A 46705-nucleotide genomic window follows, 5' to 3' on the forward strand; every position below is an offset into this window, starting at 1 on the left:
TGAATGAAATACAACGAATGTAACGGTGAACAGTTTTCAGTGTTTCCGCTAGTTAAAATATTTAGCCCTTCCAGCAAAATGTGGAGTACATACGCTTAAGCTGAGAAGGGCTGTGATGTAGATGAGTGGAACATAGCAAATATTATCCACAATGAGAGGGGAATCATTTCAACCGTTTCCCATTTCATATCTTTAAAATTTTTAAAGAATGACGGTGTCGTAAAAGTCGTTTCTAAATACCGAAGTATTGATCGAATTCCCAATAAAAAACTGGATCGCGATTTGATCGATCCAGCACGTATTATTTATATGAATTTTTCTTATACTTTTCCTTCATCCTTGATTTTCCACATGATTTAACGAATGATGTTAAGTATATAACCACAAAGAAAAATTTACACCTGTCCCTAGTATCGGCCCCACCTACGCCAGATACGCTGACGGCCACGCATGCCATCCAACCCATTATCTATTATAATAGAAAACGCTTACATTTTCAAATTTTAATTGAATTTTCAGAAAAAATCTTATAGTTATATATATGCTATTACTTTATCAATAAGTGTGCAAAGCCCAACCTCTATCCTTTCCGGTCAACGCTTTTGAGCACAAAAGCAATCCATTCATTTAAAATCGGGTATATATGACGTTTGCTTTCACGTAAGCTTGGTCTTTCTTCCTATGTGGAAGCACTCAAGAAACTCAAAAAAAAATGACTTCTTCCAATATCGTCTGACTGGTCTATTTCAAATGGCCTTCGACCTCCGATTATTTAAGGTACAACAATGGATAAAAGAACAGACCATTAATCATTATCTTATAGCATAATCGGATTTAAATGGCTGTATTGAGTCTAGGCTAGGCGCTGGCGCTGGAAAATTCTCAAAGTCGAAATTTTATACTTTCTTATCTTTCAACAAAATAGGTAACTCGACTTAAATCACGGCCCAAGTGGCGATTATTTACTTGGGTCTTTTCTCGCACGTCGTATTGTGATTACAAATCTAAAATTTATCATTTCCTAAACAACGAAGAAAATGGCACCACATAATGGCGCCATTCCTATTTCTCTTATAAACTGCCAAGTTTAATATCACTGTATGCAACCTATCTGACACCTTACCCAACATACTTAATCATAGCGACTTCATCACAGCAATCCAACTTAGGACAATTCATACAATCCACCCACACTTTTTCAGGCAAAGTCTCCTTTGCTACGATCTTAAAACCACATTTTTTGAAAAACTCTGTTTCGTATGTGAAAGACATTACACGGCTAATTCCAAGTTTCGGTGCATCACTTATAATACGATTAACTAATTTGCGACCAATACCTTTTCCAGCATAATCGGGAGAAACAACCAAAGATCGTATCTCTGCCAGGTCCTGTCCTAAAACATGTAATCCTGCAACCCCTATTATATTATTATCCTCTTTCATAACATACAAACATTGTAAATGTTGATAGAGTGATAAATACGTACGAGGCAATACGATTCCTTTTTTAGCATAAATTTGGACTAAATCATAAATATCTTTAACATCACTTGTCACTGCATGATAAATATCCATTCTGTATCTCCTTTTTCAATAACTATTGAATAAATATACAATACTACACATTTTTATTCAATAATTATTAGGGACAAAAATATTTTTTGACCCATTAACTAAAAAATAGCTTGGATCTTTCCCCTTCATTAAAGTTAACTTGTAACTTTTGAAAGCATCATGAAGTCCAGGCAAGGACTTTTTTACGTTATTTGGACGGAAGTTTTCTCTCAAAAAGTTAAATCAAAGTCAACTTGAACAGTGGATCTCCCCTTCCAAGTTATATCAAGGCATATTTACCGATTAGAAGTATTAAAGTGAAATCAATTATGTAATAAAAAACAAAAATATTTTCACTCCCATGAAAATTCAAAAAGCCAAAAAAAGAGCATAACAAAATAGACTCAGAAGTTACATATTTGGTTTTTATCCTGAGAAAAAATACCATATATTGATGATTTTAACTATAAAAGCCCTTCTCAACATTTGAGAACGGCTTTTATAGTATTGATTTATGTTTGAATTATTTAGAAGTCTTCTTTTGTTTTTTATCACAGCAAGTGCATTGTCCGTATAAAGTTGATACTTTCTCATTCTCAAAATGATCAATTGTGTTATTGCAACTTTGGCAAATGATAGTTCCCATTATAAAAACTCCCTTTTGTTTGAATTTTATAAGATAGACAATTCTAATCTCTTAAAATGTAAGCGTTTTTTATTCGTTAATATTATAATAGTATGTCACATTTGGTTTGTCAATAATAAATTGTATAACACATTTAAAGAGATAATGTGATAATTATCCCAATCTATCGGAAAAACGTTCCAGACCACATCAGTATTGGGGTCAGATGATAAATTTATTTTTATCAGGGGTCTCGCCAACATTTCGAAAATTTTGTACGGAAAGCAAATTAAAATAAGAAAATTGCTTGTTATGTGTACACTAAGATCTTACCAAAAATGTATTTAGCCTTTAATTGGAGCTTTGGTTTTGGTAATGAGTTTTGGTGCTATAAATTAACTGATTTTAGGTCTTATAAGACTTCGCTTATTCAAGCACCAAAAACGGTCATTATTGGAACCCTTTTATATCAAGGCTTTCAGCCTTAACGTACAATTTTTCTGTTCTGCTGTCTGTACCCCTATCAAACCGATCAATTGGGTGTATACATAATCCAATGCAAGAAATACAATATTTATTGCCGATGAAGATTATGAAACGATCATATGGCTGGTTCATTAGTCGAATTCCTGACAAATGCAAATGTAGCGATAAGTTTATAAAGTAAAAAAGCGGATTTCTAAGTAGGAAAATCTAATCTAAAAGACTTTTTTAGTCAGCAAGTCGATGCATACTTTAAAAAAATGGATTCCTAAGGTGAAAAAGTCTAACTTATTTAGGGAAGTTGGGTCGAACTCCTCTTTCCTCTCTTTTTGTTTTCAGTTTAATATTGGTTTGTCCTGTTTGCATGGGAACTGGAGAAATTGATGAATAATGGATTATTTATAATGAATTTATTCCGTATTGTGTATTGGACAAAAGATGATCAAGCTATTTCATTTGTGGATGAAAAGAATAGGGGAGAAACATGGAAGGGAAAACACATATTGTTGGGGGCTTAGCAGCTGGCGCTCTATATTTAAACTTGGGAGGAGCCGTTGGCCATGAAGCTCTTTTTTTTGGTAGTCGACATGCTGCAACAATGGCAGCTTCAGTAACGCAAGAAATAAAAAAGAAGCTCCCCAAAAGTTTACACAACTTATGAGAAGCTTCCGTTAAAATCCTCGGATATTCAAAATGTTAGAAATTTACTCTCTTATTCAATAACCCATATATATCAAGGCTTTGAGAGCGGTATTACACCATTGCGCCCATACATCAAAAATATTGAAATAATAGGGGAATTCAAGTTACTACTTTGAAAATTTTAAAACAAATGAAAAGAATGCTATGAGATGAATAATTAATACTTAATCTCTGCGGAAATCCGCCTCTTTTAATGGAACCATTTTTGTTTTGTTAACAATTTTATAGCCTAAATAGGCCATTAGGAATAGAGGTAGTCCAATATAAGAAACCAATATCCCATACCAGTCAACCTTAGAGCCGATAAATGCCCCATAATTTGTTCCAAGCATTGCGATTAAACATAATACTGTCGCCAAAATTGGACCTAATGGGAACCACTTTGCTTTATAGGGCAGGTCTTTGAAATCTTTTCCTTGTGCAACATAAGCTTTACGGAATCGATAATGTGTAACCGAAATACTTAACCAAGAGATATAACCAGCTAAGCCAGCAGCGTTTAATAACCAAGAATAAACAGTTCCATCACCAAAAAGGGAGGTAAGGAAGCACAACATCCCAACAAGGGTTGACATGTATAATGCGTAAATCGGAATACCACCTTTATTTACTTTTTTCAAAAATGACGGAGCTTTTCCCTCCTCCGCCAATACCCAAAGGACGCGTGAAGCGGCATATAAAGTGGAATTTCCTGCTGACAGAACTGAAGTAAGAATTACTGCATTCATGGCAGCCGCCGCAAAGGCAAGACCTGCATTTTCAAATACTAAAGTAAACGGGCTCACTGCAATATTCTCTAAATCTGCGCTTAATAATTTTGGATCGTTATAGCTAATGATACATCCAATAATAAAAATCGCTAAAACATAAAACAATAAAATTCTCCAAAAGATCTGTTTCACTGCCTTAGGTAGATTTTTCTCAGGATTTTCACTTTCACCTGCTGTAATTCCGACCAGCTCTGTGCCTTGAAAAGCAAATCCTACTACCATAAATACACTAAATATGGATAACAAGCCGCCTTTAAATGGTGCTTCTCCTTTTGTGAAATTTTCAAAACCGCCAGCATGACCCTTCAATATTCCAAAGATCATTAATAATCCAACAACAATAAATATTATAATTGTTGCAACTTTAATCAGTGAAAACCAAAATTCTGATTCACCGTAACCCTTAACGGATAAAACGTTTAGGCCAAAAATAAGTATAAGGAAACTTGCGCTCCAAATAATACCTGGGGCATCGGGAAACCAATATTTCATGATCAATGCTGATGCTGATAATTCCAAAGCAAAAATAATCGCATTATTGTACCAATAGTTCCAACCAACAGCAAAACCCAGTGCAGGGTCGACAAACCTTGAGGTATACGTACTAAAAGAACCTGAAATCGGAATAAAAGATGCCATTTCTCCTAAGCTGCCCATGATAAAATATACCATTATTCCTGCAATTATATAGGCAGCTAAAGCTCCACCAGGACCAGCATCATGAATCGTGGTTCCACTGGCTAAGAATAACCCTGTTCCAATTGTTCCTCCGATAGCAATCATGGAAAGATGCCGTGTTTTAAGCTTTCTTGCTAAATGTTCTCCATACTCGTGTTCGTGTACTGTTTCTTGGGATTTAAGTGCAGTATTTTGCATATGACACCTCTTATTATAGTTTGATTAATAGATAAGTACTTTTACCTAAATTTGCAGGAATCTAAAAGATGTCTTAAAATATGAATTTCATTTTAAATTACGTTTGTTAGTAGGTCTTCTTCTTATTTGTTTACTTTGTCCACTTGCTGAAGTAATTTTGAGAGATTCATTGTTTTCAGACCTTCAGCAGATTTTTCAATATCTTTTGAGAATATACGGTCTTTCTTAATCGAAGGAACAATTTCTCTTCCTTTCTCATAAAGCCGTTTTGTTTGGCTTGCCATTTTTTCAACTCCACGGTATTCAACCGCCTGCATCGCACAAATAAGCTCAATTGCGAGGACTCTTCTTGTATTCTGAATAATTTGATGAGCATGCCTTGAAGCGATCGTTCCCATGCTTACATGATCCTCTTGATTCGCCGAAGAAGGAATCGAATCTACACTTGCTGGATGTGCCAGCGTTTTGTTTTCTGAAGCAAGAGATGCGGCAACATATTGCATGATCATAGCACCAGATTGTAGTCCCGGTTCAGGGCTTAAAAATGGCGGTAAATCATTTAACTGTGGATTGATTAACCGTTCAATTCGTCTTTCAGATATATTTGCCATTTCCGCAACAGCAATTTTCATAAAATCCATTGCAAACGCAATTGGCTGTCCATGGAAGTTACCACCGGAAATGACTTTTTCACCATCATCAAAAATTAGTGGATTATCTGTTGCTGCATTCATCTCAATTTCTAATTTTTCTTTTACATAATCGAGTGCTTGCCACGTGGCACCATGAACTTGCGGGATACAGCGGAGGGAATAAGCATCCTGTACTCTCAATTCCCCCTGTGTCGTCGTCAATAAACTATCGCTTAGGTAACCTCGGATTCGTGCTGCGGTATCAATTTGCTGTTGATAACCCCGTGCGATATGAACCTCTTCAGCAAAGGCATCAATAATCCCATGTAATCCTTCAATGGTCATAGAGGAAATTAACTCACTTTGGTATGCGAGTTGTTCTGCTTCTAGATAACCGACAACTCCCATTGCTGTCATTGCTTGGGTTCCATTGATAAGAGCAAGGCCTTCTTTTGCCTCAAGTGTTACTGGGAAGATTCCTTCTTGCTGTAAGGCTTCAAGTGAATCCATTCGATTTCCTTTATAAAATACTTCTCCTTCCCCGATTAGCACTAACGCCAAGTGTGAAAGCGGTGCCAAATCTCCGCTTGCTCCAAGGGAACCTTGCTGCGGAATCACAGGGATAATATCCTTGTTTACTAAATCTAATAACCTTTCAATAACAAGCGGCCTAATTCCAGAATAGCCCTTTAAAAGTGCGTTAGCGCGAAGAAGAACCATTGCTTTTGCCACAACTTCTGGGAACGGCTCACCTACGCCGCAAGCATGTGAACGAATTAAATTAAGCTGAAGATCTTGAACATGATCTTTATTAATAAGGACGTCACTAAATTTTCCAAACCCTGTTGTAATCCCATAGACTACTTTTGATTCTGAAACTATTCTTTCTACTGCTTCCCGACTCTTTCTAGCAGACTCCATACTCATTTCTGAAGCGCTTACTTTCTGATTTCCGAATAAAATTTCCTTCATTTGTTTTAATGTTAAACTTTGACCTGTTAATGTTATCATTAACGTTCCTCCTCTAGCACTTTAGTATAATAAAGAAAGAGGCTGGATTCCGATTCCTATTAGAATTGGAGTCCAGCCTCTTTTATAACCATTTTTGAATATTGAACTATTTTTTTTCGCAGCCTCATGGTAAATCCTCCCTTTATTCATATTCTATAATCCTATTGCTATGATAATTATTCTATGTAACGTAACCTTATTTGTCAATTAATTTTTCAGAATTTTAACACAATAATACTTTAGCACAATAGCAAATGAAAGACTGTCACCCTAAATTAAATGTCAACTTCCATCTTCGTGAATTTCATCAACTAGTCGCGAGTAGTAATCTTCTTTGATAAAAAAATTACCCCTAGTACCTTCATAGCAACCTGTAAATGCTTGCTTAAATTTGTGATAAATATCACAAATTATATGATTGGAAATCCTCTCAGGACATTTTCTTCATCGCCCTAAGGACTCACTTATCTTAACTGCATCTATTAAAAAAGGCTATGCCATTTTTGGTATAACCTTGAATCCAATACGAAGAGCTTTATTCACATAAAAAAGGAGAGTGCATATTAGACATCTCTAATACGTACTCTCCGTTATAATAAATTAATAAAGTTAAGAAATCGCCTAACCTCTTTTACTCATAAGGAATTCCATTCACTATACTTATTGGCCCTTAGGACAATTTGGCACTGGATCGAGTACCTTATCCGGGGCATTCGTGTTATGCGCCTTGTATGTGTTGCCACGTTTGTCCTGAACAATAATCTCCGCGAATGCAGGTTTTTGACCACAATAGATGCTGTGCGTCCATACATCGTCTTTCATTTTTTTTGCTTTGCCATAAAACTGTGTACTGTACTGCTGACCGTCATAAGCGATGAGATTCTTTAATCCTTTCCCTTTTGCCTCGTTTTCGGCGACTACTTTACCATCAGTGCTAACCAGCTGCACGGTTATACGTTGGATATCCTGTTCCTTGAGTTGCTCCGGAACGACGGAGAACCCTATGTTGTATCCTGGCACTTTTTCGGCCCCTAACTGTGTTCCATAAGTAAAATCCTCCGGGAGGATTACGTTGGTTTGTGCGGAAACCGGTACGCTAAATAATAGTGCTGCCCCGATCCCGAGTCCTGCTAGTAGTTGTCGTTTCATGAATATTTTACCTCCTTTAGTAATTTCCTTCTTAGTATGGAAAGAATTAAAAGGACTATGCATGAAAGGAATACTGTACGGTAGACACAGCAATACCCCCTTGCCGAGTGACAGGGGGCTTAGCTTATTCATTCTCGGAGTTACTTAGAAAAAAACGTTCCACTTTTCTTACATGATCCCTCGTGATTCTTGGAGTAACGCCTTGCAATTTATCCTCTTTGAGGACTTCCAGCCCATTCTTTAGGCCGGCTTGCAAGCCAATCCATATCAAATAACTTTTCGCTAGTTGCTTTTACTTCATGTTTAGGGAATCCAAGTTTTTCAAACTCTTCCCAAGGAACAATAGAAACTGTAAAACCCAATCCCCAAACTCCACATTTTTCTTTTATCTATCCGATTCTACTCCTTCCCCGCTATCATATGAAGGAAATGACTGGTTATACTAAAAAGGACGAATTGACTCAGAAAGGGGGAAAACGCTGTGACACGGAACCTGGTAGCCTTTTTTCTGTTTGCCGTCCTCTCTTTCGCCGGCGGTCTCCAGACAGACGGCCAAGCCCCGCCCGACCCCATCCAGATGGGGATGGAAGAGGGATATTATGAGGGAATCCGTTCGGGGCTAGAAGACCGACATAATTTCCGGATTTCCCGTGCCTGGCAGCAAATGCCACAATCCCGGCTGTACATTGACAACAAGAAGGAAATCGTCCTGCCCCTCATGAAAATAGGACTTCTCCGGCAGGTGTATCTCTCTTTTTCTTCCGGGAAGAAATTCTACTCATACCTTCATGCCCACCCGGAATTGACGGCGGAACAGGCGGCCCGACGGATACTCGGGCAGAGGTTTGTAAGGGCGTACGAAAGAAGCTTCCGGAAAGGCTATGAGAGATCTCTCACGGCCCCGCCTAAAGAGGCGGCAAACTATGCGGCCTTTTTGAAGGCGAAAAGCAGATAAGGGGAAAACAAAAAGGGCAATCTCATATTGAGTGCATAACTTCAGCATCAAAATAAAACTCAAAATCATTGCGAAAACGATGATCCCTTATAGGAATTTCCAAGAATACAAAAAGGACATTGGAAGTAATAACAAACAGGAAACTTGATTTTCTCTTTTGACAGCTAGATTTGAGCGCAATCTATTGTTTCAAATTGTATTAGAAGGTTGCTACTGCAAGGGTATGTAAGGAACCCCCGAAGGGATTCGTGTATTATTTAATTTGAACTTTTTGGTCTCCTATTTGGATGTACCACTTTCCTTTGGCAAACATCTCCTTAGACACTTCATAAACATCAGTACCCGTCACGGTGATACCAAAAAAGATTTATACTGGATTGTCTTCCGATGGAACAAATATTCAAATTAGGGTTAGAAATAGAGGTGTGGAAATACCAGAAGATGAATTGGCAAAGATCTTTGAACATTCTTATCGAGCAAAAGCTGTACAAAAAGATTATGTAGGCACGGGATTGGGCTTAGTTGTTGTCAAGAGATTTGTGGAATTGCATAAGGGACAGACCTATGTTACCAGTGAAAATAATATTACTACATTTGTTGTTACTTTACCCAACAAATAAAAAAGCAAAAAATGACACAAGGAAAAAATCTTGGGTCATTTTTATTTGACATTATTCGGGGCGTAATTCTTTATTTGTGGCTTCCATTTTCATATATTCGCTGGATTCCAATACATTAAAGCAGCATGAAACGGATATACGTACTCATATGTACCGTCTTTTTCCAACACATATTTATTAATAACGGTCTCCACTTCATGAGGATTATAGTGCTCATTCAAAATCTTGGTGGTATTATCGCGAATCAATTGCTCATAGGAAGAATAGCTTTTCCTGCTTTGCAATTTTACGATTTTACAGTTTGCCAGAATTCCAAGCTGGTATAGTGCATTCACGATATGAATATAATCTCGGCGTCTTAAATTGATTTTATATCCCATTTGATATAGTTCCATGTAGTGAGGCTTTTCTGGACCTGTTGTCATTCCTGCAATTACTAGACGGTTTGCTGACTTATTCATTTTTAACAATGCGTTTCCTATATCATACATACGGTAGTAACAATTGAATCCAAATACCACATCATATTTCGCTCCTTGTTTTTCACTTTCCCATTTATCGTGAATCAATTGCATATTACAGACACCTTTAGTAGCAGCCTGGGACTTTAAAAATTGCACAATACTTTTTGAACTGTCTATACATGTGAGCTTTCGAACTTTATCAGCTATTGCAAAGGTATAGTTCCCCCATCCAGGGCCGATTTCCAATACATGATCATCACTATGTAAAAGAGGGAGAAGTTCCTCTTTTACAATTTGTGCATATGAATCTGGTTTATGCCTTATCTTTCTCTCCAACATTGAAGACCAGAAGGCTTCTTCAGCCTGATCATCTTCTAATCGCTTCGGTATATTTCCATTATGATCAATCATAGATTCTTTCCAAAACTCAATGTAATCATAATCTTTTTCTATTCCAGTCTTCATTCATGCCTCTCCCGAACTATAAAATTCAAATATTTTTAAAAAAAGAATATTTGTTTCCAAATAACTGCTTGTGAGCAACAATAACAGCAAAAAAAGATTGTAGATTCTTAATTTACGTAATTTTACGGACGATTAATATAGAGGATAAAAGAGCTCTGACACTATAAAATTGTCAGAGCTTTTATAATTAATTCGTAGTATTTATTTCATGATTCTGTTTCTTAGAGTAAACGCTTATAAAGATAAATGATGCGACTAAGAAAATGAAAAGAATGACTCCCACGATTTCGAAATCTAGTTCTGCCCAAGGGTTAAAGAAAGTAAATGCCAGATAGAAGGAAACCCCGTATGCCAAGACGACAATCACCCAACCCATTATTCTTGACGCAACTTGACCGATTTTGCTGGACTGGTTCACCATTTTATAGACAATCATCGAATCAATTGTATCTGTAATCATCATGCCAAACATAAAAACTAGCCCTAAAAATAAAGGGGTATATTCACTTGCATTTCCTGCCGCCAAAGACCAGACGGCGGTTTGACTTACTGTCTCGGCAGCCAAGGCAAACAAAGCCCCTACTAAAATAATAAGAAAAGGATTTGTTGTCCCCTTCGCAATTTTTGGAATAAACTTTCCCTTAAGTCCGCTCAGTTGAAACTCTTCGTGATTGTTTCTAGAGCGTAACAGATTATACGTATTTAACGTTCCAATAAGGAATAAAGAAATAATCGACACCCATGATGCAATATTATCAAAATAAGCCGGGAATGAAAAATTCTCTATCACCATTCCTAAAATACCAGCTGTCACAGCTACCATTCCTCCGTGACCAAGTGAAAATAATGTACCCACCCAACGTGCAAACGAACTGCCCATTCGCCAATTATAACGGGTTTGTCCATCAATAAAAGCAAGATGATCAGCATCTAACCCATGTCGAAGCCCCAATACAAAAACAAGTAAAAACAGTGATACAGTTTCCATTTAAAAATTCCTCCCTTTTTTAAACAGTTGCAATGGCCAATGCTTTGTTCCTTTTCTGCCGCCCAGGCCAACCGTTCTTTTATTTCGTCTGAAGAAACCATTATAAAATTCCAGTGCTGCATAAATCCTACGGATGGTTCATGTTGGGCCGCTTAAAGAACATGTTGAATCACCGCAAGACTTACCGGATCGGGGAGAAAAGTGCGGACATCTCTCCTTTTATAAATGACATCGTAAATCACTTCTCGTTCCTCTTGACTAAACATGTTAACCCCCTTTTGAAATCAAACTTTGCCAGTCTTTCAAATTATGATCTTTTCCCTGCTTTCATAATGAAATATATTTATAGGAACACCCTTGTAAGCGAGTGACATTTCCCTAATTAAGTGTGAAACCACCAATTCACTGTTTGGAAGATTTCCATCTAGTAAAATTCCCGCGACCGTTCCACTGTGGGCGACAACGATTCCGCCCTGATAGCGATGGGCCAGCTGATCTAATAGAGGAAAAACAGGCTTTGGCAATATTTTTTGATTCACCCGTGCACTGAGGGTTGCTGCCTCCCCAATATAAGTTAAATTTTTTTCCTTAAACCCTTTTGTAACCAGATCATACGCTTTAATAAATTGCTGTTGATCGTTCTGGCTGTACTCTTTCGGAACTTCATTAAATTCAATTGTGTTGATCATACCCCCAAGGTCAATACCAACGAGGATGAATGGGGGTAAGGCCCCAAAGCTTTCAATCAGCTGACCGTGAATATAGTCATAGACCACGACTTCCTCATACATTACCCCATCCGTAGGTTCCACTTTTGCGGCGATCATAGAGATCATTTCATTTGTGAGTGGAAGACTATAGCTGTCAGCAATTGCTCTTAATGCAGCAACAATATCCGCCGAACTGCTGGCCAGACCTTTACCAACTGGGATATTAGAGCGTATCTCGAGATCCCCGCCGCCCTCTACCCCAAACAGTTGGAATAACCATTCTCCTGCTCTTTGACCTTTTACTTTTGAGTCTGCCACTCTTATTCCGTTAACGGTTGGATCTGGAATAAACCTAGCCTCACTTCTTAAACTCGATATCGGCAGGGTGATTAAATAAGGGCGATCACCAATGATTCCTTGGACCAATTCTCCAAATGTTCCATTGCAGCTTCCTTTTCCTAGTTTCATATAATTAGACTCCCAAGGCTTTAAATTCGGATTGGCTCACTTTCCGGGTACATTTGCTTCAATGTACCGCAACGGTTTGCCTATCTTTGCCCGCTCAGAAGGTACACCGAAAAAGAATCTTTACGGATCAACTGTCGGGCAGTCAGTAAATCGCCGCCATGTCAAAATTTTTCAATGTAGACCATTAAAACTCAATTCCCTTCACGGCAGGAATTCCTTCATTATAATAGTGCTTAACGGGCTTCATTTCGGTTACTAAATCAGCGCAAGCGATGATCTCCTCTTTGGCTGACCGTCCGGTGATGATCAGATGCATCCCCTTGGGGCGCTTTTGAACCAACTCCAATACTTCTGGCAACGGAAGGACATCGTCAATCGGAAATTTATCAATCGCGAGCGCATTATTCAGTTCATCTAAAATGACAACATCGTAACCGCCAAACTGTACCTTTTCTTTCGTAAACGCCCACGCTGTTTTTAGGGCTTCCCGATGTTCCTCCGGTGTCTTCGTCCACGTAAAGCCGACTCCTGTCTGCACGATTTCAATCCCCAATTTCTCGAACGTAATTTTTTCTCCATACGTTCGATCAGGTGATTTGATAAATTGAATCATGAGCACCCGTTTTCCCCGGCCAGCGGCACGGACAGCGAGCCCAAGGGCTGCCGTCGTTTTCCCTTTTCCATCACCGGTATAAACTAATGTAAGACCGCGTTTTGCTTTGTTTTCTGTTACCTCTTCCATCCGTTTCACTCCTCGTTACAGCCAGACTGTTTTTTCTTCAAAGGATGTCCGAGCCGGCACTTTCGACTTTTTTAATACTTCTGGATCGGGATAACCGATAAACAAATTTCCGATAATTTTCTTGTTTTCAGGTGATCCAATAAACTCAACCATTCGTTGGTCGCGAACAAGTCCGACGCCCCTTGTCCTCCAGACCAGCCCTAATCCCAATTCTTTGGCGGCAAGCCACATCGAATGGATTGCGCAGCATACGGCATATTCATTATCGGCAGAGGCCTCTTCATCGCCTGGAACGATGTCGGCTGTAACGACAATATGAACCGGTGTGGTTTTCAGCACTTTTAAGGAGCTTTCGATTAAATTTGGTTTGGTTGGAAAGCGTTCCTGTAAATATTCATAGGCCAACGCCTCATATCGTTTTTTAGCTTCGCCTTTAATGACATAAAAGCTCCATGGTTCCCGCATCCGGTCATTCGGTGCCCATGTCGCTGCTTCTAATAAGCTGTGAATCTTTTCGTCTTCGACCTCTCGAGCCGCATAATCACGGATTGCTCTTCGATTTTTGATTTCCGCTATAATCGACATCTTAGTCCCTCCCTATTTCAACTATTTGTTTTTCCTCTGCTTCTTGAAACCAGCGTAATTTCTCGCGCAGTCCGACCACATCACCCACCAGAACAATCGCCGGATGAGTAATCCCGGCTTCAAGGACCCGGACTTCGATATCCTTTAAACTTCCGGTCACCGTCTTCTGCTTTGCCGTCGTTCCCCATTGGATAATGGCGGCTTTCGTGTCAGGGCTTTTTCCGTTCTCGATTAATCTCGAAACAATATAGGGTAAATTCCCAATTCCCATATAAAAGGCAATCGTATCGATTCCTTGAGCGAGGGCTGGCCAATTTAATTGATCCTCATCCTTTTCCGCTCGGCTGTGGCCAGTGACGATCGCGAAGGAGGAAGCATAATCGCGGTGGGTCACCGGAATTCCGGCATAAGCAGGCGCTGCAATTCCAGCTGTAATCCCCGGCACCATTTCATAGCGGATCCCATGTTCGGCGAGAATTTCTGCTTCTTCACCGACACGGCCGAAAATGCAGGGATCGCCTCCTTTTAATCTGGTGACCGTCTTGCCCTGACTGGCTTTTTCAATTAATAGCTCGTGAATTTGATCTTGAATGATCTGATGTCTTCCTGGCTGTTTGCCGCAAAATATCAGCTCTGCCTCCGCTTTTGCATATTTCAGCAGTTCCTCATTTACTAAGCGGTCATATAAAATCACATCCGCCTGTTGGATACACTCCATCCCATAAACCGTAATCAGCTTAGGGTCTCCCGGTCCAGCACCAACAAGATACACTTTTCCATTTGTCATCTTCTCGCTCCTTTCCTAATTTACTCATTTGAAATTCCGGCTGATGCAAAGGTGGCCATTTCTTTCAGCATTAAGGTCGCTGATTGTAAGATAGGAAAGGCCACTGCTGCCCCGCTCCCTTCGCCTAGCCGCAAATCTAAATCAAGTAGTGGCTTCTTGCCTAATAACTGCAGCGCAATTTCATGTCCAGGCTCGACGGAACGATGGCCGACCATCATATAATCCGCTGCTGTCTCACAGATTTCCCTTGCCAAAAGAGCTGCTACCGTGCAAATAAATCCATCTACCAATATCGGGATCCGGTTCCGAGCGGCGGAGAGCATTGCACCGGTCATACCGGCTATTTCCAAACCGCCAATTTTAGCTAAGATATCGATTGGATCCTTCCAATCAGGGTTTCTTTCCTTCAGTGCCCGTGTGATGACCTCTTGCTTATGACGGATTTTTTCTGTGGGAATCCCTGTTCCTCGGCCGACGAGTGCACCGATGTCCTGCCCGCTTAAAACCGCTGCGATCGCACTGCTTGGCGTCGTATTGCCGATCCCCATTTCACCAACAATTAGGCATTTGATTCCCTGTTGAATCATCTGTTCCGCCCGTTCATAGCCAACGGCGATGGCTTGTTCAGCCTCTTCTCTTGTCATTGCATCCTGCTGGCAAAAATTATTCGTTCCATAGCGAATTTTCCGATTTACAAACCCGTCAGCCTCTATATCTGCTGCCACACCGATATCAACCACTTCAAACATAGCCCCGATTTGCCGGCTAAAGACATTGATGGCCGCACCGCTGTTTAAAAAGTTCATAACCATTTGCACAGTTACTTCCTGTGGGAAAGCGGACACCCCTTCTTCGACCACGCCATGATCAGCGGCAAACACGATCACTCCAGGTGGTGACACGACCGGAAAGGCTTCAGATGTCATTTCCGCCAGTTGAATCGCTAATTCCTCTAATCTCCCCAAACTGCCCGGAGGTTTGGTTAATGTATCGATATACTCACGAACTTGCTGCCCCATTTCTCTATCGAGAGGCTGAATGGCTGTTTTTACGCTATTCATTGGGTGATCCCCCTTTTTTGGTAATCCTTCATTAATTGTTCAATGACATCGAGTTTTACATGTTCCCTAACATGTTCTGCCAGACGGTCAAACGCTTCTTCCCTCAATTGGTTAAAAGATGGGCGGTTGTGGATGGGCTCCAACTTCTTTTTGCGTCGGATCTGATTAAGTAATTCCTCGCGAAATTCATCATTATGGAAAATCCCATGGAAATAAGTGCCAATGATGGTTTCGTCTGAAGAATGACAGCCATCCCATTTTTCATTCGTAAAAATAAGCCCTTGAGACGCTCCTTTTGCCAAGGTTTCGCCCATATGAATCTCGTACCCTGTCACATGAAAGTTTTTTCCGAAAAGATGCAACATCCCATTTGATAGGATCGTCGTCTTTTCTTTCGTAATGGTCGTTTCAATTGGTAGTAACTGAAGGCCTTCGATTGCTTGATGCAGGGACTCGATCGCTAACGGATCCTCAATTTTATCACCGAGCATTTGATAGCCGCCGCAGATCCCGAAAAGAACGGTGTGTTTCTTTTTCTGTAATTCTGCTATTTTTTGAGCGATGCCACTTTTTCTTAAAAATAACAAATCTTCAATTGTATTCTTGCTGCCTGGGAGAATCACTAAATCTGGATCGTGTAATTGATCCGCTCTCGTTATAAAACGGACATGACAATCCGGCTCGGCAAAAAACGGGTCGACATCGGTGAAATTGGAGATTTTCGGATACTGAATCACCGCTATATCCAATTCTTTTTCGGTATTTTGAGTGGAGGTATATTGATTTAAAATCACGGAATCCTCGGCATCAATATTTAGATTCTCCAAGTAAGGAATCACGCCGAGAACGGGTTTACCTGAATACTCCTCAAACCACGTTAATCCCGATTCTAGCAGGCGGATATCGCCGCGGAATTTATTGATGATCACGCCAATCACTCGGTCGTGGTCCGCTGGTTCCATCAGTTGAAGGGTTCCTACTAAACTAGCAAACACTCCGCCTTTTTCGATATCCCCAATTAAGATCACAGGGGCATCCGCCATTTTGGCGACCCGCATATTGACCATTTCCCGATCATTGAGATTAATCTCGGCCGGACTGCCTGCCCCTTCAATGACAATCCGTTCATAATTTTGGGACAGGGTGGAGAGTGATTGTTGAATCAGCGTCAATCCCGTTTGAAAGAATTCCCGGCGGTACCTTCCTGCTTCCATATTCTTATATGGTTTACCATGGACGACAATTTGGGATTGGTTATCTCGGTTCGGTTTTAGTAGAATCGGGTTCATATCAGTAGTTGCCTGAATCCCTGCGGCTTCGGCCTGAACTCCCTGTGCTCTGCCGATTTCTTTTCCGTCCACGGTGATATAGGAATTTAACGCCATATTTTGTGATTTAAACGGAACCGTTTTATATCCGTCCTGGGCGAATATCCGACAAAAGGCTGTCACGACGACACTTTTGCCGACATCCGAATTAGTACCTTGAAACATAAGTGGAAGAGCTTTAACCATTTTTTTTGAACTCCTTACATTTCTTCACCCAATTTTCCACAAGCTCGGGGCATGAGCCAAAATGAAAATGGGTATAACCTGCAATTAAATTCCCTTTCCGATAGCCCTCCTGCTTAAACCCACGCATTCCTTTCGTTTGATAGGCCGGGTCAAAATCAGTTCTAGGATGAAAGGTAGAGTAGTGAAATTCATGACCTCTTGCACTCAGATTACCCGCTAACAAGAAATTTTCTCCTTCTGCAGTGATTTCCCGGTATCCCAAAGCCGCTAGTTTTGTCTGCATTTTCACCTTTCCGGGAATGATCCCGACCATTTTGTAACTCGTTTCATCCGTTGTTTCCAACGATTCGGTTAAGTACATAAACCCGCCACATTCCGCCAAGGTTGGCAGTCCTTTTTCAATGGCCGATCGAATCGAGTCCTTTACATCTGTCTGTTTGGTCAGCTCCTCGGCAAATTCCTCTGGGAACCCGCCGCCGATATACAAGCCATCGACTTGTTCCGGCAGGCATTCACCCTTTAATGGAGAGAACTCGATCAGCTCGGCTCCGCCGGCTGCTAACATGTCGAGGTTTTCCTGATAGTAAAAATTAAAAGAGGCATCTCGTGCGACTGCAATTTTTACAGTTGCCTGCTCCGCTCTCTTAAACTGGGATTCTTTTACCTTTAAAGGGGAGGCTTTCGCCAGATCATATAAAGAATCTACATCGACGGTTTCAAGCACTAAATCACCAAGCTGCTCAAAAAATGGAGCCAATTCTCCTCGTTCAACGGAGGGTATCAACCCTAAATGCCGTTCCGGAATCGAAAGTTCCTCGTTTCTTTTCAAATAGCCAAGGACGGGAATACTGCATTCTTGCTCAATCGCGGTTTGGACGATTTTAAAATGTCCTTCGCTGCCCACCCGATTGGCGATCACCCCGACAATATTGGCCTCTTTCAGAAAAGTTTGAAATCCCTTCACAATGGCCGCTGCACTACGGGCCATACTGGCACAATTCACGACCAAAATAACCGGACTTTCGGTGATGAGACTGATTTCGGCAGTGGAGCCCGTATTGTTAAGTGGATTTTTCCCATCAAAGAATCCCATTACCCCCTCGATAACGGAAATATCCGCCCCAACACTTGCGCGGTTGACAATCTCTTTGACCATCTCGTGGTTGAGCATCCAGCTGTCAATGTTTCTTGACGTTCTTCCCGTGACGGCCGTATGATAGGTCGGGTCGATATAATCAGGGCCGCATTTAAAGCCCTGGACGGTATAACCTTTTTTCCTTAAAGCAGACATCAGCCCAATGGTCAGAGTAGTTTTTCCGACACCGCTGCCTGTCCCTGCAATTACAAGTCGGCGACTAGACATTCTATTTCCCTCCTCTATCAATAGGAAATCACTGCTACTGATATGGTGACATTACCTGATTTCTTTTTCATCAACGCTAATTTTTCCGCACCGCTGTACAACAAGGCGGCCGGCTCACTGACACCGTACGCACCGGTATATTTAAAAACCGTTTCAGAACGGTTCTGAAGTTCAATGGCATTCAATTCATCTGGTGTGTAATAAATAAACTCCCAGCGGTTTTTATTCACCACTTCCAGCAGCCCCGCTTCATCCTTTTTTAGATCAATCGTGCAAACCGCTTTGACACTTTTTTTCGAAAACCCTAATTCCTCAAGCGTTTCGTCGATTACTGCTTCAATCTCCGCTGCAGTGGTCCCGCGGTTGCAGCCCATTCCAAGGACAATCACCTTTGGTCGATATAAAACACCATTATGTAAAATCTCCGTTTCGTCTTCGAATAAATTCCGATGGGTTACTACTAGAGCAGCATCTGGCTTTGCGGCCAGCGCTTCTTGGACCGATGAATACGGCTGAATATTTCCCGGGAGCGGGCGGCCATATGGCCACCAGTCTTTTTCGCCTGACTCCTGAACCACGGCGATTTTTTCTTCGTTCACAACCGAAGCGCTAACGGGCGTCAGCTTTTCAGCCGAGTCCCAGATCCAGCCAAACCGTTTTCCGAACAAATCAACCGCAATCGTTTCCTGTACATCTGAAGCGGTGGTAATAATGGGGCGGGCCTTTAGGGCGGCCGCCACTTCTTTCGTTAGTTCATTGGCACCGCCGATATGGCCTGACAGCACGCTGATCACATGTTCGCCCTTATCGTCGATAACGACAACGGCAGGATCTGTTTTTTTATCCTTTAAAATTGGCGCAATCATTCGGACCACGGCTCCAAGGGAAATGATGATGATCAGCCCCTTATAGGCCTCGAAAAGAGAGGGCAGAAGAAGGCGAACGCTTCCGGTGAATAACTGGATATCCTTGTTCCTCTCATCTCCTTTTTCAAACTTCGCCATATAGTACACATCGGCATTTTGAAACGAATGTCCCAGCTTGCGGGCCAGTTCGACCCCATGCTTTGTAATCGCAACAACGGCATAGTCACCCTTCTGCTGAATGACCGCCTTTTGCGCTTCTTGGAGCTCGATCATTACGAATCCACCCCCCGGCGGAATCCGTGTGTAAACGTTTTGTCATAGAGTTTGGAACGATAATCTTGTTCGTGAATATTTTCATCTAGCGCCCAACCGGCTAAGATCATCGCCTGTTTACGAATCCCATTCGTCCGCATATCTTCATCCAACCGTTCCAGTGTCGTCCGGACAATTTTTTGATCCGGCCACGAGGCTTTATATACGACCGCAACAGGGGTATCCATGCTCCAGCCAGCCCCTGTCAATTCCTTGACAAGCTTTTTCGTTAACGTCGCACTTAAGAAAAGCGCAATCGTGCAATGATGTTTGGCTAAATCCGCCAGCTTTTCAAATTCTGGCACAGGTGTCCTGCCTTCAGCTCTTGTCAGGATTACGGTTTGCGTTAAATCAGGAATCGTCAGCTCGGCTTGCGCGGCCGCGGCGGCTGCAAACACAGAACTCACACCCGGAACAATCTCTACTTCGATTCCTTTCTTCTTTAACAAGACGATTTGTTCCATAATCGCCCCATAGACAGCCGGATCGCCCGTGTGGACACGAACGACCTTTTTCCCTTGATGAATTCGGTCAGCCATGACGTTGACCATTTCTTCTAAGTGCATCCCGGCCGTTTTTAATATTTCGGCGGAAGGTTTCGCTTTGGCAATTAAGTCTTCGTTTACAAGAGAATCTGCATAAAGAACGACATCTGCCTGCTTAAGATGTTGAAGACCTTTTACCGTGATTAAATCAGGATCGCCTGGTCCAGCACCAATGATATAAAGCTTCATTTTCTCACCACCATTAATGTTAAGTATTCAAGCTCCGCTCCTTCGAGCTCATCTGCCCGCCAAATAATCTCCTCATCCGACGTTACCTTTGTGACGACTGAAGCCTTGTCAAGCAAATCTAAATCACGTAATACTTCCAGCATTAAATCAATGACCTTCGCCACTTTTATAAAAATGACACAATCATTGTCTTGAATGACTTTTTTCATGGTTTCATAGTCATCCCGTGCTGGAACAATCGCCACATGCTCATCCCCATCGGCCAATGGAATTCCCAGCCTAGAAGCCGCCCCATTGATGGACGAAATCCCCGGAACGACTTCAATCGGAACCTGGGGATACTTTTCCTGCATCAAACGCATCATATGAATAAACGTGCTGTATAAAAGAGGATCCCCTTCAGTTACAAAAGCGACATCCTTTCCCTCCTGCAGCTTCGCCCATACATTTTCCACGGTTTCCGTCCATTTTCTTTCCAATGTGGCTGGATCCTTTGTCATCGGAAAGACAAGGCCTAGCATTTCTTTTTCGTTCGGCTGAAAATAGACATCAATGATTCGATGAGCATAACTTTTGCTGCCCTTTTGTTTTTTCGGATAGGCAATCACTGGTGATTCCTTTAATTTACGAAACGCCTTAACGGTAATGAGCTCTGGATCCCCCGGGCCAACCCCAAGGCCGTATAATGTACCTAACATGTTTACTCCCCTTCCTTGCGCCATGCTTCTATTATGTAAATCGGATTTAATGCATCAAATCTTGTCAGATTCAAAATGGGCTTACTTCTGGATATTTGCGCAAGAGTGATGTTCGTCTCATATCCCCGCTCTTTAAACGCAAGCATCGCTTCTGAAAGATTTTCAATCGTGACGGCATTTAAGACAATGCGTCCACACGCTTTCAAGCGGCTGCAGCAAATATCCAAAATGTCTTCCATCCCGCCTGCCGTCCCGCCAATAAAAACCGCATCCGGATCTGGGAAGGTATCTAATCCCTCTGGTGCTTTCCCGTGAACGAGGGTGGCATCCACACGGAACTTGGCTAAATTTTGCTTACAGTTTTCCAGGTCGCCCTCGTTCTTTTCGATGGCAAACACTTGTCCTTCACTGGCGATTTTCGCTGCCTCGATCGCAACAGAACCTGTGCATGTCCCAATATCCCAAACCGTGCTGTCTTCCTTTAACCTTAGGGCACTAATGCTTAGTGTGCGAATTTCCTTTTTGGTAATTAAGCCCTTATCCGGTTTGCGCTGAAAAAACTCCGCATCGTCAATGCCGATCGGCCAATGCGGGCTTTCCCCCTTTTTCTTGAGAATCACCACATTGAGCGGTGAAAAGTCTTCATCCTTCATTTCAGCAAGGGTAAACCAGCGGCATCGTTCCTTGTCACTGCCAAGGTTCTCTCCCACAAACGCCTCATATTCAGTCATGCCAAAGGAAAGCAAATACTGAGCGATTTTATTTGGGGAATTTTCTGTGTCGGTTAAGATTGCGACCGTTTTTTTTCCATCCACTCGCTGTGCCAGCCCTTTTATACTCCTGCCGTGAACGCTGGTAAAATAAGCATCCTGCCATCTTTCTTTCATTCTGGCAAAAGCAAGCTGGATCGAACTTAAATAAGGATAAAAGTCCAAATCGATTTTAGAAGATAAATAGCTTCCAATTCCATAGAACAACGGGTCTCCAGATGCTAGAATCACTACGTTTCTCGTCTCCGACTGCAACCGTTCGACGAGTGAAGAAATCCCGCCTTCAATCGCGATTTTTTCGCCGGCGAATTCAGGAAAAAAAGAAAGCTGTCTCTTTCCTCCTATTAATAGTTCACTTTCATAAATCCACTTTTCGTACATAGGGAGCAGGCTGACTTTCCCTTCGTCTCCAATGCCGATCATTTTAATTGATGCCATTCTTTCGCACCACCTTTCCTAACAATTCCCCCTTCATGGTATAAAGGGTCGTATCTATATCGATCCCGCCATCGACTTCCTTTAACGCAGCAAGGCAGCAATGGTCGCTTAGCATTTCGAAAAAGGAAAGATGGCCCTGTGCTGTCATCATATCGCCAACCTGTGATGCCGTATTGGCCGTTCGAATTTCCTCGACCAGGGCGGCATCAGCACCGGTACGACTTGCCACCTCCGCTAAAAAATTAAAATCTACCGGGGCGCTTTTCGAGTGGACCATCATGATCCCCATTGCTACCTTTGAGAATTTCCCCATCATGCCGACCATCGACACTCTTTTTACCCCTTGCTTCTTGCATTGTTTAAGGGTGAACCCGACAAAGTCACCCATTTCGATAAAAGCTTCCTCAGACAGCTCGGGGAATTGCTTTATGGCATTTTTCTCGCTCCTCCCGCCTGTTGTAATGACAACGTGCTCGCAGCCACTGGCCCGGGCAACACTAATAGCCTGGATGATGCTGGCCTTATAAGCGGCTGTGGAAAAAGGAACGACAATCCCGCGGGTTCCGAGGATAGAAATCCCGCCAATGATTCCTAAGCGTCCATTGAGTGTTTTTTTGGCGATTTCTTCACCGGCTGGTACGGAAATGACGATCTTTATTCCTCTTGTAATCCCGAATTCTTTTAATACACCTTCGGCTGTCTCACGGATCATCCTGCGGGGAACGGGGTTAATCGCGGCCTCGCCAACAGGAACGGGCAATCCGTCCTTTGTGACCCGGCCAACTCCAATTCCCCCGTCAAGGAAAATACCTGGTTCATCGATCCATGATACGGTGGAAACTATTAAGGCCCCGTGGGTGGCATCCGGGTCATCCCCCGCGTCTTTAATCGTACTGGCGGTAACCGTTTGTTCCGTCACCTCACAGCTTTCTATCTGAAAGGTTGCAAACCGCTTGACGGGCAAGTAAATGATCGATTCTGTTTGCGGCTCACCAGTTATTAATGCCGTTAGTGCCGCTTTTGTTGTCGCCGTTGCACAGGCCCCTGTCGTATATCCTTCCCGCAGCTTTCCTTTTGGTACTTCCTGCATAGGTTATCCCCGTTCAGCCATAATGGAAATGGCATTTAATGCGGCAACGGTCACGGTACTGCCGCCTTTCCTGCCAATATTGGTGATGAATGGGATATCGAGCTTGGCTAATTCTTCTTTTGACTCAGCGGCGGAAACAAACCCAACTGGCAGACCAATGACAAGACCAGGTTTCGCTTCTCCTTCTTTAATCAGGCGGATGAGTTCGAGTAAGGCGGTTGGGGCGTTCCCGATGGCAAAAATGCCACCGTCCGCTTCTTTGATCGCTTTTCGCATCGAAATAATTGCCCGTGTGGTATTTAACCGTTTGGCTTCTTGTACCACATCCGGGTCAGAAATATAGACCTTGATTTCTCCGCCGTACTTTTCAATTCGCGCTTTATTAGCCCCGCTTTGAATCATTTGAACATCGGCAACTACCATTTTCCCGCTCCGAATCGCGCGGATGCCGGACTGAATAGCGTCAGGATGGAAGAGGACGCTATTCCCGAGTTCAAAATCAGCAGATGCATGGATGATCCGCTGGACAATCGGATATTGCTCCTCGGTAAACGGGTGCTCCCCAATTTCTTCATTAATCATTTCAAAACTTCTTCCTTCGATCTGTTCCGGTTGGACGGTTAACGGTTTAAATTCGGTACGAAAATCCATTTCTCTCACTCCTGTATTTAAAATGATTGTTCTGTTGTGACGGTTGGTGTGGAACCAATCTTTTTATGTAATTCTGCGATGACATCGGTAAAATTAGCATAGACGGTGCCATAATTCAGTTTAGGGCGGCCAATAAGGATGACCTCAATCCCCAGTTCCTTGGCCGCTTCCACCTTTTCATCGACCGATCCGACTTTCCCGCTCTCTTTCGTCACCATTAAGGTCACGCCATATTGCCTATATAGGGCTTTGTCGAACTCTTTTGAAAATGGTCCCTGGATCGCAACAATATTTTTCTGCGGCAGCCCTAGCTGCTCACATTTTTCCATATTATCCACACGAGGCAACATCCTGGCGATCAAGCGGATGTCCGGGTTTCCTAATAGTTTTTCTGTGAAAATTTGAAGCGTCTTGCTGCCGGTCGTCAACATCACCACGCCTTTTTTGGCCAATGCAAGCTCCGCTGCTTCCTCGTAGCTTTCGATGACTGTCATGTTGTCATATTGAAAAGTTTGTGACTCCCGTTCATACCGGATATAGGGGATTCCCGCCGTTTGGGCCGCCTTGATTGCGTTTTTCGAAGCTTCTTCCGCAAACGGATGACTGGCATCGACAACCGCTAGAATCCCTTTTGTGTCAATCACCCCCACCATGTCTTCATCCGTTAATCTTCCTACTTGAACAGGTATCCCTGACTCCCTTAATTCAACCGCTGCATTTTCTGTGACAACGGAGGCCAAGAGATCGAAGCCCTCCTTTTTTATTTCTAAAGCAAGGGCTCGTGCATCACTTGTACCGGCTAATACGAAAATCATCCTCTATCTCCTGCCTTTTGCACTGCATGTTCGTGATCATGATGATGGTCGTGGTCATGGTCATGATGGACATGGCCGTGATGATGATCATGGTCATGATCATGGTGGTGGTGATGATCGATATGTTCCATCACATTGAGACGGTACTGGCAGGTATCGCAGTTCATCTTCACCTCATCACGGAGGGCTTCTTCCACCCGATCGATTAAAATCGTCTGTAATTTTGGATGATAACCAAAATAGTCAGCCAACTGAAATTCAACCGCGGAATATTGATTTTGAATAGGAACCATCATATCTTCTAACCGTTTAATCAGGATGCCGGTGAATAGAAAGTAAGGCAGGATTACCACTTTTTTTGCTCCAAGCTTAATACAGCGCTCAATTCCTTCGTTCACAAGGGGATTGGTCACCCCCATAAAAGCAGGCTCGACGATTTTATAGTTTGTTTTTTCCCATAGTAATCTAGCAATTTTATATAAATCACTATTCGCATCGGGATCGCTTCCGCCCCGTCCTAGCAAAAGGACAGCCGTATCGTCTTCGATGGATTCTAAATTCTCGCCAATTTCCATTAATCTCGTTTTTAGAATTTCAAATGTTTCCTCATGAACACCAATTGGCCGGCCATAAGTAAATTGAACAAGTGGATATTTATTCTTTGCCTCATCAATAGCTGCTGGAATATGAATTTTGGAGTGTCCTGCTTGTAATAGCATGATTGGAATCACGACAATATGGTCGGCCCCTTTCTCCACACACAGATCGATTCCTTGATTAACGGTTGGTCGTTCAAATTCTAAAAAGCACGTCTCCACCAGGAAAGAATCGTCCCAAGTCTTTCTCATCTCACGGATGAACTCGCGAACCTGCTGATTTCCCTCTTGATCCCTGCTCCCATGCCCCACGAATAAAATTGCTTTCAAAATATTTCCTCCCCTTTGTTTGTAAATGCCTAACCTACCAATTGACCGCTAGACGTCTCCCCTTTACTCCCCGCAAACAGCCGCTTCGATTTTAAGGTTTGGTGTGATATCCTGGTACACAAAACCTTGAACCTCTTTGGCCCGTTTAAAAAATTTATAGAACCGTTCATTTGGATAGGCCTTTTGTTTGTACTCTTGAACAATCCCCTCTATGACCCCGACAATTTGGTCCGGTGCGATTCCTTCCGCTACGATTTGGCCGGGATGTGCCGTTCTTCCGGCTACCTTTGCCCCTAGAAATAAATCAAACGCTCCTTTTCGGTAAACAATGCCAATATCCTCTTTTACAGCTCCGTAGCAGGCCATACCGCAGCCATTTACACCCAGTTTTAATTCCTTAGGAAGTTCCATTCCGCCAAGCTTTTCATGTAGTTCCTCTGCATATGGAATGGAATCCTTCTTTTCTCCGTCACAAAAATCACAGGCTTTTACGGTTAATACGTCGCCAACAGGAGCAATCAAAAAGTTGGCCGCCGTTAGTTTTTCAACCATCTCATCAGGCTTAGAGGTTAAAATTTGCAGCTTCATATAATGGTCTTGTGTGTATTCCATGACACCTTCTTCTCCGACAATTTCAGAAAGAATGACCATCTGAGTCGCGGTAAATTTTTTATTGGCGACCCCAGGGCTGACCGCTACCTCAAAAATAGATTGAAAGTCTTGCTTCACCAATAAACCTTGGGTTAGTCCATCGTTCTCACCAAGGATCATTTGCAAGGCTTCCTCAGCCAGCTCTCTTGGCGACTCTTTCACTGAGGTTGGGGTGACTAGTTTCTTGTTCACCGGTGTTACATCTTCCGTTTGCTCCAGTGCCCATGGTTCGGCTTCCTTTTGCAAACGCTGATGCGGTTTCAACGGCTGTATTGCCTGATTTAATGTATACTTCCGCTGATAACCGCGCGGGGTGATGATCAAGCCGTCGTAGAAAAATGTGGAAGAGTTGCCAATTAAAACGGTGGTTAACATACCAATTTCATGTTCGAGCATCTCTTGTAAATTGGTTAAGACGATCTTTTGACTATCACGGTAAGCACTCTTTACCAATCCAACAGGGGTTTCTGGCGAGCGATATTTTAGTAGAATTTTTTGAGCTTCCATGATCTGCCGTGTTCTTCTCCCGCTTTTTGGATTATATAAAGCAATCACAAAATCAGCTTGAGCGGCCGCTTCGATTCGTTTCTCGATTATGCTCCAAGGTGTCAAATGGTCACTTAAGCTGATCGTACAGGCATCATGCATGACCGGCGCGCCTAATAAAGCAGCACAGGAGTTGATGGCAGAAATGCCAGGGACCACCTCCACTTCTACCCCTGAGTCTTTTTTCCAGCCTTTTTCGATTAGCACTTCGTAAACCAGTCCTGCCATTCCATATACACCGGCATCACCGCTCGAAATGACGGCTACCGTGTAACCGAGTTCGGCCTGTTTCACTGCCTCCTGGGCCCGGCTCACTTCTTCTGTCATTCCTGTACTAATGATTTGTTTTCCAGCTATTAATCCCTTGATTAGATCAACGTAGGTTTTGTAGCCGATGATGATATCACTTTCTTCGATGGCTTCTTTTGCCCGTCCAGTGATATGTTTTTCATCTCCGGGGCCAAAACCAATAACTAATAATTTGCCTTTCACACTATTACGCCACCTTCCAAAATTTCAAACTAGAATCCAGCTACTATCCGCTGTTAAACTTTTTCTGTAACAGCTTTTTGTACTCCTTCGATGCATTCCGACCCTTCTGGCTGGATGAATCCTTCTTCGGAATATTGATAGATCGCATTCTCCTGAAGACAATGACCTTCCGCCAGATGACGCCTTACAATCGTAGTCCCCACTTCTGGCGTCACGTTTTTATACCAGGTCCCGTCTGGATAAACGATAGCAACGGGAGCGTCCTTACATCTCCCATTGCATCTCGTTCTTGTTGTATGTACGAGTGAATCTAAGTTTAAATTGGTGATTTCATTCCGAATCGCTTGTGTCGCTTCCTCCCCTCCCTTTCTCATACAGCTGCTGCCGTTGCAAATGAAAACATGGTGTTTCGTCCCTTGTAAATTCCAAGTAGTCATGTCACACTCTCCTTTTCGTTTTTTACGTAAAAAAAGCACCCCTATGGACATAGGGGTGCAGAATATATACACACAAAAAAATAGCGATGTATGTTCAGCACTTCTACCTATGTTCCCGTAGGTTGAATGAAGTTATTAGGTAAAGGCAGGTCTCCTGACTTAGGTTCATCATTCCATTGCGTCTTCCCGAATTCCTTCAGTGACATCTGCAATGAACTCCCCATACAGTGGCGGGTACCGTGACGGATTTAAACCGTACTTCCCTATTAAGCACAAATTCGTGCACCTATCCTAATCTATTCAATTGTTAAAAAGGCTTGTTCCTTCTAAAGCTAAACTATGAGAATTAAAAATGATTTAGAATCATCCAAACGAAAAAATCCGTTCAACATTAGTTGAACGGATAAAACGTCAGCACAAAGAAAGTTAATAAATAATCCTTTTTGTCCAAACGTTCCATCTTCTCAACCCCCGAAGAAATCGAAACTTAAAAAGCTAAGACAGGTCTCCTGACTTGTGTTTCTTCCTACTTTAGACCCTTCCCGAATCGTCAATAAATAAACGGTCCAGTGGTTTGTCTATTTCGTCCACACTTACAGTTGCGGGGACAGTTCTGGCCTTTCACCAGATTCCCTATTAAGCCCTAAGGCATCTTAACCAATTGTTAACAAATTCATATGTAATTTTAAGAGATAATAATTATACTAGTCTAACAAATAGAATATTTCAAGTGCTTTTTTAATTCCCTTATTTTATAATCCATGTTGGTCACCTCCGAGGATCGATCTTGTCTGGCTTTTTTTAATAAGAATATTATTATACCTATTAAAAATGATGACACAATTTAAAAGTTCTAAAAATGCTGGTGAGACCAAGCCTTTTTTGTATGATTCAACAAAATGAACCAAATAATAAATGAAAGCAAATCAAGGTAATATTAATTTGAGGTGATAAAATGCCAATCCTCGAAGTTGATGAGAGTACCCTTTACTACACTGTTAAAGGTAAAGGGATTCCAATCATATTTATTCATCCGCCCGTTCTAACTTCAATAAATTTCATATACCAGTTAGAAGGACTATCTCGTTATTTTCAGGTTATCACCTTTGATATACGAGGACATGGAAGGAGTCCTTTTTCAAGAAAGCCTGTTACCTATCCATTAATCGTTGAGGATATAAAAAAACTAATGGACCATTTGGATATTAAGCAAGCCTTTTTATGTGGATATTCAGCAGGGGCATCCATCCTATTGGAATTTTTGTTATCAACATCAAAAGGGCGTGCTTTAGGTGGAATCATTATTAGTGGAATGTCTGAGGTAAGTGACTGGCGTCTAAAAAACAGAATACGCCTTGCTAAAAACCTTGCAAAGATTGGGGCATTGCCTGCTTTAGCTCGGTCAGTATCCAATAGCAATTCAAATACAAAAGAGTTGTTCGACAAAATGTTTCTAGAAGCTAAAAAAGGTGATGTTAGAAACATCTTGCAATACTATGATTACAGTTTGAACTATAACATTTCCGATCAACTAGAGAACATTACTATGCCAATTTCCCTCATTTATGGTGGAAAAGATAAAACATTTTATCGTTATGCACAACAACTACATACGAAACTACCTCAAAATGAAATAACCTTTGTTGAAGGCATTAAACATCAGGTCCCAACAAAGGCAGCAAGTAAATTGAATCATGTTATTTATCACTTTATCCAAAACCTTCCAGAAAAACAGGGGTGAATAAGCTTGGATGTTAAATTATTTCATTTAATAAATTTGCTTTCCGGACGACATTTAATAATAGATAAATTAATGATACTTATTTCCAAAAAGATGAAATTTGTTTTCTTTATTATTTTAGTGATTTTGCTTTTTAAAAAAAGGAATGTAACTATTGAAGCAGTAGTGTCTATCATGATTTCGTTATTCTTGCATTTTATAATTAAGTTATTTTATTTTAAGCCCCGCCCATTCATTGAAGGGAGAGTAGGTATACTTACCCCTTCTAAATTCGATTCGTCCTTTCCAAGTAAACATACTCTAATAACTTTCGCCGTTTCGACAATAGTCCTGTTTAGTCAACGCATCCTTGGATCTATTATGTTGGGGTTTTCTTTTTTAACGGGATTGTCACGAATTTGGCTAGGACATCATTATCCTTCTGACATTGCAGGAAGTGCTGTATTAGGCTCTTTTACAAGTGCGATTATTCATAAATTATTACAAAGGAAATGGCAATGAAAACGCTTAAGAAAATTGCACTGCCTATGAGGTATTATGATTTTTTATTGAAAAATGTTAACAAACGATCAGCTGGTTTAGTTCAATAAGAAAAGGTGATTGCCTTTTGTATTAGTAATCACCTCCTGTCTTTTCTATTCAATAAAGTCTATTTTTTTCCCCGATACCATTCAATCGCAATTTCTTTAAAACACTCATCTCGGAAAGGTCCAATTGTTACATCTCCCCACCAAAGGTGGCCACCGTCTGTCTGTCAGGACCAAACGCCTGACCATTCCATTTCAATACGGTTTGTACATATCCCAGACTGTCCGCATTGTACCTGCCAGCTATCCTTTGATACGCTTCGAGTTCGTATCTATTATCCCTGTTAAAATCAATCGGGTATAAACCAGACAAGGGATTCACCCACCCATTAATAGGAGCCTTTAAAATACCTTGGGGGTTATAGATTTCCGATAAATATTCCTTCCCCTTATAAGTAAGGTCAAGAATATACTTTTCTCTGAGATGATAACTGATTACCTTTGCTTTGTATTGATTTTCATATGTCACATCGTACTTATAGGAATCATTGAATGCATCCGAATCAAAAATCTGCTTTATTTGACCGTTGATATAAGAAAAGACATACGCATATATTGTGCCTGCACTTCCTCCGGTATCGATGACCACTAATATATCATCGCCTTTTTTGCCTGTAAAATTACCAAGAAACAGGGTTGGATTGTATCCAGAGTTATTTTTAAAACGGATGTATTCATAATGATGTGTTCTTCCATTTTGGATTACCAAAGTGATATCTTTCCAAAATGGACTATCAGGGGTTTTATTGGCAGTTAGAAAGACATTATCCTTTATCCCATCTGCGTCAATATCACCCCTCTTTACCGTTAAAACTGTTGGACTATTGGTATGAAGTTGTCTTGTATCAGCAGATTGCAGTCCCGCCCGTATTTCAAAAAGTTTATGCTTTGAAGGATAAGGATTGGGAAAGGACAAAGCCATATCAATTGTTTGCTGTGCTTCATTTGTTAATCCGGCTCTTGCCTGCGTTTTAGCCAAACAGTACCAATAATAGGGATGATTCGTCTCACGTATTTTTGCGTAATAGTGATGAAGCTCTTTATTGAAGTCATTGGTGTCCATTTACAACCCACCTGTCTAATTATTCTCCCTATAGATTTATGTACGAATTCACAGGAGCATTCCAAGAACCGGTCTACATGGGTTATCGTCTCGTAGGTTCCATTTTTTCATATAAAAAAAGCAGCCTACCTGAGCTATTAACACCCATTACCTGCTTTTTTCGTTATGTTCATCTAGAATCAGTTTTATCACCTAACAAGTCTATAGGAGAAATGTCTCCACCGTTCAACCAGATTGCTTGAAATCCTAGCTCGATAAAATGTTAAGGGGCTGCCCAAAAAGTTAAGTACCCGACTTTTTGAACAGCCCCTTGTTCTATTTAATCAATTCTTTAAGTGATTAACACGGAAAACCGATTTGAACGTTAAAAATTACCTGCTTTTTTAATGATAGGATTTTCGCTCTTCGTCCTTAATTTTCTAATATCTAGACGAATGAGGAGTGAAACGGCTAGAGCTATGACAAATATCCCTGAAAAAATGACTAAAGTCCCCTGATAACTTCCCGTGGTCTCCCTGACCCAGGATACAAAAATTGGTCCCACTAGACCAGCTGCAGCCCATGCAGTTAAAATATAGCCATGAATGGCCCCAAGCTGCTTTGTTCCAAATAAATCGCCGATATAGGCAGGTATAGAGGCGAATCCTCCTCCATAACAGGTCATGATCATATAAACAAGGATCGAAAAAAGAATTCCCACTGCTATATTTGGAAGCATAAAAAAGGCAACGATTTGAAAAGCAAAAAATAGTGTGTAAACATTCGGCCTTCCGATGTAGTCGGAAATGGTAGCCCAAGCAATCCTTCCTGATCCGTTAAATAACCCCATGATTCCAACCATTGCCGCTGCTCCGGCAGCCGACATCCCTGCTAACTCTTGAGCCATTGGAGAGGCAACAGAAAGAATCGCGATTCCACAGGTAATATTGATGAAAAGCATCACCCACAGGGCCCAAAACTGTCTTGTTCTGACTGCCTCATTGGCGGTCAACTGACGAAGGTCCTCTTTAATTTTTTTAGTACCGGACTTTTTGGCTGCAGCTTCTAGGCCCTTAGGGACCCATCCCTCTTTTGGCGGCGCAAGATACTGTGCAGAACAAAAGATGATAATGAAGTACGCAAAACCAAGAATATAGAAAGTGTTTGAAATGCCATATGTTTCGATTAAATGATTCATAATCGGACTGATTATCAATGAAGCAAAACCAAATCCCATGATGGCCAGTCCAGTTGCGAGACCTCTCCTGTCAGGGAACCACTTTACCAGCGTGGAAACAGGTGTGATGTATCCAACCCCCAACCCAATTCCTGCAATCATACCGTAAAATAAATAGAGTAATAGCAATGATTCTAAATGAATGGCTAAACCAGCCCCAGCAATTCCAATTCCAAAAAACAGAGAGCTAAGTGTACCAGCCGCTCTCGGTCCAAACTTCTCGACAAAGTGCCCTAAAAAAGCGGCAGATAAACCTAAAAATAGAATCGCCAAGCTAAACGTAAACGAAATTTGCTTCAATCCCCACCCCATTTGTTCTTGCAGCGGTTTTGTAAAAACACTCCAGGCATAAACTGAACCAATTGAAATATGAATTCCAACGGCTGAAAGAGCGATCAGCCAACGATTTTTTGTTTGCATCCTTCCGTCCCCTTTTTCAAGTTGTATTTCCCAGCTGTGAGTTGATTTCAAATCGTACTTACTCGTGAGTAACGATCATTTTGGAAGCTGCTAGTGCGGCTCGCTGCCTTGCCTCTTCGACTGATTCTCCGCTGCTCAACGCTACTGCCATACGTCGTCCTACTTTTGTTTCTGGTTTTCCAAAAACCCTTACCTGTGTATCTGGGATGGATAAGCTTTCAGAAATTCCAGCTATTTGGTAGATATTGCTTTCCGTCGTTGCTTTAATCGTATGACTTGCACCAGGTTTCAATAGCTGAACAGATGGAATCGGGTAGCCTAAAATTGCTCTTACATGTAAGGCAAATTCGGATAGGTCTTGCGTTACCATTGTAACCATCCCCGTATCGTGAGGCCGTGGCGACACTTCACTAAAATAAACACCTTGTGGAGAAAGAAATAATTCAACTCCAAAAAGTCCGTACCCGCCAAGAGCATCAGTGATTTTTTTGGCGATATCCTGCGCTTTTGCGATTTGTTCCGTTGACATGTCATGCGGCTGCCAGGATTCAATATAATCACCATCTTTTTGAACATGTCCTATTGGTGCACAGTAGGTTGTTCCTGAAATGGAACGGACTGTTAGTAGTGTAATTTCCGATTCAAAATGGATAAATTCCTCGACAATCACCCGAGTTTTTTTGGCTCTTCCACCTAAAATAGCCTCGTTCCAAGACCATTCTACATCCTCGATCGAACGGCAAACAGTTTGCCCTTTTCCAGATGAACTCATGATTGGTTTAATCACGCATGGAATCCCAATTTCTTCTACAGCATCCCTTAATTCCTCTAATGTGTTCGCAAAAGCATATTTCGCTGTAGGGAGCCCCAGTTCCTCGCTTGCCAAGCGTCGGATTCCTTCCCTATCCATGGTCAAGTTCACAGCTTTAGCCGTCGGTACAATACGAAATCCTTCATTTTCAAGATCAATTAATGTTTCTGTTGCGATCGCCTCAATTTCAGGGACTACCATATCCGGCTTCTCTTGTTCTATCACTCTGCGAAGTTCTTCTCCATCCAGCATGTCCACCACATAGGAACGATGGGCCACCTGCATTGCCGGCGCGTTTTCATATCTGTCTACAGCTATGGTCTCAAGTCCTAAACGCTGAGCCTCGATGATCGTCTCTTTACCAAGCTCACCAGAACCTAGTAACAACACTTTTTTTGTCTGGGTACCAAACACCTTACACAACCCCTTATTGTTTGTCTTTTGCTTATATTAACCCATATTTACACTTCGTTCAAGTGATAATTTCACATTAAACACGAACATTATTTAATGATTTCATTAGTTTCATTCGTCATTTTTCTTGAAAGCGTTACTATTTTTTAACATATGTACTTGTATTATTTATATTTGTTTATTCTTCACTGCTTTGTGTGTTGTTTTTATGTACACCTGCTAACGAATCAGCGTCCTCGTCGTCTTTCGCACATCATATTCTTTGTTATTAAAGGCAAAAGGACAAGGTCTTATTCATACGAAAGAAAGCGATTCTCTGTATTTGGAGAACCGCTTTTTTCTTATTTGGAAACGGATTTAACACCTAAATATTCTTCAAGTGTAATCCCGCGATAATTAATTGGTTTCGAAATGTTACCAACGTAACGAAGATGCCACGGTTCATGTTTATAACCCGTAATGGATTCTTTTCCTTTTGGGTAACGAACAATAAACCCATAATTCGCACTGTTTTTACTCAACCAATTCGCTTCTTTTCTGTTTCCGAAACAGGACGAAACTGCACATATTCCGTCTGTTCCGCTTACATCAATCGCTAAACCTGTTTGATGCTCACTTGTGCCCGGAATCGCACTGTATGTTACCGCTTTTTCAAATCCATCTCTCTTAACATAATTGTTAAACAATACTTTTTGTGTAGAATAAGAACGATACGCAGATACCCCACTTAAATAAATTCCATCTTTTTTTGCGGCAGCAAACATCTTTTCCAAACTTTTAGCCGCTTCCCATCTCATTTTACGTTTTTCAATTTTTTCTTTGAATAGAAAAGGTACTTCCGGAAATACTAAATTCTTCGGTACATAAGTAACAGGTAAATAATATTTTTTATTTACAACGGTTGCTACCGAAGATGGATAGGGAGTTAAGGCCACAGCGCTTATTCTTGTTTTCCGTTTTTTATTAAGGTTTTTATCGGTTGGATTCGATATGTTCATTTGATTTATTTTGGGCGTCTTAGGTGAAGATGATTCATTTGATTTTTTGTTGCATCCAGTAAGACTAATTATTAAAAATAACATCAAAAGGACACTGATGTTTTTCTTAATCACGTATCATAACCTCCTTTAAGGTTACTTTTATAATGTCTTATTAAAAGCAGGTTTAATCTTGGAAATTTTTGAAGAATCCGTGCCGTTAGTTCAAAAAAAAGAAGTTGCCTCGATGACAGCTCCGTTTTCAACTATTGCACCCCAATAGTTTAAGTACAATACTACACAATCTTGTTAAGCACTTTGTTCAATAATGCTACATTAAATGTTTCTCAAAACAGTCAACACCTTTACCTCTCCAAGTACTATTAGCATAAAACTTAAACCCCAATGATTTCCAAAACTCTATCGCATTCAAATTTTTTTGTAATACACCAATACGAACAGTATTGAAATTTTGTTGTTTAATTTGGGTAAGAAATTCACTACTTACTTCTTTTATCGACCTTAAAGGATTTCCATTTTCTAAAATGTTATAAGTTGGATTTGAATTAACTATTTCCAATGCTGTTTCTAGAGATTTTTCTGTAATAGGTTAAAAAATCATTAAATCTTCTCCCTTTTTTAAAATAGTGGTAGTATACGCTGACAAAACATCACATACAATATTCATTTTCCTTTATCTATAACATTATCCTTATTCAATAATACTGCTCCGTTAGTTGAAGAAGAAATAAAAAAAGAGCTGCCAAAGCAACTCCTTACGTTCTTCAACTCAAGCACCCGTTAGTTGAACAAGCACCTTCTCTTCAATTGCACATTTCCCTCGAAATACGTATTAATGTTATTCATATTTAATTTGATTTATAATGAAATCAATAAATTCAAGGGAGAGAACAGAAAAATTATGATAGATATTCTTTGGTATTGCTACTTAGTAATTTTAGCAATTGCCGCTATTGCAATACTCATAACTGGCTATAAAAAAACTCTTGGTATATTAGATTTTCTATTTTCCGTAATTACTTGGATAGGTTTATTTGGTTATGTTACTAATACACAGATTCTTACTCCTCTTGTATGGAAATTTGTATTTGTAATTAGTTTGTTATGGGATGTTTATTTTAGTTTCAAAAAGTTCAATGAAGAGGTTGAAGGTGACGATGATACACCTCAATCCATTAAACTAGTAATTATCGGAATTACATTAATTTTCTTAGTTGGACCTTTATATTTCGGCTTATTTAATTATTCGTTTAAATAAAGTGTTTATTTTTTCTCGGTCACTAATACTATTATTTCAACCAATACCAGAGTACCCCCACAAGGGTACTTTGATTATTTTTTGAGACTTTATTTTGCTCCTTCACAATATGGTTCAATGCGAAAAAATAAGACTTTCCTTGTTGAATTAACCTGCTTCATTAGTACAATAAGAAAAGCTGCCTCAATGACAGCCCGATCTTAAACTCTTGCACGCGTTAGTTTAAGTGCAAACTCTCACAAACTCTTGTTTTATTTTCATAACTAACTGTAGTAAGCCGCTGCTAAAAATAAAAACTGTCTGCTATACAGACAGTGAAAGTTTAAAGTTATAACACTGGTGGTTTATCTTTAACATTTTATTTTTTCTTGCTGAGGTGGCTGCTCTTTCCATTTATTTTCAACCATTAAAGCTTCAGCTTTTTTTGCTAATTTTGAAGTATCCCCTAACAAATCCAAGTAATGTCTTTTTAAATCATTCCTCTGACTAGTAGCTAATGACGTAGCATAATCAGAAATTCCAGCTGCCGATAAAATAGTAATTTGATACATCATCAATTTATCGGAAAACGGAGGGTGCAAGGAGCTAAAAACTTGTGACTCTGATGGCATAGGGGCAGGAAGGTCACTACCTGTTAAAAATTGAGTATGCTCATTAATAATTTTTTCGGCTAAATCTGCTGATTTTTGCATAAATTCACGAACTTCTTTAGAATCTGCTGTTTGTCCGAAACCTTTAGCTATCGCTTTACCTATTACATTCGCTTCAATGTTTCCATATAAATGAGAAATTTCAACTGCATTTAAATATCTTTGGTTTCCCAACAAATTAATACCATTTAGATAATCTTTATCTTCAATAAAGTCCGTTTTCTTTGGTGGTTCAATGAATGGAGGTCTTGTATATAACCCTTTATCTAACAATACATCACTAACATCATCAAAAACTGTTGTTGATTCTGATAGACCTTTCTTAAAATGTTCTCTAATATCTTTACGAGTAGACAACGTAAACATTAAACCACAAGATACTACCATTACTCTGGATAAATTCTTTATGTACTTTAAAAAAAAGGAGTCTGAAAATAGTCGTGGGGCATTAACATCTACATCCTGACTACCAAACCCTATTGGAATTGGAACATTTTCTGACTGTAATATCTGTTTAGTATTGTCCTTAAGATGTTCTACAATTTGATAGGTCTTTTTCAAAACATCCAATACTTCTAAATCTTCGGCTTTTGCAATAAAGTATTGCAATATACAACTATTGTGTGTGTGACTAATATATTCAGTCCACAAGGAAGCCATTTCTGACGAAGTAAGTTTGACACTTTCTGGAGAACTCATTTAGAAAATCACTCCATTTTTAAAGAATATTTTTAAGTTCTCCCTTACATAGGATTAATATTCCTACTTATCATTGTTAATTAAAACTCCAATAACTACATAAAAAAATCGACTCCTTATTGTACTAACCTGCCCCGTTAGTAAAAAAACGTTTCCACTTATGTAGAAACGCACCAAGTAAATAAAGAATGAGGTAATGATATTAAAGTATAAACTTTGTATTCATTTTGTTGTTCAGATGCCTTTTTAAAGCATCGCACCCGTTACATTATCTCGATTCCAAAAGTATCGAAATTGCACTAAACATCAATAATAAAGCCATAACTATATTAAACTGAGTATTATACTTTGATAAGAACTTTCGGAAAATTGAACCAAACACACCCCAAGAGTAAGTACCTAAAAAACCAACAAAAGCTAGAAAGAATGAATAGAATATTAAGCTGACATTTGAAGTGTGATATGGAAGGACAAAGGTTGATATTGTAGTTATGCCATATAAAATACCTTTCGGATTTATGAATTGTAAAAGCATACCTGTTAAAAAACTGTTATTCTTGTCCCCATCATTGTGATTACCATCATTCTTACTTGTAATAATTTTTATAGCCAGATACAACATATAGATTACACCTAGAATAGTCATTATAAATTTAACTTTTGGAATGAAGCTTTTAAGCAAAAGACCAAAATAAGCACACAATAATATTAGTACAAAGAAACCTGAACCAACCCCTAACGAAAATCTAATTGTCTTTTTTAATCCGTATTTGTTAGCAACTAACATTGCCATAATATTATTTGGACCTGGGGTAAAAGCAGTAACAAAGACATATAACAAAAATGATAATAAAGCCAAAATGGAACCCTCCTTTGATTGTATGTTATAATGTTCGAAATAGACAATATAACGATTTCCTTTATATTGTACGATACGTACGTTATATTGTAAATAATTAATTTTAGGAGTGTTTTTATGGAAGAAATAAATCAAATCATTGCCAAAAACTTAAAAGCATATAGAGAAAGTAAAAAATTAAGCCTTGAAAAGGTTGCAGAGGTTACTGGTGTAAGTAAAACAATGATTGGTCAAATTGAAAGAGGTGAATCCAGTCCTACTATTACTACTATCTGGAAAATAGCAAATGGATTAAAAATTTCTTTTACTTCTTTAATCAATAATCCGCAGCCAGATACAAAAGTTATTTCAATGAGCGAGGTTCAAACTCTTGTGGAGGATAAAGGGAAATATCGGCTTTACCCATACTTTCCCTTTGAAGATGATAGACGTTTTGAAGTATATTCTGTTGAGATTGAAAAAGGTGGGTTCCTAAGTGCTGATTCGCACAGGGAAGGAACTGAGGAATTTTTAACTATTTATGATGGTGAATTAACTGTCCGAGTAAATGACGTTGAATATACAGTGAAAAAAGGCGATTCTATTAGATTCAAGGCTGATAGACCTCATACTTATCATAATTCTGGAGAAACATTAACTCGATTAAGTATGGTTTTATACTATCCAAATTAAAACCCCGTTTAATTAAAACGGGGTTTTACCATTGTATTATTCACTAATATAACAATGCGTTATTAAACTAAACTGCCCCGTAAGTGAAACAAGAAAAGCCGCTAATGGCAGCTGGATCTTGATCTCTTGCAATCGTTAGAAGAGTTTTTATTGTTGATATGGATTTTTAAGTACCTTTTGCATAAATAGTTCTGGATTAACAATCTGTTCAAAACCGTATAGGTTATATAATGAATGTGCATCATTAGTAGCTAACATAAATCTACGAACTCCCTGTAATTCGGAATGGTTTGTGATAATACCCATTAACCATTTTGATAACCCTAATTTCCGATAATCTGGCAATATAAACACATCACTTAGATAGGCATAAGTTGCTAAATCAGAAATTACCCTTGCAAAACCAACTTGTTCAATAACGTCTTTACCTACTTCACCTTTATAAACTCCAAAACATAACGGAGAATTTTCAATTGCCTTTTTTACTATTTGCTTGGGTATCCCCTTTGACCAGTAGGCTTCTTGACTCAAGAAGGTATGTATTAATGTTAAATCTAAATACTCTTTATTTGTAGAAATTGAAAATCCTTTATTAATCCACATTTCCAAATTAAGCCCCCCCAATTTTTTTGAATGTTCTGCAATAAATTAAACTACAGATTTAAATTTTGTTCAACTAAACTGCCAATTAGCTCAATAAGAATAGCCGCCCAAAATGGCAGCTGGATCATCAACTCTTGCACCCATTAGTTTAAGTGAACTTATTCACAATGGCACATTTCTTTTGCAGAATGAGAACAATGTCATTTATCTTTAAACCTTAAACAAATATAACCCCGTCTAAAATTAGGACAGGGTTAACATAAAGTTGTTTAGTTGTTGATAAAAACACTTCACCCAACTTAAAACATTCCAATAAAGTCGTTTAGAACTAGGTTACATCTATTTCTACATAAAGTTACTGCTGCAATATCTGAATAAGGTTGCCGCAAGTATCGTCGAAGACAGCTATTGTGACTTCGCCCATTTTTGTCGGCTCCATAGTAAACTTCACGCCGTTATCCAATAATCGATTGTACTCTTTATGAATATCTGCAACGCCAAACATTGTTGCTGGGATGCCCTCGGCAAATATCTTCTTTTGATACTCCTTTGCGGCAGGATGCTCATTCGGTTCGAGTAAAAGCTCGGTACCGTCATGAGCATCGGGAGAAACAAGCGTAATCCACCTAAATTTCCCCATGGGAACGTCATGCTTTTTTACAAATCCCAGCTTTTCTGAATAAAATTCCAGTGCCTTGTCTTGGTCTTGTACGAATATACTTGTAACAATGATTTTCATAATGTTTTGCCTCCTTTGATATTTACCACATTGGTGCTCTCCAAGCAGAAAAACCCCTACATTCATCAGAAGTTTTTAAATAAATTACTCTATCCATCCTTTTAGCAAATTTTTAAGTGGTTCGTTGTTAAATATAACTACTCGATATTTTCCCTTTCGTTTTGATTTTACGAGCCCTGCATCTTCCAGTACAGAAAGATGTTTAGCTATCGCCTGCCGCGTAATGGAAAGGTCGTGCATCGTAATGAGACGTACCGTAAGTTCATACAACGTCTGCTCGTTGCGTTCGGAAAGTTCGTCTAATATTAGTCGCCGAGTCGAGTCGCCAAGAGCTTTGAATATAGCATCTCTGTCCCAATTCATAAATCGAGTATAAGCAACTCTATGGTTGCTTGTTAAGTATAAGCAACTGAATGGTTGCGTGATAAAGGAACCGTATCATCCAACCATTAAAGGCACATAATAGTAGTTTTTTGTGATAATTAAGTCTTTCTTCCATATTTCTAAGAACTTTTTTACAATCTTCGTATGTCATACCCATTGATAATTTCTACTTCCCTCGTAATAACTACTTAAAGTGAGATAGATTTACATCTCTCTTATTCAGCTTACCTGTTCGTTAGTTTAATAACAAAAAGGGGTCACCGCCGCAATCCCGGTTATTCCACTACAGCCCGTTAGTTTATTATAAAAGTGAAAGATTCTTCTGAGGAAGAAACTTTTTTGAACTAAATATTTTAGTAAAGAACTTTTTTATATACAATCCTTTAGTTCGATGGACTGATTCTCTCCATTTTCAAAGATTCGTCACCGTCGCGTTCATATATACCAGTTAATGCATCCATAAAATCTTCAGTTAAATCTACTTTCCATGCATCTCCTACTTTTACTAATTTTATTTTCACTGGTAACGTCACTTTTTTAGCTGAAGGATTTTTAGCGATTTTTATTACATAAGGTATCGTATCAACTACATAGGAACCATCACCATCATTGGAATCTTTTTCTAAGATCTCCTTCTTTATTTTTTCAAATGCTTTATCTTGAGCTTTACGTGTGTCAATTGTTGTAATCTTTAAATCTATCGTTGCTTTTTTTGCATCTTTTTGTATTTCCCCTGTTTTATATGCCATCTTTTCAAATAAAATACGATTATATTTTTGATGAGTTTCTCCAAGGAAATACTCTTTTGCATCTGGATTTTCAATATAATTAGATGCACTTTTCCATTTCCCTTTTTGAATACTTTGTAAGAATTCATTAGTAGTTTTCTGTGGTGAACTGCTACTACCATTCCAACCTATTAAACTTACTATAATAATGATCATTGCAAATAAAAAGACAAATTTTTTCATGATGTTCTCCTTCTTCTACTCTAATGTTGTTAATGAAATCTTTCTATTTTATCTTATACCTTATTAGATAACAGGAATTTTTAATTTATTTATTTATCTATTTTTATCTAACACGTATATCCAGTTAATACCTCAGGACTAGGTCTAAGTTTATTCTAATATCCCTTTAAAAATGAGATTACTTAATGAACTAACGCACCGGTTAGTTTAATAACTTGCCCTCAGCTTTAATAGAATTTGCAATTTTTACAATTTCTGATTTAGCTAATTTGCTTTCACTTTATATTCAACAGTTAATTCTAACTCTTCTTTTTCTTCTTCCCAATCTAAGTATTGCATACCGTTTTTTTCTTTATAAAAATATTTTGTTCCTTTAATTTTGTTTTTTTTATCCCATTTGGGATCATTATACCAACTTACATAATCTGTAGCAGTTATTACAAGCTCGGCTTTTTTTGATATGTAATGTAATTTTAGTTTATCGCACCTCTTACCGCAGGAAGAAGTAGTCATATAACTCTTACTATACTCAAAAGGGATATAGCCTGGTTCAGCTTCTATTCCCACCCAAGCGCCTGACCAACTTATTGGCATTTTTAGAATAGTTGTATAAAAAATAACAAAAAATAAAACAACTACTCCAACAGTTAGAAGGCATTTCAATACTTTTTTCTTAGTAATTCGTAGATGTTCCAAAGTTTTTCCTCCAAATAAACTATTTGAGATAATCATATCAAATTATTCAATTAAAAAGTCGTTTTCTTATTGAACTATACTGCACAGTTACGTGAATAAGAAAATGCCTTACCCCTATTGAAGTAAAGCCCAGTTACTTTAAGTACAATTCTTCCCAATCTGTTTAGTTAATAGAACTAGATATATGTGATAACTCATAAAGCATCGGACCTGTGCGTTCAAATAGATGGGTTTCAAGCTTATTGAAGCCGGACTTAATTTCTATTTTTTTATGTTTCTATTTAAAAATAAGTCAACATCAGTCTTAGATTCACCGCATAGAATGAAGAAACCTGAGTATATAGCCCTAAATTCCATCAGTACTATGTATTCATGGTCAATTTCAACCTTTGGAGGTGAACTGCTAATGTTGATGTTATTGGTAGGGATTCATGTATTGTGTGGTGTTTTCTGGCTCGGTTCCGTTTTATTTGCAGATTTCGTCCTGATGCCAACGATTACAAGCCTTGATCCACAGAATCAAGCAGCGGTAATGGAACCACTGGGAAAACGCGCTAGCAAAGCCATGATTCCTGTAAGTTTCTTTACGCTTCTCTCTGGAATTACCCTTGGAATCTATACTGGAATCTTATATAAACTATCAACGCCATATGGGTGGACTTGGATCGCTTCGATAGTAATTACCGGCGTACTCATGTATTGGGGAGCAGGTGTTATCAATCCCGCAGAGCGCAAACTTAAAAGTCTTACACCAGGTACACCGGAATTCGCAAAACAATTTTCCCGAATCAAAATGTTAATCATGACTGAATTGTTCGCCATGCTCATACTCTTTGTCTTTATGGTGCTTATGAGATTTGGTTTATAGCAGGACACTTATATTATCCATGTCAAAGGCAAACAGTTGAAATGGAGCACTTTGTGTCCCCTTTTTTCAAGCTACCTATAGTTCGGAATCAATAAATAGAAAAGGCTGCCATAATGACAGCCCTGTTCTTTAACTCTTGCACCCGTTAATTCAATAACATTAAAAGTGATTATCCTTAATAAATTACGAGGTTGTTTGAATCATTGTCTATCCAGAGTTTCGGTATATAATACTTTTCTACTTTATTGTTGTAATTTACTTGGAAAATAAAGTTGAACCAACCGTCTTTTATATTTTGGCTGTTTTTGTAAAGATTTTGCTAATAACCAAAAGAATATTCACTTTCCTCCAACATTCCTATCCTAAAAAGAATAAGTTGCAAGTATGACCTTACTTCCCGTTCTGGTAAGTCTTTAACTATGCTTTTAATCTCAAAAATATCCACATAAAAAACTCCTTATCTTATTGAGCTGTTCATATGTTCAGTATATCAAACCACTAAGTATAAATTCTAAATCCAATAAATCATATTTAACTCCTTATCCGTTTATTGGATTAAGTTTCTTGTTCCACTAACCTTCCCCGTTAGTGCAACAAGCTCCTTTTCTTCTTTTACACTTTATGTTCGTTTTGTTCACTTTTGTTTAGCCTTTAATCGTTTTAATTTTCTTTTATGGGTTCTTATAGCTGTTTCCTTATCTTTTAAACTTGTTGTAACCACTCCATTGCTTTTTACTACCACCAAATTATTAATTCCGCCTTGAAAGTTTCTATAGGAAATATAGATAAATATCATCCTTCCATTACGAATAATATTTGTCTTTCCTTAATTTTTTTTCAGATATTACATCTGGTTCCTACGATAATTCTAGCCTTTATTTATTTAGTTTAGATTAAAAAGTCGTAAAGTTTTCTTTAATTATTACTAAATAGACCACTTTAAAATGTGCACAATAGATGTCAATCACGACATTAAAAAAAATTATATTTTCCTCCTGTTCTTCAACGAAACTGCACCGTTAGTGGAACAAAAAAAGAGCCGCCGTAGCACCCATTTGTTAAACTCAAAATACTCTTCAAAATCAGTTGGAAAAACCTTAGTCTCTTCTTCAAAGTCCTTATAAAACTTTCTGATTTTGGTTTTTAACCCACGAACTTTTTTTATTTTCATTTTTTACCACTCCATATTTCTCTTTCCGCTTAGGTTCTACACTTCTCTATTTTACTATTTACTTGTTAAACTAACCTGCCCGTTAGTCGATCAACAAGAAAAAAGAGCTGCTGCTGCAACTCACTCTTCAACTCTTGCACCCTATAGTTTAAGTAGAAATCTTCACAATCTTTTCTTTTCCCTAACAATATCTAAAATCTTAAATGTGTGTTAGAGCATTACAAAAAGACGCCTTCATATTAAAGAAAAGCGCCCGATTGTTGAAGATCATTGCATATATCTTATTCAAGTCAAGCCGCCTTTACCAAAGTCCATTACTTCACATATTTCTAATCTGATAAAAGATAAATAAAAAGATGATGCCTTTTAAGGCATCATCCCTTAGAATATTAAACTTGATTTGACTTTAAAACTTCAAGTTTATTCTTGATTAATTGCACTTTCATCCATATAAGCAACTTCCCATAAATGACCGTCTAAATCCTGAAAACCCCATATATACATAAATCCATGATCTTGAGGCTCACTAAAAGATTTACCACCAGATGACAATGCCTTATTTACTATCTCATCCACTTGATCCCGACTTTCAGCTGAAAAGCAGAGAATTGCTTCGGCAGAAGTAGTAGTATCCACAATTTCCTTCTTACTAAATCCTTTGAAACGTTCTTCAATCATTATCATAGCAAAGATATTGTCACTGATGATCATACAAGATGAGGTCTCATCGGAGAATTGTGGGTTGAACTCAAAACCTAGCTCTTTGAAAAAATTGGTGGACTTGTTCACGTCTTTTACTGATAAATTGATAAAGATATTTTTGGATGTGAATGCCATTTTTTATTACCTCCTGTGAAAATTACTGGCAAGAATGCCATGTCAATTAAGTTTTTCATTAAATGTCACTAAATAACTCACTTTTCTTTAAGTACTTTATTTCATTAAAAATAGCCCGATTGCTGAAAAAACAGTATCAAAAATCTAATTTACTAATGGTTCGTTTCAGCAATCATAAAACAAACTTCATTTTTTAACATATGTAATCATTATTCAGAACGTTTGTTCTTAACAATACCACATGTTTCATGTGTATGGAAGCACCACATTAAAATATCTTGCCCTTTTATTTATATAATCACCACATATTTCTTATAACATTTTTTCTTTATTTTATTATGCACATATCTTATTCCTGTAAATGGCCCGATTGTTGAATAAGAGCTAAAGACTATTCTTCAACTATCCTCCCTCAATAAAGAAAGCGAAATCTCACGATTTCTTTGTTTTTCTTAGATTTTCATAGTAGTTTATTTACTAGTAATTGCTTTTTAGGTGGGTAAATATCACTCGAAAGGATATAATTGGACTCAAGAAGAAAAAAGACTCATAACCCACTACTCAATTACTTACACAAATTGGTAAATGAGTAAAAATATGATCACACTGGTGGATGTCCACATTTCTCATGGTGGTCAACCCTCCCATGCCTCACAGAGTCTTCGCTCTCAAATTCCTTCGTCCAACCTTTCTATGAAGTGGATGTCAGCCATGCTGCCCCACAGGGTCCTGCCCGTAATTTAGTTGCTTTGCCGACTAATCCGTGCTTCAAATGTACCCGTCCTACAAAACACACAACTACTAATTTATCTAATATAAAAGAGAATTAAGCTGCCATTTCTACCTTCTTTGATGCTGACAAATGAGGAATATCCTTTAACATCTTTTCTTCACTAAAATCAAACTGCTTTTTACCTATGCTAAAGAAAATACGGATCAGTTTATTACATAAAGCAATAAGGGACTGCATCTTCTTTAATGGATTATCAGGTCGTTGAGTATAGTAAGCGTGTAATGCTTTAAATGCTGAATTTTGTGCAACTAGAATCATACAGACCCTAAACAACAGGGCCCTCAATTTCTTACGTCCCCTCTTTG

At 39.4% G+C, this 46705-nt stretch carries 47 protein-coding genes, 2 pseudogenes and 2 riboswitches; of the genes and pseudogenes, 8 read left to right on the plus strand and 41 right to left on the minus strand.

The genetic code is table 11. The features are described from left to right. Positions 1 to 1119: 1119 nt before the first annotated feature. Both AB7942_RS26135 and AB7942_RS26140 read right to left on the minus strand, forming a co-directional pair. Complete coding sequence (locus tag AB7942_RS26135) at positions 1120 to 1575, minus strand: N-acetyltransferase (protein ID WP_369449115.1); 456 nt, start codon at positions 1573 to 1575, stop codon at positions 1120 to 1122. 502 nt (positions 1576 to 2077) lie between these two features. Continuing rightward, positions 2078 to 2200, minus strand: coding sequence for a GapA-binding peptide SR1P (locus AB7942_RS26140; protein ID WP_088090832.1), 123 nt, complete (start codon positions 2198 to 2200; stop codon positions 2078 to 2080). A gap of 946 nt (positions 2201 to 3146) precedes the next feature. Here AB7942_RS26140 and AB7942_RS26145 point away from each other — a divergent pair. Continuing rightward, positions 3147 to 3323: a hypothetical protein gene (locus tag AB7942_RS26145; protein WP_369449116.1), complete on the plus strand. Its 177-nt coding sequence runs from the start codon at positions 3147 to 3149 to the stop codon at positions 3321 to 3323. Positions 3324 to 3528: 205 nt separating this feature from the next. Here AB7942_RS26145 and AB7942_RS26150 read toward each other — a convergent pair whose 3' ends face one another. From AB7942_RS26150 to AB7942_RS26165, 4 genes are all read right to left on the minus strand, one after another. Then, the gene (locus tag AB7942_RS26150; RefSeq protein WP_369449117.1) at positions 3529 to 5010 is read right to left on the minus strand and encodes an amino acid permease; all 1482 of its coding nucleotides are present in this window, start codon (positions 5008 to 5010) and stop codon (positions 3529 to 3531) included. A 122-nt stretch (positions 5011 to 5132) separates the two neighbouring features. Continuing rightward, a complete protein-coding gene (gene hutH / locus AB7942_RS26155) occupies positions 5133 to 6653 on the minus strand; it encodes a histidine ammonia-lyase (protein ID WP_369449118.1) in 1521 nt (506 codons plus the stop codon). A gap of 660 nt (positions 6654 to 7313) precedes the next feature. After that, a complete protein-coding gene (locus tag AB7942_RS26160) occupies positions 7314 to 7802 on the minus strand; it encodes a hypothetical protein (protein WP_369449119.1) in 489 nt (162 codons plus the stop codon). Positions 7803 to 8011: 209 nt separating this feature from the next. Beyond that, entirely contained in the window at positions 8012 to 8164 is a 153-nt protein-coding gene (locus AB7942_RS26165; protein ID WP_369449120.1) for a hypothetical protein, read from the minus strand. A 119-nt stretch (positions 8165 to 8283) separates the two neighbouring features. On the opposite strand from AB7942_RS26165, the gene AB7942_RS26170 reads away from it, so the two are divergent. Both AB7942_RS26170 and AB7942_RS26175 read left to right on the plus strand, forming a co-directional pair. Then, positions 8284 to 8757, plus strand: a complete 474-nt coding sequence (locus AB7942_RS26170; protein WP_369449121.1) for a hypothetical protein — start codon at positions 8284 to 8286, stop codon at positions 8755 to 8757. 350 nt (positions 8758 to 9107) lie between these two features. Continuing rightward, on the plus strand, positions 9108 to 9377 hold the full coding sequence (locus AB7942_RS26175) for a sensor histidine kinase (RefSeq protein ID WP_369449122.1): 270 nt from the start codon (positions 9108 to 9110) through the stop codon (positions 9375 to 9377). An 89-nt stretch (positions 9378 to 9466) separates the two neighbouring features. On the opposite strand, the gene AB7942_RS26180 is transcribed toward AB7942_RS26175, so the two are convergent. The 20 genes and pseudogenes from AB7942_RS26180 to AB7942_RS26270 all read right to left on the minus strand — a co-directional run bounded on the left by AB7942_RS26180 (position 9467) and on the right by AB7942_RS26270 (position 27950). Further along, a complete protein-coding gene (locus AB7942_RS26180; RefSeq protein ID WP_369449123.1) occupies positions 9467 to 10306 on the minus strand; it encodes a class I SAM-dependent methyltransferase in 840 nt (279 codons plus the stop codon). A gap of 187 nt (positions 10307 to 10493) precedes the next feature. Further along, positions 10494 to 11294 (minus strand): HoxN/HupN/NixA family nickel/cobalt transporter, encoded by an 801-nt coding sequence (locus AB7942_RS26185; RefSeq protein WP_369449124.1) that lies wholly within the window; start codon positions 11292 to 11294, stop codon positions 10494 to 10496. A 44-nt stretch (positions 11295 to 11338) separates the two neighbouring features. Continuing rightward, positions 11339 to 11560, minus strand: a pseudogene (locus AB7942_RS30605) (nitroreductase family protein); the annotation flags it as partial. 36 nt (positions 11561 to 11596) lie between these two features. Next, positions 11597 to 12472: a GHMP family kinase ATP-binding protein gene (locus tag AB7942_RS26190; RefSeq protein WP_369449125.1), complete on the minus strand. Its 876-nt coding sequence runs from the start codon at positions 12470 to 12472 to the stop codon at positions 11597 to 11599. Between the two features lie 184 nt (positions 12473 to 12656). Next, positions 12657 to 13214, minus strand: coding sequence for a cob(I)yrinic acid a,c-diamide adenosyltransferase (cobO, locus tag AB7942_RS26195; protein WP_369449126.1), 558 nt, complete (start codon positions 13212 to 13214; stop codon positions 12657 to 12659). A gap of 15 nt (positions 13215 to 13229) precedes the next feature. Next, complete coding sequence (locus AB7942_RS26200; protein WP_369449127.1) at positions 13230 to 13799, minus strand: nitroreductase family protein; 570 nt, start codon at positions 13797 to 13799, stop codon at positions 13230 to 13232. A 1-nt stretch (position 13800) separates the two neighbouring features. Next, positions 13801 to 14586 carry a uroporphyrinogen-III C-methyltransferase gene (cobA, locus tag AB7942_RS26205; RefSeq protein WP_369449128.1) on the minus strand — a complete coding sequence of 262 codons (786 nt, stop codon included), beginning with the start codon at positions 14584 to 14586 and terminating at the stop codon, positions 13801 to 13803. Between the two features lie 20 nt (positions 14587 to 14606). After that, entirely contained in the window at positions 14607 to 15647 is a 1041-nt protein-coding gene (cobT, locus tag AB7942_RS26210; protein ID WP_369449129.1) for a nicotinate-nucleotide--dimethylbenzimidazole phosphoribosyltransferase, read from the minus strand. Then, positions 15644 to 17161 carry a cobyric acid synthase gene (locus AB7942_RS26215; RefSeq protein ID WP_369449130.1) on the minus strand — a complete coding sequence of 506 codons (1518 nt, stop codon included), beginning with the start codon at positions 17159 to 17161 and terminating at the stop codon, positions 15644 to 15646. Before AB7942_RS26215 ends, cobT begins: the two co-directional genes overlap by 4 nt. Continuing rightward, complete coding sequence (locus AB7942_RS26220) at positions 17154 to 18524, minus strand: cobyrinic acid a,c-diamide synthase CobB (RefSeq protein ID WP_369449131.1); 1371 nt, start codon at positions 18522 to 18524, stop codon at positions 17154 to 17156. The genes AB7942_RS26215 and AB7942_RS26220 overlap by 8 nt, the downstream gene beginning before the upstream one ends. Positions 18525 to 18541: 17 nt before the next feature. Continuing rightward, positions 18542 to 19663, minus strand: a complete 1122-nt coding sequence (locus tag AB7942_RS26225) for a cobalt-precorrin 5A hydrolase (protein ID WP_369449132.1) — start codon at positions 19661 to 19663, stop codon at positions 18542 to 18544. Further along, positions 19663 to 20436 (minus strand): precorrin-4 C(11)-methyltransferase, encoded by a 774-nt coding sequence (gene cobM, locus AB7942_RS26230; RefSeq protein WP_335437418.1) that lies wholly within the window; start codon positions 20434 to 20436, stop codon positions 19663 to 19665. Before cobM ends, AB7942_RS26225 begins: the two co-directional genes overlap by 1 nt. Continuing rightward, positions 20433 to 21134, minus strand: coding sequence for a precorrin-2 C(20)-methyltransferase (cobI, locus tag AB7942_RS26235; RefSeq protein WP_098527933.1), 702 nt, complete (start codon positions 21132 to 21134; stop codon positions 20433 to 20435). The genes cobM and cobI overlap by 4 nt, the downstream gene beginning before the upstream one ends. Positions 21135 to 21136: 2 nt before the next feature. Next, positions 21137 to 22342, minus strand: a complete 1206-nt coding sequence (gene cbiE / locus AB7942_RS26240; RefSeq protein ID WP_369449133.1) for a precorrin-6y C5,15-methyltransferase (decarboxylating) subunit CbiE — start codon at positions 22340 to 22342, stop codon at positions 21137 to 21139. Continuing rightward, a complete protein-coding gene (locus AB7942_RS26245) occupies positions 22329 to 23432 on the minus strand; it encodes a cobalt-precorrin-5B (C(1))-methyltransferase (RefSeq protein WP_369449134.1) in 1104 nt (367 codons plus the stop codon). The genes cbiE and AB7942_RS26245 overlap by 14 nt, the downstream gene beginning before the upstream one ends. A gap of 3 nt (positions 23433 to 23435) precedes the next feature. After that, a complete protein-coding gene (locus tag AB7942_RS26250) occupies positions 23436 to 24083 on the minus strand; it encodes a precorrin-8X methylmutase (protein WP_369449135.1) in 648 nt (215 codons plus the stop codon). Between the two features lie 17 nt (positions 24084 to 24100). Then, positions 24101 to 24898: a precorrin-6A reductase gene (gene cobK, locus AB7942_RS26255; RefSeq protein ID WP_369449136.1), complete on the minus strand. Its 798-nt coding sequence runs from the start codon at positions 24896 to 24898 to the stop codon at positions 24101 to 24103. Further along, a complete protein-coding gene (locus AB7942_RS26260) occupies positions 24895 to 25824 on the minus strand; it encodes a sirohydrochlorin chelatase (protein WP_369449137.1) in 930 nt (309 codons plus the stop codon). The genes cobK and AB7942_RS26260 overlap by 4 nt, the downstream gene beginning before the upstream one ends. Before the next feature lie 63 nt (positions 25825 to 25887). After that, on the minus strand, positions 25888 to 27513 hold the full coding sequence (cobJ, locus tag AB7942_RS26265) for a precorrin-3B C(17)-methyltransferase (RefSeq protein WP_369449138.1): 1626 nt from the start codon (positions 27511 to 27513) through the stop codon (positions 25888 to 25890). A 53-nt stretch (positions 27514 to 27566) separates the two neighbouring features. After that, entirely contained in the window at positions 27567 to 27950 is a 384-nt protein-coding gene (locus AB7942_RS26270; protein ID WP_369449139.1) for a (2Fe-2S) ferredoxin domain-containing protein, read from the minus strand. A gap of 127 nt (positions 27951 to 28077) precedes the next feature. Continuing rightward, positions 28078 to 28255: riboswitch (cobalamin riboswitch) on the minus strand. A gap of 177 nt (positions 28256 to 28432) precedes the next feature. Then, a riboswitch (cobalamin riboswitch) is annotated at positions 28433 to 28621 on the minus strand. 284 nt (positions 28622 to 28905) lie between these two features. On the opposite strand from AB7942_RS26270, the gene AB7942_RS26275 reads away from it, so the two are divergent. Together AB7942_RS26275 and AB7942_RS26280 are read left to right on the plus strand one after the other, a co-directional pair. Continuing rightward, a complete protein-coding gene (locus AB7942_RS26275) occupies positions 28906 to 29691 on the plus strand; it encodes an alpha/beta fold hydrolase (protein WP_369449140.1) in 786 nt (261 codons plus the stop codon). 6 nt (positions 29692 to 29697) lie between these two features. Continuing rightward, a complete protein-coding gene (locus AB7942_RS26280) occupies positions 29698 to 30192 on the plus strand; it encodes an undecaprenyl-diphosphatase (protein ID WP_369449141.1) in 495 nt (164 codons plus the stop codon). Positions 30193 to 30408: 216 nt separating this feature from the next. On the opposite strand, the gene AB7942_RS26285 is transcribed toward AB7942_RS26280, so the two are convergent. From AB7942_RS26285 to AB7942_RS26305, 5 genes are all read right to left on the minus strand, one after another. After that, positions 30409 to 31341, minus strand: a complete 933-nt coding sequence (locus AB7942_RS26285) for a VCBS repeat-containing protein (protein WP_369449142.1) — start codon at positions 31339 to 31341, stop codon at positions 30409 to 30411. A gap of 364 nt (positions 31342 to 31705) precedes the next feature. After that, a complete protein-coding gene (locus AB7942_RS26290) occupies positions 31706 to 32977 on the minus strand; it encodes an L-lactate MFS transporter (protein ID WP_369449143.1) in 1272 nt (423 codons plus the stop codon). Between the two features lie 58 nt (positions 32978 to 33035). Beyond that, entirely contained in the window at positions 33036 to 34202 is a 1167-nt protein-coding gene (gene purT, locus AB7942_RS26295) for a phosphoribosylglycinamide formyltransferase 2 (RefSeq protein WP_369449144.1), read from the minus strand. A 341-nt stretch (positions 34203 to 34543) separates the two neighbouring features. Further along, complete coding sequence (locus AB7942_RS26300) at positions 34544 to 35314, minus strand: M15 family metallopeptidase (RefSeq protein WP_369449145.1); 771 nt, start codon at positions 35312 to 35314, stop codon at positions 34544 to 34546. A 196-nt stretch (positions 35315 to 35510) separates the two neighbouring features. After that, positions 35511 to 35759: a GNAT family N-acetyltransferase gene (locus AB7942_RS26305; RefSeq protein WP_369449146.1), complete on the minus strand. Its 249-nt coding sequence runs from the start codon at positions 35757 to 35759 to the stop codon at positions 35511 to 35513. Between the two features lie 342 nt (positions 35760 to 36101). Between AB7942_RS26305 and AB7942_RS26310 the strand changes: the two genes are divergently transcribed. Beyond that, entirely contained in the window at positions 36102 to 36458 is a 357-nt protein-coding gene (locus AB7942_RS26310) for a hypothetical protein (protein WP_369449147.1), read from the plus strand. A 350-nt stretch (positions 36459 to 36808) separates the two neighbouring features. Here the strand turns inward: AB7942_RS26310 and AB7942_RS26315 are convergent, their stop codons facing one another. Together AB7942_RS26315 and AB7942_RS26320 are read right to left on the minus strand one after the other, a co-directional pair. Continuing rightward, complete coding sequence (locus AB7942_RS26315; protein WP_369449148.1) at positions 36809 to 37807, minus strand: DUF3231 family protein; 999 nt, start codon at positions 37805 to 37807, stop codon at positions 36809 to 36811. A gap of 268 nt (positions 37808 to 38075) precedes the next feature. Beyond that, complete coding sequence (locus AB7942_RS26320) at positions 38076 to 38666, minus strand: LysE family transporter (RefSeq protein WP_369449149.1); 591 nt, start codon at positions 38664 to 38666, stop codon at positions 38076 to 38078. A gap of 117 nt (positions 38667 to 38783) precedes the next feature. Between AB7942_RS26320 and AB7942_RS26325 the strand changes: the two genes are divergently transcribed. Continuing rightward, the gene (locus tag AB7942_RS26325; RefSeq protein ID WP_098934721.1) at positions 38784 to 39338 is read left to right on the plus strand and encodes a helix-turn-helix domain-containing protein; all 555 of its coding nucleotides are present in this window, start codon (positions 38784 to 38786) and stop codon (positions 39336 to 39338) included. Between the two features lie 147 nt (positions 39339 to 39485). On the opposite strand, the gene AB7942_RS26330 is transcribed toward AB7942_RS26325, so the two are convergent. From AB7942_RS26330 to AB7942_RS26350, 5 genes are all read right to left on the minus strand, one after another. Further along, complete coding sequence (locus AB7942_RS26330) at positions 39486 to 39941, minus strand: GNAT family N-acetyltransferase (RefSeq protein ID WP_369449157.1); 456 nt, start codon at positions 39939 to 39941, stop codon at positions 39486 to 39488. Between the two features lie 355 nt (positions 39942 to 40296). Then, positions 40297 to 40680, minus strand: a complete 384-nt coding sequence (locus AB7942_RS26335) for a VOC family protein (protein WP_369449150.1) — start codon at positions 40678 to 40680, stop codon at positions 40297 to 40299. 84 nt (positions 40681 to 40764) lie between these two features. Continuing rightward, positions 40765 to 41043 (minus strand): ArsR/SmtB family transcription factor, encoded by a 279-nt coding sequence (locus AB7942_RS26340; protein WP_369449151.1) that lies wholly within the window; start codon positions 41041 to 41043, stop codon positions 40765 to 40767. 404 nt (positions 41044 to 41447) lie between these two features. Next, a complete protein-coding gene (locus AB7942_RS26345; protein WP_369449152.1) occupies positions 41448 to 42035 on the minus strand; it encodes a DUF5105 domain-containing protein in 588 nt (195 codons plus the stop codon). Between the two features lie 264 nt (positions 42036 to 42299). Continuing rightward, positions 42300 to 42731 (minus strand): hypothetical protein, encoded by a 432-nt coding sequence (locus AB7942_RS26350; protein ID WP_369449153.1) that lies wholly within the window; start codon positions 42729 to 42731, stop codon positions 42300 to 42302. A 406-nt stretch (positions 42732 to 43137) separates the two neighbouring features. Here AB7942_RS26350 and AB7942_RS26355 point away from each other — a divergent pair, with 406 nt between their 5' ends. Further along, the gene (locus AB7942_RS26355) at positions 43138 to 43599 is read left to right on the plus strand and encodes a hypothetical protein (protein WP_369449154.1); all 462 of its coding nucleotides are present in this window, start codon (positions 43138 to 43140) and stop codon (positions 43597 to 43599) included. A gap of 982 nt (positions 43600 to 44581) precedes the next feature. Here the strand turns inward: AB7942_RS26355 and AB7942_RS26360 are convergent. From AB7942_RS26360 to AB7942_RS26370, 3 genes and pseudogenes are all read right to left on the minus strand, one after another. Further along, the gene (locus AB7942_RS26360; protein ID WP_369449155.1) at positions 44582 to 44770 is read right to left on the minus strand and encodes a hypothetical protein; all 189 of its coding nucleotides are present in this window, start codon (positions 44768 to 44770) and stop codon (positions 44582 to 44584) included. A gap of 420 nt (positions 44771 to 45190) precedes the next feature. Continuing rightward, positions 45191 to 45607, minus strand: coding sequence for a VOC family protein (locus tag AB7942_RS26365; RefSeq protein ID WP_369449156.1), 417 nt, complete (start codon positions 45605 to 45607; stop codon positions 45191 to 45193). A gap of 826 nt (positions 45608 to 46433) precedes the next feature. Further along, a pseudogene (locus AB7942_RS26370) lies at positions 46434 to 46705 on the minus strand (IS110 family transposase); the annotation flags it as partial.

The sequence above is a fragment of the Neobacillus sp. BF23-41 genome, from assembly GCF_041106275.1.

Coding starts and splice junctions, on each gene's coding strand:
- AB7942_RS26315 (WP_369449148.1), bottom strand. CDS start 37,807: ATGAGTTCTCCAGAAAGTGTCAAACTTACTTCGTCAGAAATGGCTTCC.
- AB7942_RS26140 (WP_088090832.1), bottom strand. CDS start 2,200: ATGGGAACTATCATTTGCCAAAGTTGCAATAACACAATTGATCATTTT.
- cobK (WP_369449136.1), bottom strand. CDS start 24,898: ATGATTTTCGTATTAGCCGGTACAAGTGATGCACGAGCCCTTGCTTTA.
- cobT (WP_369449129.1), bottom strand. CDS start 15,647: ATGAATAGCGTAAAAACAGCCATTCAGCCTCTCGATAGAGAAATGGGG.
- AB7942_RS26220 (WP_369449131.1), bottom strand. CDS start 18,524: ATGTCTAGTCGCCGACTTGTAATTGCAGGGACAGGCAGCGGTGTCGGA.
- AB7942_RS26200 (WP_369449127.1), bottom strand. CDS start 13,799: ATGTCGATTATAGCGGAAATCAAAAATCGAAGAGCAATCCGTGATTAT.
- AB7942_RS26160 (WP_369449119.1), bottom strand. CDS start 7,802: ATGAAACGACAACTACTAGCAGGACTCGGGATCGGGGCAGCACTATTA.
- cbiE (WP_369449133.1), bottom strand. CDS start 22,342: ATGGCATCAATTAAAATGATCGGCATTGGAGACGAAGGGAAAGTCAGC.
- cobM (WP_335437418.1), bottom strand. CDS start 20,436: ATGAAGCTTTATATCATTGGTGCTGGACCAGGCGATCCTGATTTAATC.
- AB7942_RS26365 (WP_369449156.1), bottom strand. CDS start 45,607: ATGGCATTCACATCCAAAAATATCTTTATCAATTTATCAGTAAAAGAC.
- AB7942_RS26180 (WP_369449123.1), bottom strand. CDS start 10,306: ATGAAGACTGGAATAGAAAAAGATTATGATTACATTGAGTTTTGGAAA.
- AB7942_RS26185 (WP_369449124.1), bottom strand. CDS start 11,294: ATGGAAACTGTATCACTGTTTTTACTTGTTTTTGTATTGGGGCTTCGA.
- cobO (WP_369449126.1), bottom strand. CDS start 13,214: ATGGAAGAGGTAACAGAAAACAAAGCAAAACGCGGTCTTACATTAGTT.
- AB7942_RS26310 (WP_369449147.1), top strand. CDS start 36,102: ATGATAGATATTCTTTGGTATTGCTACTTAGTAATTTTAGCAATTGCC.
- AB7942_RS26215 (WP_369449130.1), bottom strand. CDS start 17,161: ATGGTTAAAGCTCTTCCACTTATGTTTCAAGGTACTAATTCGGATGTC.
- AB7942_RS26250 (WP_369449135.1), bottom strand. CDS start 24,083: ATGGATTTTCGTACCGAATTTAAACCGTTAACCGTCCAACCGGAACAG.
- AB7942_RS26245 (WP_369449134.1), bottom strand. CDS start 23,432: ATGCAGGAAGTACCAAAAGGAAAGCTGCGGGAAGGATATACGACAGGG.
- AB7942_RS26325 (WP_098934721.1), top strand. CDS start 38,784: ATGGAAGAAATAAATCAAATCATTGCCAAAAACTTAAAAGCATATAGA.
- AB7942_RS26340 (WP_369449151.1), bottom strand. CDS start 41,043: ATGAATTGGGACAGAGATGCTATATTCAAAGCTCTTGGCGACTCGACT.
- AB7942_RS26150 (WP_369449117.1), bottom strand. CDS start 5,010: ATGCAAAATACTGCACTTAAATCCCAAGAAACAGTACACGAACACGAG.
- AB7942_RS26335 (WP_369449150.1), bottom strand. CDS start 40,680: ATGAAAATCATTGTTACAAGTATATTCGTACAAGACCAAGACAAGGCA.
- AB7942_RS26135 (WP_369449115.1), bottom strand. CDS start 1,575: ATGGATATTTATCATGCAGTGACAAGTGATGTTAAAGATATTTATGAT.
- cobA (WP_369449128.1), bottom strand. CDS start 14,586: ATGACAAATGGAAAAGTGTATCTTGTTGGTGCTGGACCGGGAGACCCT.
- AB7942_RS26225 (WP_369449132.1), bottom strand. CDS start 19,663: ATGATCGAGCTCCAAGAAGCGCAAAAGGCGGTCATTCAGCAGAAGGGT.
- cobI (WP_098527933.1), bottom strand. CDS start 21,134: ATGTTAGGTACATTATACGGCCTTGGGGTTGGCCCGGGGGATCCAGAG.
- AB7942_RS26355 (WP_369449154.1), top strand. CDS start 43,138: ATGTTGATGTTATTGGTAGGGATTCATGTATTGTGTGGTGTTTTCTGG.
- AB7942_RS26330 (WP_369449157.1), bottom strand. CDS start 39,941: ATGTGGATTAATAAAGGATTTTCAATTTCTACAAATAAAGAGTATTTA.
- AB7942_RS26145 (WP_369449116.1), top strand. CDS start 3,147: ATGGAAGGGAAAACACATATTGTTGGGGGCTTAGCAGCTGGCGCTCTA.
- AB7942_RS26275 (WP_369449140.1), top strand. CDS start 28,906: ATGCCAATCCTCGAAGTTGATGAGAGTACCCTTTACTACACTGTTAAA.
- AB7942_RS26270 (WP_369449139.1), bottom strand. CDS start 27,950: ATGACTACTTGGAATTTACAAGGGACGAAACACCATGTTTTCATTTGC.
- AB7942_RS26290 (WP_369449143.1), bottom strand. CDS start 32,977: ATGCAAACAAAAAATCGTTGGCTGATCGCTCTTTCAGCCGTTGGAATT.
- AB7942_RS26360 (WP_369449155.1), bottom strand. CDS start 44,770: ATGAAAATAAAAAAAGTTCGTGGGTTAAAAACCAAAATCAGAAAGTTT.
- AB7942_RS26285 (WP_369449142.1), bottom strand. CDS start 31,341: ATGGACACCAATGACTTCAATAAAGAGCTTCATCACTATTACGCAAAA.
- hutH (WP_369449118.1), bottom strand. CDS start 6,653: ATGATAACATTAACAGGTCAAAGTTTAACATTAAAACAAATGAAGGAA.
- AB7942_RS26345 (WP_369449152.1), bottom strand. CDS start 42,035: ATGAAAAAATTTGTCTTTTTATTTGCAATGATCATTATTATAGTAAGT.
- AB7942_RS26190 (WP_369449125.1), bottom strand. CDS start 12,472: ATGAAACTAGGAAAAGGAAGCTGCAATGGAACATTTGGAGAATTGGTC.